This is a genomic window from Streptomyces plumbidurans (assembly GCF_019857225.1).
In the GTDB taxonomy this organism is placed as follows: domain Bacteria; phylum Actinomycetota; class Actinomycetes; order Streptomycetales; family Streptomycetaceae; genus Streptomyces; species Streptomyces plumbidurans.
In genome coordinates, this window is the sequence record NZ_JAFJSY010000019.1 from 1 (window position 1) to 55,427 (window position 55,427).

At 71.8% G+C, this 55,427-nt stretch carries 49 protein-coding genes and 2 pseudogenes; 29 read left to right on the plus strand and 22 right to left on the minus strand.

What is annotated here, in order from left to right:
* Positions 1-144: 144 nt before the first annotated feature.
* From JYK17_RS15550 to lnt, 4 genes are all read right to left on the minus strand, one after another.
* Positions 145-2,115 carry a helix-turn-helix domain-containing protein gene (locus tag JYK17_RS15550; RefSeq protein ID WP_222810568.1) on the minus strand — a complete coding sequence of 657 codons (1,971 nt, stop codon included), beginning with the start codon at positions 2,113-2,115 and terminating at the stop codon, positions 145-147.
* A gap of 76 nt (positions 2,116-2,191) precedes the next feature.
* Positions 2,192-2,992, minus strand: coding sequence for a 3-hydroxybutyrate dehydrogenase (locus tag JYK17_RS15555; protein WP_128803956.1), 801 nt, complete (start codon positions 2,990-2,992; stop codon positions 2,192-2,194).
* Positions 2,993-3,046: 54 nt separating this feature from the next.
* Positions 3,047-3,526, minus strand: a complete 480-nt coding sequence (locus JYK17_RS15560; RefSeq protein ID WP_222810569.1) for an NUDIX hydrolase — start codon at positions 3,524-3,526, stop codon at positions 3,047-3,049.
* A 68-nt stretch (positions 3,527-3,594) separates the two neighbouring features.
* Positions 3,595-5,205, minus strand: a complete 1,611-nt coding sequence (gene lnt / locus JYK17_RS15565; RefSeq protein ID WP_108012644.1) for an apolipoprotein N-acyltransferase — start codon at positions 5,203-5,205, stop codon at positions 3,595-3,597.
* A 243-nt stretch (positions 5,206-5,448) separates the two neighbouring features.
* Between lnt and JYK17_RS15570 the strand changes: the two genes are divergently transcribed.
* Complete coding sequence (locus JYK17_RS15570) at positions 5,449-6,516, plus strand: O-antigen ligase family protein (RefSeq protein ID WP_261995791.1); 1,068 nt, start codon at positions 5,449-5,451, stop codon at positions 6,514-6,516.
* 36 nt (positions 6,517-6,552) lie between these two features.
* Here JYK17_RS15570 and JYK17_RS15575 read toward each other — a convergent pair whose 3' ends face one another.
* The gene (locus tag JYK17_RS15575) at positions 6,553-7,098 is read right to left on the minus strand and encodes a hypothetical protein (protein WP_108012643.1); all 546 of its coding nucleotides are present in this window, start codon (positions 7,096-7,098) and stop codon (positions 6,553-6,555) included.
* A 105-nt stretch (positions 7,099-7,203) separates the two neighbouring features.
* Positions 7,204-7,989, minus strand: a complete 786-nt coding sequence (locus JYK17_RS15580; RefSeq protein WP_108012642.1) for a glutamate racemase — start codon at positions 7,987-7,989, stop codon at positions 7,204-7,206.
* A gap of 57 nt (positions 7,990-8,046) precedes the next feature.
* On the opposite strand from JYK17_RS15580, the gene JYK17_RS15585 reads away from it, so the two are divergent.
* Entirely contained in the window at positions 8,047-9,228 is a 1,182-nt protein-coding gene (locus tag JYK17_RS15585; protein ID WP_222810570.1) for a glycosyltransferase, read from the plus strand.
* 33 nt (positions 9,229-9,261) lie between these two features.
* On the opposite strand, the gene JYK17_RS15590 is transcribed toward JYK17_RS15585, so the two are convergent.
* Positions 9,262-10,614, minus strand: a complete 1,353-nt coding sequence (locus JYK17_RS15590; RefSeq protein WP_222810585.1) for a TerD family protein — start codon at positions 10,612-10,614, stop codon at positions 9,262-9,264.
* Positions 10,615-10,911: 297 nt separating this feature from the next.
* Between JYK17_RS15590 and JYK17_RS15595 the strand changes: the two genes are divergently transcribed.
* The 4 genes from JYK17_RS15595 to JYK17_RS15610 all read left to right on the plus strand — a co-directional run bounded on the left by JYK17_RS15595 (position 10,912) and on the right by JYK17_RS15610 (position 15,600).
* Positions 10,912-11,355, plus strand: a complete 444-nt coding sequence (locus tag JYK17_RS15595) for a DUF6643 family protein (protein WP_108012639.1) — start codon at positions 10,912-10,914, stop codon at positions 11,353-11,355.
* 51 nt (positions 11,356-11,406) lie between these two features.
* On the plus strand, positions 11,407-12,234 hold the full coding sequence (locus tag JYK17_RS15600) for an MOSC domain-containing protein (protein ID WP_108012638.1): 828 nt from the start codon (positions 11,407-11,409) through the stop codon (positions 12,232-12,234).
* Between the two features lie 214 nt (positions 12,235-12,448).
* A complete protein-coding gene (locus tag JYK17_RS15605; RefSeq protein WP_108012637.1) occupies positions 12,449-13,054 on the plus strand; it encodes an Rv1733c family protein in 606 nt (201 codons plus the stop codon).
* A 107-nt stretch (positions 13,055-13,161) separates the two neighbouring features.
* Positions 13,162-15,600, plus strand: coding sequence for a right-handed parallel beta-helix repeat-containing protein (locus JYK17_RS15610; RefSeq protein WP_164932322.1), 2,439 nt, complete (start codon positions 13,162-13,164; stop codon positions 15,598-15,600).
* Here JYK17_RS15610 and JYK17_RS15615 read toward each other — a convergent pair.
* Positions 15,570-17,927, minus strand: a complete 2,358-nt coding sequence (locus tag JYK17_RS15615) for a lipase family protein (RefSeq protein ID WP_222810571.1) — start codon at positions 17,925-17,927, stop codon at positions 15,570-15,572. The two genes, JYK17_RS15610 and JYK17_RS15615, sit on opposite strands and share 31 nt — an antisense overlap.
* Positions 17,928-18,222: 295 nt before the next feature.
* Here JYK17_RS15615 and JYK17_RS15620 point away from each other — a divergent pair, with 295 nt between their 5' ends.
* Together JYK17_RS15620 and JYK17_RS15625 are read left to right on the plus strand one after the other, a co-directional pair.
* Positions 18,223-19,041, plus strand: coding sequence for a DeoR/GlpR family DNA-binding transcription regulator (locus JYK17_RS15620; protein ID WP_108012635.1), 819 nt, complete (start codon positions 18,223-18,225; stop codon positions 19,039-19,041).
* Between the two features lie 92 nt (positions 19,042-19,133).
* Positions 19,134-19,610 carry an SRPBCC family protein gene (locus JYK17_RS15625; protein ID WP_108012634.1) on the plus strand — a complete coding sequence of 159 codons (477 nt, stop codon included), beginning with the start codon at positions 19,134-19,136 and terminating at the stop codon, positions 19,608-19,610.
* Between the two features lie 16 nt (positions 19,611-19,626).
* Here the strand turns inward: JYK17_RS15625 and cds1 are convergent, their stop codons facing one another.
* Entirely contained in the window at positions 19,627-20,751 is a 1,125-nt protein-coding gene (gene cds1 / locus JYK17_RS15630; protein ID WP_128803950.1) for an L-cysteine desulfhydrase Cds1, read from the minus strand.
* Positions 20,752-21,077: 326 nt separating this feature from the next.
* Between cds1 and JYK17_RS15635 the strand changes: the two genes are divergently transcribed.
* The gene (locus tag JYK17_RS15635; RefSeq protein WP_016433533.1) at positions 21,078-21,401 is read left to right on the plus strand and encodes a hypothetical protein; all 324 of its coding nucleotides are present in this window, start codon (positions 21,078-21,080) and stop codon (positions 21,399-21,401) included.
* A gap of 232 nt (positions 21,402-21,633) precedes the next feature.
* A complete protein-coding gene (locus JYK17_RS15640) occupies positions 21,634-22,161 on the plus strand; it encodes an ATP-binding protein (protein ID WP_108012632.1) in 528 nt (175 codons plus the stop codon).
* A 140-nt stretch (positions 22,162-22,301) separates the two neighbouring features.
* On the opposite strand, the gene JYK17_RS15645 is transcribed toward JYK17_RS15640, so the two are convergent.
* The 3 genes from JYK17_RS15645 to JYK17_RS15655 are packed head-to-tail and all read right to left on the minus strand — an operon-like array spanning position 22,302 to position 25,899.
* On the minus strand, positions 22,302-24,863 hold the full coding sequence (locus JYK17_RS15645) for an ABC transporter permease (RefSeq protein ID WP_222810572.1): 2,562 nt from the start codon (positions 24,861-24,863) through the stop codon (positions 22,302-22,304).
* A complete protein-coding gene (locus tag JYK17_RS15650) occupies positions 24,860-25,609 on the minus strand; it encodes an ABC transporter ATP-binding protein (protein ID WP_108012630.1) in 750 nt (249 codons plus the stop codon). Before JYK17_RS15650 ends, JYK17_RS15645 begins: the two co-directional genes overlap by 4 nt.
* On the minus strand, positions 25,606-25,899 hold the full coding sequence (locus tag JYK17_RS15655; protein WP_222810573.1) for an SHOCT domain-containing protein: 294 nt from the start codon (positions 25,897-25,899) through the stop codon (positions 25,606-25,608). The genes JYK17_RS15650 and JYK17_RS15655 overlap by 4 nt, the downstream gene beginning before the upstream one ends.
* 176 nt (positions 25,900-26,075) lie before the next feature.
* On the opposite strand from JYK17_RS15655, the gene JYK17_RS15660 reads away from it, so the two are divergent.
* From JYK17_RS15660 to JYK17_RS15680, 5 genes are all read left to right on the plus strand, one after another.
* On the plus strand, positions 26,076-26,645 hold the full coding sequence (locus tag JYK17_RS15660) for a TetR/AcrR family transcriptional regulator (protein WP_372465129.1): 570 nt from the start codon (positions 26,076-26,078) through the stop codon (positions 26,643-26,645).
* Between the two features lie 12 nt (positions 26,646-26,657).
* Positions 26,658-27,077: a (R)-mandelonitrile lyase gene (locus JYK17_RS15665; RefSeq protein WP_222810575.1), complete on the plus strand. Its 420-nt coding sequence runs from the start codon at positions 26,658-26,660 to the stop codon at positions 27,075-27,077.
* 10 nt (positions 27,078-27,087) lie between these two features.
* Positions 27,088-27,672 (plus strand): DUF4865 family protein, encoded by a 585-nt coding sequence (locus JYK17_RS15670; protein ID WP_222810576.1) that lies wholly within the window; start codon positions 27,088-27,090, stop codon positions 27,670-27,672.
* Positions 27,669-28,580: a phosphotriesterase family protein gene (locus JYK17_RS15675; RefSeq protein WP_181362483.1), complete on the plus strand. Its 912-nt coding sequence runs from the start codon at positions 27,669-27,671 to the stop codon at positions 28,578-28,580. The genes JYK17_RS15670 and JYK17_RS15675 overlap by 4 nt, the downstream gene beginning before the upstream one ends.
* A gap of 87 nt (positions 28,581-28,667) precedes the next feature.
* Positions 28,668-29,063: a tautomerase family protein gene (locus JYK17_RS15680; protein ID WP_128803945.1), complete on the plus strand. Its 396-nt coding sequence runs from the start codon at positions 28,668-28,670 to the stop codon at positions 29,061-29,063.
* A gap of 44 nt (positions 29,064-29,107) precedes the next feature.
* Here the strand turns inward: JYK17_RS15680 and JYK17_RS15685 are convergent, their stop codons facing one another.
* From JYK17_RS15685 to JYK17_RS15705, 5 genes are all read right to left on the minus strand, one after another.
* Complete coding sequence (locus tag JYK17_RS15685) at positions 29,108-30,064, minus strand: pseudouridine-5'-phosphate glycosidase (protein WP_222810577.1); 957 nt, start codon at positions 30,062-30,064, stop codon at positions 29,108-29,110.
* Between the two features lie 73 nt (positions 30,065-30,137).
* Positions 30,138-31,262 carry a carbohydrate kinase gene (locus JYK17_RS15690; protein WP_181362482.1) on the minus strand — a complete coding sequence of 375 codons (1,125 nt, stop codon included), beginning with the start codon at positions 31,260-31,262 and terminating at the stop codon, positions 30,138-30,140.
* 82 nt (positions 31,263-31,344) lie between these two features.
* Positions 31,345-31,800, minus strand: a complete 456-nt coding sequence (locus tag JYK17_RS15695) for an RpiB/LacA/LacB family sugar-phosphate isomerase (protein WP_222810578.1) — start codon at positions 31,798-31,800, stop codon at positions 31,345-31,347.
* Positions 31,801-31,953: 153 nt separating this feature from the next.
* Positions 31,954-33,192 carry an ROK family protein gene (locus JYK17_RS15700; protein ID WP_108012623.1) on the minus strand — a complete coding sequence of 413 codons (1,239 nt, stop codon included), beginning with the start codon at positions 33,190-33,192 and terminating at the stop codon, positions 31,954-31,956.
* Between the two features lie 35 nt (positions 33,193-33,227).
* The gene (locus JYK17_RS15705) at positions 33,228-33,884 is read right to left on the minus strand and encodes an alpha-ketoglutarate-dependent dioxygenase AlkB family protein (RefSeq protein WP_108012622.1); all 657 of its coding nucleotides are present in this window, start codon (positions 33,882-33,884) and stop codon (positions 33,228-33,230) included.
* A gap of 56 nt (positions 33,885-33,940) precedes the next feature.
* Between JYK17_RS15705 and JYK17_RS15710 the strand changes: the two genes are divergently transcribed.
* Positions 33,941-35,083 carry a methyltransferase gene (locus JYK17_RS15710; RefSeq protein ID WP_222810579.1) on the plus strand — a complete coding sequence of 381 codons (1,143 nt, stop codon included), beginning with the start codon at positions 33,941-33,943 and terminating at the stop codon, positions 35,081-35,083.
* Positions 35,084-35,175: 92 nt separating this feature from the next.
* Here the strand turns inward: JYK17_RS15710 and JYK17_RS15715 are convergent, their stop codons facing one another.
* Both JYK17_RS15715 and JYK17_RS15720 read right to left on the minus strand, forming a co-directional pair.
* Complete coding sequence (locus tag JYK17_RS15715; protein WP_108012620.1) at positions 35,176-36,036, minus strand: class II fructose-bisphosphate aldolase; 861 nt, start codon at positions 36,034-36,036, stop codon at positions 35,176-35,178.
* 79 nt (positions 36,037-36,115) lie between these two features.
* On the minus strand, positions 36,116-36,997 hold the full coding sequence (locus tag JYK17_RS15720; protein WP_222810580.1) for an SIS domain-containing protein: 882 nt from the start codon (positions 36,995-36,997) through the stop codon (positions 36,116-36,118).
* 143 nt (positions 36,998-37,140) lie between these two features.
* Between JYK17_RS15720 and JYK17_RS15725 the strand changes: the two genes are divergently transcribed.
* From JYK17_RS15725 to JYK17_RS15735, 3 genes are all read left to right on the plus strand, one after another.
* Entirely contained in the window at positions 37,141-37,920 is a 780-nt protein-coding gene (locus JYK17_RS15725; protein WP_108012618.1) for a DeoR/GlpR family DNA-binding transcription regulator, read from the plus strand.
* Between the two features lie 917 nt (positions 37,921-38,837).
* Complete coding sequence (locus JYK17_RS15730; protein WP_108009203.1) at positions 38,838-40,676, plus strand: glycoside hydrolase family 15 protein; 1,839 nt, start codon at positions 38,838-38,840, stop codon at positions 40,674-40,676.
* A 187-nt stretch (positions 40,677-40,863) separates the two neighbouring features.
* Positions 40,864-41,517 carry a hypothetical protein gene (locus tag JYK17_RS15735; protein WP_108009205.1) on the plus strand — a complete coding sequence of 218 codons (654 nt, stop codon included), beginning with the start codon at positions 40,864-40,866 and terminating at the stop codon, positions 41,515-41,517.
* Positions 41,518-41,552: 35 nt separating this feature from the next.
* Here JYK17_RS15735 and JYK17_RS15740 read toward each other — a convergent pair whose 3' ends face one another.
* Positions 41,553-42,668: a GNAT family N-acetyltransferase gene (locus JYK17_RS15740; protein ID WP_128803942.1), complete on the minus strand. Its 1,116-nt coding sequence runs from the start codon at positions 42,666-42,668 to the stop codon at positions 41,553-41,555.
* Between the two features lie 407 nt (positions 42,669-43,075).
* Entirely contained in the window at positions 43,076-43,828 is a 753-nt protein-coding gene (locus JYK17_RS15745) for an SAM-dependent methyltransferase (RefSeq protein WP_234548429.1), read from the minus strand.
* A 310-nt stretch (positions 43,829-44,138) separates the two neighbouring features.
* Between JYK17_RS15745 and JYK17_RS15750 the strand changes: the two genes are divergently transcribed.
* Positions 44,139-45,380 (plus strand): PP2C family protein-serine/threonine phosphatase, encoded by a 1,242-nt coding sequence (locus JYK17_RS15750; RefSeq protein WP_108009210.1) that lies wholly within the window; start codon positions 44,139-44,141, stop codon positions 45,378-45,380.
* A gap of 39 nt (positions 45,381-45,419) precedes the next feature.
* On the opposite strand, the gene JYK17_RS15755 is transcribed toward JYK17_RS15750, so the two are convergent.
* The gene (locus tag JYK17_RS15755; protein ID WP_108009212.1) at positions 45,420-45,851 is read right to left on the minus strand and encodes an ATP-binding protein; all 432 of its coding nucleotides are present in this window, start codon (positions 45,849-45,851) and stop codon (positions 45,420-45,422) included.
* 200 nt (positions 45,852-46,051) lie between these two features.
* On the opposite strand from JYK17_RS15755, the gene JYK17_RS15760 reads away from it, so the two are divergent.
* The 9 genes and pseudogenes from JYK17_RS15760 (at position 46,052) to JYK17_RS15795 (ending at position 54,388) form a co-directional block, all read left to right on the plus strand.
* Positions 46,052-46,933 (plus strand): Sco1979 family transcriptional regulator, encoded by an 882-nt coding sequence (locus tag JYK17_RS15760; RefSeq protein ID WP_108009214.1) that lies wholly within the window; start codon positions 46,052-46,054, stop codon positions 46,931-46,933.
* On the plus strand, positions 46,930-47,190 hold the full coding sequence (locus tag JYK17_RS15765; protein WP_108009216.1) for a DUF397 domain-containing protein: 261 nt from the start codon (positions 46,930-46,932) through the stop codon (positions 47,188-47,190). The genes JYK17_RS15760 and JYK17_RS15765 overlap by 4 nt, the downstream gene beginning before the upstream one ends.
* A gap of 87 nt (positions 47,191-47,277) precedes the next feature.
* Complete coding sequence (locus tag JYK17_RS15770) at positions 47,278-48,084, plus strand: SAM-dependent methyltransferase (protein ID WP_108009218.1); 807 nt, start codon at positions 47,278-47,280, stop codon at positions 48,082-48,084.
* Between the two features lie 174 nt (positions 48,085-48,258).
* Positions 48,259-48,402: pseudogene (locus JYK17_RS40545) on the plus strand (substrate-binding domain-containing protein); the annotation flags it as partial.
* A 78-nt stretch (positions 48,403-48,480) separates the two neighbouring features.
* Positions 48,481-49,266, plus strand: a complete 786-nt coding sequence (locus tag JYK17_RS15775; RefSeq protein WP_234548430.1) for a YqjF family protein — start codon at positions 48,481-48,483, stop codon at positions 49,264-49,266.
* A gap of 19 nt (positions 49,267-49,285) precedes the next feature.
* A complete protein-coding gene (locus tag JYK17_RS15780; protein WP_234547379.1) occupies positions 49,286-50,566 on the plus strand; it encodes an MFS transporter in 1,281 nt (426 codons plus the stop codon).
* A 19-nt stretch (positions 50,567-50,585) separates the two neighbouring features.
* A complete protein-coding gene (locus JYK17_RS15785) occupies positions 50,586-52,970 on the plus strand; it encodes an ATP-binding cassette domain-containing protein (protein ID WP_222810583.1) in 2,385 nt (794 codons plus the stop codon).
* A gap of 29 nt (positions 52,971-52,999) precedes the next feature.
* A pseudogene (locus JYK17_RS15790) lies at positions 53,000-53,507 on the plus strand (class I SAM-dependent methyltransferase); the annotation flags it as partial.
* Positions 53,508-53,539: 32 nt separating this feature from the next.
* Entirely contained in the window at positions 53,540-54,388 is an 849-nt protein-coding gene (locus JYK17_RS15795) for an AraC family transcriptional regulator (protein WP_222810584.1), read from the plus strand.
* The last annotated feature ends 1,039 nt before the right edge of the window (positions 54,389-55,427 follow it).

A 55,427-nucleotide genomic window follows, 5' to 3' on the forward strand; every position in this document is an offset into this window, starting at 1 on the left:
GCCATCGGCGTGGCCAAGGAGACCCGTCACCGGGACCTGAGCGACGAGGAGCCGTCGGTGAGCGAGCAGCCCGCCACGGCTCCGGCGGACGCCCGCACGGTGTGACCCTCGGCAGCCGGCCCTCGTACGCCTCGCGTACGGGGGTCAGTGCTGTGCCGACAACCGGTGCAGCCGCAGGGCGAGTTGGATCTCCAGGGCGCGGGCGGGGCTCTGCCAGTCGTCGCCCAGCAGCCGGGCGACACGCTCCAGGCGTTGCGCCACGGTGTTGACGTGAACGTGCAGTTCGTCCTTGGTGCGGGCCGGGCTCATGCCGCAGGTGAAGTACGCGTCGAGGGTGCGTATGAGGTCGGTGCCGCGTCGTTCGTCGTACGCGACGACCTCGCCGATGGTGCGGTCCACGAATCCGGCGATGTCCCTGTCCCCCGCGAGCAGCAGGCCGAGGAAGCCGAAGTCCTCTGCCGCGGCCCCGCCGCCGGAGCGGCCGAGCAGGCGCAGGGCTTCGAGGCAGCGCCGCCCCTCCGCGTAGGCGGCGGCCACGGTGTCGGGGTGGACGACGAGATGCTGGACCGGCCCTGATGCGCCGACCGTGACCGTCTCGTGGACCGCCGTGCCCAGTTGACGGGCCGTGCGGCGGGCCAGTTCGGTGGCGGTGTCGCCGGGGCTCAGCGGTAGCAGCAGGACGGTGCCGCCGTCACGGGCGGCGGCCAGGCCGTGCCGGGTCGCGGCCAGATGCGAGGCGGCGGACCACAGTCGGCGGCGCGCGGCGGCTTCCTCGTCGGCGTCGGGTGCGGTGCCGTCGAGCCGGGCGGCGAGCACGACATGGGTGGCGTCGAGGTCGGCGTGCAGCATTGACGCGCGCTCGCGCAGCAGCCGCGGATCGCCGTCGCGGGCGTCGAGGAGGTCGTCCAACAGCTCGCCGCGGACCCGCTGCTCGGCCTCGGCGGCGGAGCGTCTGGCGAGCAGCAGCAGCGAGGTGACCATCGCGGCGCGCTCCAGAGTGAGCTGGTCGACCGGGTCCAGACCGGGGTGCCCGCGCAGGACGAGTGCGCCCAGCAGCTCGCCGCCCGCCGTGACGGCGGCGATCCAGTCGTCCCCCTGACGCACGGCGTGGCCTTCCGCGCGCGATGCCTCCAGGGGCTGTGCGGGAGCGTCGCCCGCCTTGGTGAACTCGACGGTGCTGTCGAGGACTTGGGACACCGCGGCGGCCACGTCGTGCACCCCGCCACCGCGCAGGACAAGCTCCGTGAGCCGGTCGTGGACGTCGGAGGCACGCTCGATGACGGCGCTTCGGTCGCGGATGATCTCGTTGGCCCGCTCCAGTCCGGCGAGGGCCGTGCGGGTCTCGGCGAGCATGTTCGCCGAGTCGATGGCGGCGGCGGCCAGCGCGGCGAACGAGCCCAGCAGCGCGATCTGCTCCCGCTCGAAGACCCGGGCGCGCCGGTCGGCGGCGAAGAGGACGCCGATGACATGGTGGCCCAGCATCAGGGGCACGCCGAGGATGGCGACCAGGCCCTCGTCCCGTACGCCCCTGTCGATGGTGTTCGTGTGCTGGAAGCGGCCGTCCTTGAAGTAGTCGTCGGTGACATACGGGCGGGCGGTCTGGGCCACGAGGCCGCCCAGCCCCTCCCCCATGCCGAGCCGCAGCTGCTGGAAGCGGGCGGCGACCGAGCCCTCGGTCACGCGCATATAGGTGTCGCCGCGGTCCGGGTCGTTCAGGCTGAGGTAGGCGACGTCGGTGCCCAGCAGCGAGCGGGCGCGCTGCACGATCGCCTGCAGCACGGAGTCCAGGTCCCGCAGGCCCGCGAGGTCGTGGGCCGTCTCGAAGAGCGCGGACAGCTCGGCCTCCCGGCGACGCCGTCCCTCCAGCTCGGCCCGCACGCGCAGCGCGAGCAGCTTGGCCTGCTCGAGCGCGGCGATCGCCTCGGCCGGCCGGCCCTCGGCGCGCGCCAGCAGCACCGGCTGCTCGTAGGCATCGGCGGACGCGCCCCTGGCCAGCAGTTCCAGGAACGGTGCTTCCGCGCCGCCGGGCACGGGTGCGGCCGCTTCGGCGGTGAGCGCCGCTCGGGCCGCTGCGGCGCCGTTGCGCCCGGCGGACTGCACGTGATCGCGAGACATGTTCACAGGATTCCTCATGGCCCGGCCGCCCGGTCGGCCCTGTGGAAAACTCGGTCTCGGACGGGCGCGGGCGCGGTCAGTGCGCGGTCCAGCCGCCGTCCAGCACGAGCGAGGTGCCGGTCACGAAGGAGGCGTGCGGGCTGCACAGATAGGCGACGGCCTCGGCGACCTCCTCGGGTTCGATGAGGCGCTTGACCGCGCTGTCCTGCAGCAGCACGTCCGTCAGGACACGCTCCGGGGGGACATCGTGTGCCTGCGCCTGATCGGCGAGCTGCTTCTCGACGAGGGGGGTGCGGACGTAGGCGGGGTTCACGCAGTTCGAGGTGACGCCGTGCGGAGCGCCTTCGAGGGCGGCGGTCTTGGACAGGCCCTCCAGGCCGTGCTTGGCGGCCACGTAGGCCGACTTGTAGGCGGAGGCCCGCAGACCGTGGACCGAGGAGATGTTGACGATGCGGCCCCATTCCTGGCCGTACATGTGGGGCAGCGCTCCGCGGATCAGCCGGAACGGTGCCTCCAGCATCACCGTGAGCACGGTGTGGAAGACGTCGGGCGGGAACTCCTCGATGGGCCGCACCAACTGCAGTCCGGCGTTGTTGACGAGGACGTCGGTGCCCGCCGCTGCCTGCTCCGCCGCGTCGAGGTCGGTGAGGTCGAGGACGTGCTGCTCGACACTGCCCGCGAGGCCCCGGGCCTGATCGGCGAGCGACTCCAGGCCCGGGGCGTCCCGGTCGACCGCTCTCACCTTGGCCCCGGCGGCGGCGAGCCGCAGCGCGCAGGCGCGGCCGATGCCACCGGCGGCGCCGGTGACGAGGGCGGTGCGGCCGTCGAGGTCGAGCGAGGGGGCGTGGGGGGCCGGTAGGGCGCTGGGCGGGGTCATGAGTCGACCCTAGGCAGCGCCCCCGCCCTGCTGCATGTGCTGTCGCCCCATACTTCAGTCAATACTCATAGGCTCAAACCATGTGGGTTCGTCGCTCAGCGCCTGCTTGATCCGGAAGTGGTGGTAGTCGGTCATGGTGGGCAGCGCGTCCAGCGCAAACCAGCCCACGTCCAGCGACTCGTCGTCGTTCACGCAGGCCTCGCCGCCCACGGCGCGGGCCCGGAAGCAGACGTCCATGAACTGGCAGACGTCGCCGTTGGGAAAGGTCACCGCCTTCCCGGACCGCACGGAGACCATCCGCTCGACGACGCATTCGACGCCCGTCTCCTCCTGCACCTCCCGGACCGCGGCCGCGGCGGGCTGTTCACCAGGTTCCGGTATGCCGGAGATCAGTGCCCAGCGATGGTTGTCCGCGCGCTGGCCCAGCAGGACCCGGCCCTCGTCGTCGAAGACGACGGCGCTGACGCCGGGCAGCCAGAGCAGCTGGTGACCGGCGGTGGCCCGGATCTCGCGGATGAAGTCAGGAGTAGGCATGCCATCGACCCTAAACGGCCGGCGCTCTGGTCCCGCCGCACTCCAGGAGGCGTACGCCCGGCGTACGGCTACATGCCCCGGGCGCGCCGCCCGCGCACTCCGGCGCCGATCGCCCAGCCCAGGCCGCCCGCCGCGACGAGCACCAGGGCGATCTCCGGCAGGGTGCCCAGCCGCGTCGCGGGTGTCTCGGACGACCGCAGCGGCACCTTCTGCACCAGGTGGTCGGCGACGAACATGCCGGTCTTCTGGGTGATCTTCCCGTCCGGCATGATGATCGCGCTGACGCCGCTGGTGACCGGCACCGTGACGGTCCGGCTGTGCTCGACGGCACGCACGCGTGACATGGCGAGCTGCTGGTAGGTCATCTCGCTGCGGTCGAAGGTCGCGTTGTTGCTGGGCACCGAGATCAGCTGTGCGCCGTCGGTGACCTCGGAGCGCACGGCCCAGTCGAAGGCCGCCTCGTAGCAGGTGACCAGGCCGACCTTCGCGTGGTCCATGGTGAACACGCCCGGCTCGGTGCCCCGGCTGAAGTCCTGGCGGACCATCGACGTCCAGTTGCTGTTGATCGCCCCGATGAGCGAACGCAGCGGCAGGTACTCGCCGAACGGCTGGATCTGCCGCTTGTCGTAGGTGTCGGTGGGTCCCTTCTTCGGGTCCCACAGGATCTGCTCGTTGTAGAGCTTGCCGTGCCGCTCGACGACACCGCCCACCGAGATGGGCACCCCGACGGCCTTGGCCGCGTTGTCGATGACGGCGTAGGCGTCGGCGTTGGCGAAGGGGTCGACGTCGGAGGAGTTCTCCGGCCACAGGACGAAGTCCGGCTTGGGGGTCTTGCCGGCCTTGACGTCGGCGGCCAGGCGCAGCGTCTCGCGCGCGTGGTAGTCGAGCACGGCTCGCCGCTGCGCGTTGAACTCGAGCCCGGAGCGCGGCACATTGCCCTGGATGACCGCGACGGTGGCGTACCCGTTCTCGGCCTTGTCGCTCACCAGCGGCCGGGCGGCCACCGCGCCCACCACGGGCACGGCCACGCTGAGCAGCGCGGCGGCCGCTGCCGACTTCCGGACGGCGCGCGTGCGCCTGCCCTCGACGGCGAGGCGTACGACCTCGTAGAGGCCGAAGCCGCACAGCACGACCGCGAAGCCGAGCACCGGGGTGCCGCCCACGGCGGCCAGTGGCAGGAAGACGCCGTCGGCCTGACCGAAGGCGATCTTGCCCCAGGGGAAGCCGCTGAACGGCACGCGCGCGCGTGCCGCCTCGCCCGCGATCCATACCGCGGCCGCCCAGAGCGGCCACCCGGGCAGCTTCGACACCGCGGCGACGCCCGCACCGACCAGCGCGACGAAGATCGCCTCGATCGCGACCAGCGCGAGCCAGGGTCCGGAGCCGACCTCCACACCGGTCCACACCAGGAGCGGCAGCAGGAATCCGAGGCCGAAGAGGTAACCGAGACCGAGCCCCGCCTTCCAGCTGCGCCCACGCAACACCCAGCCGAAGCAGGCGAAGGCGGGCAGGGCCAGCCACCACAGGGTGCGCGGCGGGAAGCTGACGTAGAGCAGCACTCCGGAGAGCGCCGCGGTGAGAGCCGGAACGAAGCGTGCGAGGCGTGCCACGGGTGAGGCGGTCGCGTTCTGCGGCTCCAACTGGTCCGACTCGTCCACGGAAGTTGCGGTGACGGTCACTCCGGGAGTGTACGGCGGGTGGCTTCGGCACTGACAGCGCGGTCCGGGTGGCAGCAAGCGGCGCCGGGCGGCCCAGGCGTCGCATCGTTCCTGCATAACTCGGTCCAACTCATCCACAAAACGGCCATCAACCGTTACGGTGTGCCCAGCCACAGTCGCGGGGCGGTCAGGGCCCGGCGACCTGGGTCGTACGAGGTCGGGGGGCCTCGGTCGGGTTCTGGGGGCTGGGTGGGTTCCACGGGGATGACGTCTGACGCCGGGCCTGGGGAGGTCGGCGAGAGACGAAACGTTTCTGACGCGGCGGGCGTGGTGGTGCTGGGTGCATGCGCCACCTGGTCGCTGATCACGGCGACCGTGCACGAGGGGCGCCCGGAAGGCGTGCTGCTCGCGGTGCTCGCCGTGGCGGCGGGCTATGCCGCCGGGCGGATCTGCGGGGCGCTGCTGCCGGTGGCGGCGCCCTGCGCCGGGGCCGTGGCCGGGCTCGGCCTGGCCATTGCCGTTCCGCAGCTGGCCCCGGGACCCCAGATCGTCGCGCCGCTGGGGCACGCCGGGGCCAGTGCCGCGCTGCTGACGCTGTGCGCCGGTGCGGCGTGCTGTGCGGCCTGGTCGACACCGATCCCGGCCGTGCGCCTCGCCCTCGCCGCGCTGGCGGTCGGCATCACCGTGTCCGCGGCCGTCCTCGGCTCGACCAGCGGATTCGTGACCTGCACCGCCGTGCTGCTGTGCTCCCTGGCCGCGGGCCGCATGACCAACCGCGGCCTCGGCATCGCGGGCCTCGCCCTGGCCGCGGTCACGGTGACCGGCCTGACCTGGGCCGTCGCAGGCAGTGCCCTGCCCGCCGGACTGACCTCGGCCCTGGAGGGCCAGCTCACCCCGCACCGGATCGAGCTGTGGCGGGACGCCCTGCATCTGGCGCATCACAACGCCGCCCTCGGCGTGGGCCCGGAGCGGTTCGGCGAACTGAGCACGACGGCGACCCGCACCCTGCTCTCGGACGGCAAACCGCATTCCGCACTGCTGCAGCAGGCGGCCGAACAGGGTGTCGTCGGGGTGGTCCTGCTGGGGGCGTCCTTCTGCTGGGTGCTGCACGCGCTGTGGCGCTCGCCGCGCCCCACACCGGTCGCGCTCACCGCCGGAGCGGCCCTGACGGCGCTCGCGACGATCGCCACGGTCGGCAACGCGCTGAGCTTCACCGCCGTCTCGGTGGGTGCGGGCGTCCTCGCGGGCCTGGCCACGGCCCGTCCGCTCGCGGACGAGTCACCGCAGGAGGAGTTGCACGTACGACCGTGTGACGACCGGCTGACGCCGTAATGGGCGGGTCCTACGCGGCCTGCCGTACGGTCCTGATCAGTGCAGCACGCCGGACGAGCCCGGGCGCAGGCGGTCCCGGATGACCCGGACGGCGGTCTCGGCGTTGTCCACGGTGATCGTGAACGTGTGCCCGTCCCACAGGCGCAGCACGATGCCCTCGCCGCGCCGCACGACGACGGCGGTCCCCTTCTCGGGCCGCCAGCGGTAGCCCCAGCCACCCCACTGGCGCGGGGTGACGTGCTCGGCGAACTCCGCACCCGCCACATGCGAGAGGGGAATGCGGCGGCGCGGCACACCGATGTGGCCGCAGCGCACCTCGACGCACTCCTTGTCGAGCTTCAGATCGACGTGCACGAAGGCGAGCGTGCCGAAGAGGACCAGCAGTCCGGCCGCGATGCAGCCGACGACGGACATGACGAGAGGGGCGATGCCGGACTTCCAGGCGGAGTCGACCGCGAGCTCGACCCCGAGCGCCATGAAGGCCGCACCGCCGAGCGCCAGCAGCCACTGGATCCGGTTGGTCGCGCGTCCGGTCCAGACATCGGGATGCTTGGCGTGCCCGCCCTGGGGGTCGTCCCTCATGGCTACGAGATTACTCAGGTTTCGCTGCGCGGGCACCGAGTCGCGGTGAGTGACTGCGCCGTCCGGCCCATCCCGGACCGGCTGCGTCCGTTTGGCGGCTTTCGTTCAGCTCGCGGGACTGACCGCCCGGAGGAGGCGGCCTTCCTCGTAGGCCAGGGCGGGCGCCACGAGCGCGCCCTCGCGACCGCTCAGCAGAACCGTGAGGGTTCCGGTCGCGGATGCGTCCGGGGCGGGCTGCTCACCGATCCGGCGCAGCGCCTGGGCGGCCACGGCACCGGCGGAACCGTGCAGGACGAGCGGCGGGCGGCCCGGCTGCTGCACGGCGGCACGGATGCGCTCGGCCACGAGCTCGTAATGGGTGCAGCCCAGGACGACGGTCGTTACATCGTCGGGGGTCAGCGCGGCGGCCGCGGCCACGGCGGTGTCGATGGCCGCCTCGTCCGCGTGCTCCACTGCTTCCGCGAGGCCGTGGCAGGGGACCTCCGCGACCGACACTTCGCCGGCGAACTCCGCGATGAGGTTGCGCTGGTAGGGGCTGCCGGTGGTGGCGGGCGTCGCCCAGATCGCCAGCGGGCCGCCGCCGGCCGCGGCCGGCTTGATCGCCGGGACCGTGCCGACGACCGGAACACCCGGTTCGAGGAGGGCCCGCAGGGCGGGCAGGGCGTGCACACTGGCCGTGTTGCAGCCCACGATCAGGGCGTCGGGCCGGTGCGCGGCCGCCGCTTCGGCGACCAGAAGCGCGCGCTCGGTCAGGTCTTCGGGAGTCCTGGGCCCCCAGGGCATGCCGTCGGGGTCCAGGGAGAGCACCAGATCTGCGTCGGGCCGCAGACGCCGTACCGCGGCAGTGGCCGCCAGCAGACCGATTCCGGAGTCCATGAGCGCGATCTTCACCCGGCCACGATAGACGATGGGCCCCTGCGGGACCGCCGGGTGGGGCACACTGCGCGGGTGAGCGCCATCGCGTTGATCGCCGCCGTATCACTCGCCGCCTGGCTGTGGCTGCTGCTCTGTCAGGGCTTCTTCTGGCGTACCGACGTCAGACTTCCGCACCGGCAGGACCCAGCCGTCTGGCCGCCGGTCTGCGTCGTGGTCCCCGCCCGCGACGAGGCCGAGGTCCTGCCCGCGAGTCTGCCGTCCCTGCTCGCCCAGAAGTATCCGGGCCGGGCGGAGATCTTCCTCGTCGACGACGGCAGCTCGGACGGCACCGGCGCCCTGGCCCTTGAACTGGCGGACAGACACGGCGGGCTGCCCCTCACCGTCGGCTCCCCCGGCGAACCGCCGCCCGGCTGGACGGGCAAGCTGTGGGCCGTACGGCACGGCATCGCACTGGCACGCGCGCGTGAGCCCGAATATCTGCTGCTGACGGACGCCGACATCGCACACGAGCCGGACAGTCTGCGCGAGCTGGTCGCCGCCGCACGCACCGGCGGCTTCGACGTCGTCTCGCAGATGGCCCGGCTACGGGTGGAGAGCCCGTGGGAGCGGCTGGTGGTGCCGGCGTTCGTCTACTTCTTCGCGCAGTTGTATCCGTTCCGCCGGATCGGCGCGAAGGGCACGCGTACGGCGGCGGCCGCGGGCGGCTGCGTGCTGTTGCGCACCGAGGCCGCCGAGCGCGCGCGGATCCCGGACGCGATCCGGCATGCCGTCATCGACGACGTGGCGCTCGCGCGCGCGGTCAAGGGCAGCGGCGGCCGCATCTGGCTGGGCCTTGCCGAACGGGTGGACAGCGTGCGGCCGTATCCACGGCTGCACGATCTGTGGCGGATGGTCTCGCGCAGCGCGTACGCGCAGTTGCGGCACAACCCGCTGGTACTGCTCGGCACCGTTCTCGGGCTGGCCCTGGTGTATCTGGTGCCGCCCGTGACGCTGATCGCCGGACTGGCCACCGGGGAGGCGGCCGCCGCGCTCCTCGGCGGCCTCGCCTGGCTGGTGATGACAGGGACGTACATCCCGATGCTCCGCTACTACACCCAGCCGCTGTGGCTCGCTCCCCTGCTGCCGTTCACCGCGTTCCTGTACCTCCTCATGACCGTCGATTCCGCGGTACAGCACTACCGGGGGCGCGGTGCCGCCTGGAAGGGCCGCACCTACGCACGCCCGGACACCGTGGCGGACGAGCACTCGCTCTGAGAGGGCAGCAGGCACATCCCGTCGCGGGGGCCGTCACTTCCTGCCGGGGCTCCAGTTCATGCCCCACCCGTAGGCGTGGTCGATGGTCCGCTGAGGGCTCACTCCGCGCTCGGGCACCAGATAGCGCGCCTCGCGCTGGACGATCAGGTCCCCGCCGTTGTTGGTGATCAGGGCGAGCGCGCACACCGTCGAGGGGACCGTGCACTCGTCGAGCGAGAAGTCGATGGGGGCGCCGTACTGCGGCTGGAGGGTGACGGTGGCGTGCAGGTCCGCGAAGGACCGCGCGCCTTCGTAGATCGTCACGAAGACGAGGATCCGCCTGAAGTCCTGCTTGTGGTCGAGGTTGACGGTGAGGTTCTCGCCGCTCTCGACGGCACCGGTGCGGTCGTCGCCGTCGAGGTGGATGTACGGCGGCTGGTGCAGCGCCCCGAAGGCGTTGCCGAGGGCCTGGATGACGCCCTTGCGGCCGTCGGTGAGTTCGTACAGGGCGCACAGGTCCAGGTCGAGGTCCCGGTGCATGGCGACCGCCCGGCCGCGCTTGCTGCCCCACCCGGAGAACTGCTTGCGCACCTGCCAGTTGAGGTTCACGCGCATGGAGCCCGAGGTGCCGCCCTGCTTGGCCAGCGAGACCGAGGGGGCCGCCTTTGTCAGCGTCACCTTGCTCAGGCTGACCGGCTGGGCGGGCGGTGCGGAAGGCGCAGACGGTGCGGGCGGCCAGGGCTGCTGGGCAGCAGCGGCCGGGGGCGCGACGGGCGGGGGCGGTTGCACGGCGGCGGGTGGTGCGACGGGCGGGGGCATGGTCACCGTGGGTGCGACCGGAGGCGCCGCGGGCGGAGGCGCGGGAGCGGCTGCGGGCGCGGCCTGCTGCGGCTCGTCCACCGTGATGCCGAAGTCGGTGGCCAGACCTTCAAGTCCGCTGCTGTAGCCCTGACCCACGGCGCGGAACTTCCAGGCGCCCTGCCGGCGGTAGAACTCGCCGAGCACGAAAGCGGTTTCGACGCTCGCGCCCGTGCTGTCGAAGCGGGCCACCACACCGCCCTGGGCGGCATCGCGGACCTCGATGTAGAGATCCGGGATCTGCCCGAAATTGCCGCCGTCGGCCGAGGCGGCGAGGACGACGGTCTCGATCGCGGGCTCCACGCGCGCGAGGTCCACAAGAAGACTGTCGACGATCTGTCCGCCGCCGTCCCTTTTGCCCTCGTGGCGCACCGCGCCGGAGGAGTGCGCCGGCTGGTTGTAGAAGACGAAGTCACCGTCGGAGCGCACCTTGCCGCCCACGAGCAGAAGCGCCGACGCGTCCGCGTCCGGCACGCCGGGGCCGGAACGCCAGCCCAATTCCACTCGCAGTGCCGCCGTCGGCACCGGTGTATTCGAACCTTTCGACATTGACATGTCCGCCCCCATCGCGTGTGACCGCGCAGCCCGTGTCCGGCAGCCCTTCGGGTTGTCTCCGCACACAACCTATTCCCAAGGACAGCGAACGCCCACGAGCGGCACAGGAAGACCCGAGACCGACCCGTCGGTAACCCGCTCGGAACTTGGCCTTTACAGGATTCTGACTCCGTTCGACGCCCTATTTTGCCAAGTTCGCTCGCATTGGGGATCCCGAGTCACTGCGGACGCTGAAAACAACCCTCTTATCGGTCTCCCCAACTAGCACATCGAGGGCTTAACTTATGAGCCATGACCTCCCCCCGCTCCACCTTCGGCGGCGGCTACTACTCCGCCTTCCCGGACACCCCGATCTACGACCGGCTCGTCGCCGAGCGGGGCACCCCGCAGATCGCTCCGATCCGGGTCCCCGCCGCGTACGACGCGCCGGGCAGCTATCTGCCGGCCCTGCCGTCGGCCCTGCCCGCCCTTCCGGCGGGCCCCTCCGCACAGTCCACCTACGGCTATCCGCAGGCGCAGCAGCCGGCTCCGCTGCAGCAGGCACCCGCGGCGTACATCCCTCAGCAGGCCACGGCCCCTCGCGGCTACCCCGGCCCGCAGCAGCAGCCGCAGCCGCAACGGCCGATGGCGTCCGGCATGGGCTATGAGGCGATGCGCCCCGCGGCCCCCCGGCCGATCCCGGCCCAGTACCAGGATCCGTACAACGCCCAGCAGCAGTACCGCGGCGGCTACTGAGCCGTCCGGCGTTCTCCACCGGTTGTCGCTGCCGCCTGGCACGATGGCCTCATGGGGAACGCTCTGCTGCAGTCGGTACATGTCCACCCGGTCAAGGCGTTCCGGGGCCTCGCGCCCCGGGAGGCCGTGGTGGAGCCCTGGGGGCTGGCCGGGGACCGGCGCTGGGCACTGATCGACGACGGGGGAAAGGTCGTCACCCAGCGTCAGCAGCCGCGCCTTGCGCTCGCCGCCGCCGAGTTGGTCCCCGGCGGCAGCGTGCGGCTGTCCGCGCCCGGCATGGATCCGCTGACCGTGCCGGAGCCCCGGCCGCTCGGCACGGTGCCGGTGCAGATCTTCGGCGACAAGGTCGAAGGGGTGCTCGCCGAGGACGGCTCGGCCCACACCTGGTGCAGTGACTATCTCGGCGCGGATGTGCGCCTCGTGCACATGGACGATCCGGCCACGCGCCGCCCCGTCGACCCGGAGTACGCACGACCGGGCGAGACGGTCGCCTTCGCCGACGGCTTCCCGCTGCTGCTCACCACCAGCGCCTCCCTCGACGCCCTCAACTCCCTGATCGCCCAAGGAGACCGCCCTGCCGAAGGGCCGTTGCCGATGAACCGGTTCCGGCCGAACGTCGTCGTACAAGGCACCACCGCCTGGGCCGAGGACGACTGGTCGCACATCACGATCGGCGAGGTCGCCTTCCGGGTCGCCAAGACATGCGGACGGTGCGTGGTGACCACCACCGACCAGGGCACCGCCGCACGGGGCAAGGAGCCCCTGGTCACGCTGGGCCGCCACCGCCGCATCGGCGGCCAACTCGTCTTCGGCCAGAACCTGGTGCCCCTGTCCACCGGCACCATCCGGGTCGGCGACCCGGTCACGGTCCTCGCGTAGGCGACTCGTGCGTGGCACGCGCAGAAAGATCCGCGCAGAAAGATCCGCACAAGTCGCGATGCGCGGGAACCGGGGCCGGGGGCCCGCGCGTTGAGCTTCGTGAGAAGTTCATGAGAGACCGCGGAAACGGGTGATGTCGCTCTCTCTTTGACGGGGCCGGCATGGGGACGGGCCGGTCGGGGGTTATGACGGAGCGGGAAGGGGGTGCAGGACGGTGCGCACGATCAGCGGACTCTGGCGCTGGCGGCACAATCCGCTGCGCCGCACCAGCGATCTGGCCGAGGCATGGCTGGCCCTGGCCACGCTGCTGCTGATCCTCGTCGCCGCGCCCGTGATCGGCACCGTCGTCGGAGGCATCGCCCAGGACGCCCTGCAGCAGTCCGCGCGGGACCAGCGCGCCGCCCGGCACCTGGTGACGGCGACGGTCGTCCGCAAGCTGGACCTCTCCCCGCTGGACACCGACCCCGAGACCTCCTCGGCGCGGGATCTGCGCAGCCGCGTCGTCGCCGACTGGATCGGGCCGGACGGCTCAAGACACCACGGCGCGGCGATGGCGGACCTCAAGTCCCCGCACCGCGGCGACCACTTCAAGATATGGACGGATCTGCACGGCCGGATAGTGGCCCGGCCGCTCGATGCCGCGACGGCGACCACCCATGCGGTGCTCGCCGGATTCGGTGCCGCCATGCTCACCGCGGGCGCCGTCGAGGGTGCCCGGCGCCTCGTCGTATGGCGCATGGTCCGTCGCCGGTACGCGCGTTGGGACCAGGCCTGGGACCGGGCGGGCCCGGACTGGGGCAGGACCGGCGCCGGCAGCTGACGGCCTTCCCGCTCTGGTCAACCCACCAGCCGCGCGCACGCTACGGTGGAGCGGCCGATCCCTTCGGCATCAACCCGCGTATCACGAGGTGGGGGCACAGCAACGCCATGGCACAGGGCACGGTCCAGGTGACGCACACCGGCACATCGAGGTGGCGACGCCGCACGGGTGAGTACGCGTCGCTCGCCGCCGCCCTGGAGGCCGCCGGCGACGGAGACGTCCTCACGGTCGCGCCCGGCACGTATCGCGAGAACCTCGTCGTGCGGCGGTCGGTCACCCTGCGCGGGCCCGAGGGCTCGCCCGGTTCGGTGCGGATCGCGCCCGCGGACGGTGTGCCGCTGACCGTGTGTGCCTCGGCAGTTGTCCAGGATCTGCATGTGGAGGGTCAGGACGCGGCGGCGCCCGCTCTGCTGGTCGAGGAGGGCACGCCGGAGCTGCTGGACATCCGGGTCGTCACGCGGTCCGCTGCGGGGATCGAGGTGCGCGGGGGCGCGCGGCCGACCGTGCGGCGCTGCACCGTCGACAACCCCGCGGGCAACGGCATCGCCGTACTCGACGGCGGGGGCGGGGTGTTCGAGGAGTGCGAGGTCGTGGCCGCCGGACAGTCCGGCGTCGCCGTCCGCGGCGGTGCGCACCCTCGCCTGGAGCGCTGCCGGATCCATCACGCCTCGGGGGCGGGGCTGTCGGCGACCGGTGAGAACACCGCCGTGGAAGCGGTGGGTTGTGAGATCTACGAGGTCCGGGGCAGCGGCGTCCAGATCACCGGGCGGGCCACCGCTCACCTCACGGACAGCGATGTGCACCGCACCACCGCGGACGGCGTCACTCTCGATACGGACGCGGTGCTCACCCTGGCCGACTGCCGTATCCACGACATCCCGGAGAACGCGGTGGATCTGCGTTCGCGCTCGGTGCTCACCCTGACCCGGACGACGGTGCGTCAGTTCGGGCGCAACGGCCTGTCGGTGTGGGATCCGGGCACGCGCGTGGACGCCAACCAGTGCGAGATCTTCGACAGCACCGGTGACTACCCCGCGGTGTGGGTCAGTGACGGCGCGACCGCGGTGCTCGACTCATGCCGGGTGCACGACGTGCCGGACGCCCTGTTCGTCCTCGACCGCGGCTCGCGCGCGGACGTCGTCGACAGCGACCTGTCCCAGGTGCGCAACACGGCCGTGTCGGTGAGCGACGGCGCCACCGCTCAGCTCGACGACTGCCGCATCCGGGACGCCGCGACGGGCGCCTGGTTCCGCGACCACGGCAGCGGCGGCACGCTCAACGGCTGCACCATCGACGGCACCCAGACCGGCGTGATCGTCACCAAGGGCGCCGACCCCACCATCGAGCGCTGCACGGTCGACTCCCCCGCGGAAGCGGGCTTCTACGTCTCGGCCGGCGGCCGCGGCAGCTTCCTCGGCTGCCGCGTGACGGGCAGCGGCGGCTACGGCTTCCATGTGATCGACGGCAGCCGTACGACACTGAAGAAGTGCCGTACGGAGCGCTGCGCGCGCGGCGGTTACGAGTTCGCGGAGGGCGGCGACGCGGCCCCAGGAACCGGCCCCGTCGTCGAGGAGTGCACCAGCGACGAGAGCGCGGGCCTCGAGCCGCCGACGGTGCAGGAGACCGCGGTGGTGCAGCAGGCCTCGCAGTCGCCCGGTCTGCTGGGCGCGATCCCCGGCCAGCGCACCACCGAGCAGGAGCCCCTCATCGCGGCCGCGCAGCCCGCGCAGCCCGCGCGGACGTCGAAGGCCGTGCTCGGTGAACTCGACGCCCTGGTCGGCCTGGAGAGCGTGAAGCGCGAGGTGCGGGCGCTCACCGACATGATCGAGGTGGGCAGGCGCCGGCAGCAGGCGGGCCTCAAGGCGGCCTCGGTCAAGCGGCATCTGGTCTTCACGGGCTCCCCCGGCACCGGCAAGACGACCGTGGCCCGGCTCTACGGCGAGATCCTCGCCTCCCTCGGCGTGCTGGAGAAGGGGCATCTCGTCGAGGTGTCCCGCGTCGACCTGGTCGGCGAGCACATCGGCTCGACGGCGATCCGTACGCAGGAGGCGTTCGACCGGGCGCGCGGCGGCGTGCTGTTCGTCGACGAGGCCTACGCGCTGTCGCCGGAGGACTCGGGCCGCGACTTCGGCCGGGAGGCCATCGACACGCTGGTGAAGCTGATGGAGGACCACCGCGACGCGGTCGTGGTGATCGTCGCGGGCTACACGGCCGAGATGGAGCGCTTCCTCTCGGTCAACCCCGGTGTGGCGTCCCGTTTCTCACGCACCATCACCTTCAGCGACTACGACCCCGAGGAACTGTTGCGGATCGTCGAGCAGCAGGCCGAGGAGCACGAGTACCGGCTGGCGCCGGGCACCGCTGAGGCCCTGCTGAAGTACTTCACGGCGCTCCCGAAGGGCCCGGCGTTCGGCAACGGCCGCACCGCACGGCAGACCTTCGAGGCGATGGTGGAGCGACACGCGAGCCGGGTCGCCCAGTTCGAGGAGCCGACGACCGACGATCTGACGCTGCTCTACGTCGAGGACCTCCCCGCGTCCTCCTGAGTTTCCGTCTTCGGGCGCGGAGCCGGTACGCCCGGCCTCAGCCGCGCCAGCAGGCGTTCGCGTTCCTCGGCGAAGGCCGGGTCGGCCTGGTAGTCGCTGTGGCCCAGGATCGGGGCGGGCAGCGGGTGTTGCGGGGTGCGGCCGTAGGCCAGGGGGTCCTTCAGCGGCTTGCGGTCCACCTCGGGCTCGTGGCCGCCGGGCAGCCGGACCGGGCCGCCGATGGGGTCGGTCAGCCGGTAGAGGTTGCGCCAGCAGTCGATGTCGCGGTGCAGCGAGGTGAGCGCGGCGGGGCCGAAGTGGGCCGGGAACCAGCGGCCGTAGAGGCGCTCGATCGGGGAGCCGTAGGTCAGCAGGGCGACGCGTCTGCGCTCCGACGGCTTGAGCTGCCAGGCCGCGGCGGCCGCGAGCACACTGCCCTGGGAGTGTCCGGAGATGACGAGGCGGCCGCCGGTGGCACGCGTCCATGTCGCCATCCGCCAGGTGAGGTCGGGGACCGCGCGCTCGGCGTAGCAGGGCGGGGCGAAGGGGTGGGCGGCGCGCGGCCAGAAGGTGCCGACGTCCCACAGGATGCCGATGGTGCGGCGGGCGGAGGCGTCCTTGTAGGCGCGTCTGCCCCAGGTGACGAAGAGGATGAAGCCCAGGCCGATCAGCCAGGAGCCCAAAGCCTGCGCGGTCTGGGCGGCGCCGTGCACGAAGGCGTACGCGTGCTGCGCGGTCCGGGCGGGGGCCTCGTCGGTCGTCATCGCGCCGGCCAGGGCTCCGGCGCCGAGCAGCAGGGTCGTGCCGGCGACGACGGCGATCAGCAGAGGTGCGCGGTCGGTGAGGGTGGCCAGTGCGCGCGTGGTGGCGATCTTGCTGGTGCGGGCGGCGTCGGTGGGTTCGGAGGGATAGTCCAGTTGCACCTCGCCCAGCTGGGTGCGGCGCAGCAGCCAGGCGCGTCGGCCCAGCCATCCGCAGAACCCGATCAGGACGACGAGCAGGACGGGGATCGCGGACGCCTGCCAGGTCAGCAGGACCGGTGGGCCCACGAGTGAGGTGCCGGTGCCGTCCAGCCAGTCGGACACGCGCTGGGCGACGCCGCCCGACATCACGCCGCCCAGCGCGCAGCCCAGCGTGGCGACTGCGGGGCCGGCCAGGCCGCGCATGGCGGCGCGTGCGTCGGGGTGGGTGCGGTGCAGCAGGTGGGCGACGACCGCGAGGGCGATCACCAGCGCGCCCTGGAGGAGGGCGAGGCCGCCGAAGGTGGTGCCGCCGCCGAGCAGTCGGCCCGTCGAGTCCCAGCCGGGCCGTTCCCATCCGGCGTAGAGGGCGGCGAGCAGCACCAGGAGCAGGGCGGAGAGCGGCAGCCGGCGTACGAGATGCTTGTCGCGCTCGTGGTCGAGGCGGTTCTCGCTGCGGCCGCGGCTGCAGACCACCCACAGCACGACGGCCGCGGTGGCGGCGATCGCGGCGAGCAGCAGCCAACCCAGGGTGTCGAGTGTGCCGGGGCCGCCGGGTCCTCGGTCGTGGCGGGCGGCGGTCGATGCCACCGCAGCGGCGACCGTCAGCAGTCCGGCCGCGGTGTGGGCGGCGCGCAGCCGGGCGACCAGCCGGCGGCCGTACCAGAAGCCGGGGCTGCCGAGGCCGGTGCGCCCGGTGCTGTCGTCGGGTTCGGCCTGGTGGGACATCGGCTGCACCGACTCGTAGGCGCTCCAGGTGCGGCGCGAGAGGTACCACAGCAGGCCGGTGAGCGCGGTGGGCACCACGGCCGCGAGGGCGAGGCGGCGGCCCGGCCTGCTCCACCAGCCGTGGTGCGAGACGTCGGGCGACAGGAAGCCCAGCCAGGAGTGCTGCTCGGCGCACGCGCGCGTGCCCGCGCACTGCCAGGCCGCCAGGTCCAGGGCGACCTCGCAGGCGGCCGCGACCAGCAGCACCGTCAGGGTGAGTCCGGCGAGCCGCACCAGCAGCCCGTACAGCCGGACCGTCCGCCGCCGGTGGCCGCGGGTGTCGGGGCGCATCCAGTGGGCGAGGTTGACGACCATGAAGGGCAGTAACAGCAGCCACAGGGCGCGTGCGCTGTCGCCGGAGGTGAGGTTGCACCAGACGTACGCTTCCTGCACCGGTCGGTCACGGTAGTCCTGGGGTCTGCTCTCCGCGTCGGCGTCCTCGACCCGGCGGTAGACGGCGGCCGTGTCGTCACCGGTGATCCGCACCGTGCTCGGATCGTTCAGCATCTGCTGCGGCGTGGTGCCGCCCACTCCGTGGACCAGGAGCTCCAGGGCCGTTCCGGATCCTTCGGAACCGCCTGCGCCGCTGCCGGTCGAGACACTTTTCTGCGCACGTTCCACTGTTCGCACTTCCCCCGTGACGCGCCGTCGGCTGATGGCCGTTTGTGTCCGTGCGGACACCAGGATCTCCGTTCTGCCGTGGCCTTACACCCGTGACCACGGAATCTCCCCGATCCGAGTGATATGCGGGCAACAGATGTGGCGTTGGTGACATGAGGGCGTCCGACCGGTGGCGTCGGGGGTACCCACCCGTGCGAGGATGGGACGCCCGTGCACCCGGCCGGGAAGAATGTCCTTGTCGGAGCGGGTGCGTGGGGCGTGTCGGACGGCTTGAGGCGAAAGGACCGGAGCGTACGTGAGCGAGAATCAGAACCTCCTCGCGGAGCAGCGGCGATCCCTGATCCTGGACGAGGTCCGGCGCCGGGGCGGGGTCCGTGTCAACGAGCTCACCCGCAAGCTCGGCGTCTCGGACATGACCGTACGCCGCGACCTCGACGCGCTGGCCCGCCAGGGCGTGCTGGAGAAGGTGCACGGCGGCGCCGTGCCGGTCGTCGAGGCGAGTACGCACGAGCCGGGCTTCGAGGCCAAGTCGGGTCTGGAGCTGACGGCCAAGGAGGACATCGCGCGGTCCGCGGCGGAGCTGGTGACGCCGGGTACCGCGATCGCTCTGTCGGGCGGTACGACGACGTATGCGCTGGCGCACCATCTGCTGGACGTGCCGGATCTGACGGTCGTGACCAACTCGGTGCGGGTGGCCGACGTCTTCCACGCGGCGCAGCGCACCTCGGGGCCCCGGCAGGGCGCGGCCACGGTCGTGCTGACCGGCGGGGTGCGCACCCCGTCGGACTCGCTGGTGGGCCCGGTGGCCGACCAGGCGATCGCGGCGCTCCACTTCGATGTGCTGTTCCTCGGTGTGCACGGCATATCGGTCGAGGCGGGTCTGTCGACGCCGAACCTCGCGGAGGCCGAGACGAATCGGCGTCTGGTGCAGTCGGCGCGCCGGGTCGTGGTGGTCGCCGACCACACCAAGTGGGGCGTGGTGGGCCTGAGTTCGTTCTCGGCGCTGGAGCAGGTCGACACGCTGGTGACGGACTCGGGGCTGCCGGGCGAGGCGCGCGAGGAGATCTCCGAGCATCTGCGCCAACTGGTCGTGGCGGGCGAACCGGAGGCCTGATCCGCGCCTGGCGGTGCAGACATCTGACGGGGCGCCAGTTATCGTGACGTCGCCCCGGTCAACTCCCCTGCCCTGCCAGGAGGTTCGCGCCCATGGCCCACCGACTGCGCTCCGTCGGGCTCGACTTCGCCGAGACCGCGCCCGTACGCCTGGTGTTCGCACGGGAGGTGCCGGCCGCACCGCGGGCGGTGTTCCGTGCCCTGGCCGAGGACGTTCCGGGCTGGGCCGACTGGTACTCGGCGGTCTCCCTGGCCCGGCCGCTCGACGGCGGAGCCCGCCGCGAGGTCAGGCTGAAGGGCGGCGTTCGCTTCGAGGAGACGGTGCTCGCGGCGAAGGAACCCGAGCTGTACGCCTACCGCGTCGACGTGACCAACGCGCCGGGCATGCGAGCCCTGGTCGAGGAATGGCGTCTGCTGCCGACCGGCATCGGCACCGGCACGCGCGTGCAGTGGACCTTCGCCGCCGACGGGACGGCGGCGTTCCGGTTGGTCCTCAAGGCGGCGCGCACGGGCCTGGGCCGCGCCTTCCGGGACGCGGTGATCTCACTGGACCGGCGCATCGCGGCCTGAGCGCTTCGCAGGCCGCTCAGTCGGGCCAGACTCCCGACCTCAGCAGGGAGTCGATCGCCGCCGCGTACGGCTCGATGTCCAGGCCCTGCTCGGCGAGCCACGCGTCCGAGTAGTACTTGTCCAGATACCGGTCGCCCGGGTCGCACAGCAGTGTCACCACGCTCCCCTGCCGTCCCCCGGCGACCATCTCGGCGACGATCTTCAGCGAGCTCCACAGTCCGGTGCCCGTCGAGCCGCCCGCCTTGCGCCCGATGGCCCGCTCCAGCGCCCGTACGGCGGCGACGCTCGCCGCGTCCGGCACCTTCATCATCCGGTCGATGGCGCCGGGCACGAAGGACGGCTCCATACGGGGGCGGCCGATGCCCTCGATACGGGAGCCGCAGTCGCAGGTGACGTCCGGGTCGCCGGCGGTCCAGCCCTCGAAGAAGCAGGAGTTCTCGGGGTCGGCCACACAGATGCGGGTGTCGCGCTGGGTGTAGTGGACGTAGCGCGCGAGGGTCGCCGAGGTGCCGCCGGTGCCCGCGGTCGCCACGATCCACGCGGGCTCCGGGAACCGCTCCAGCTCCAGCTGGCGGAAGATGGATTCGGCGATGTTGTTGTTGCCGCGCCAGTCCGTGGCCCGTTCCGCGTAGGTGAACTGGTCCATGTAGTGGCCGCCGGTCTCCACCGCCAGACGGGCCGACTCCTCGTACATTCTGCGGGAGTCGTCCACGAAGTGGCACCGGCCGCCGTGGAACTCGATGAGGCGGATCTTCTCGGCGCTCGTCGTGCGCGGCATGACGGCGATGAAGGGCACCCCGATCAGCCCGGCGAAGTACGCCTCGGAGACGGCCGTCGAGCCGCTGGACGCCTCGATCACCGGGCGGTCCGGTCTGATCCAGCCGTTGCAGAGGCCGTAGAGGAAGAGCGAGCGGGCGAGACGGTGTTTGAGGCTGCCGGTGGGATGCGTCGACTCGTCCTTGAGGTACAGGTCGATGCCCCACTTCTCGGGCAGCGGGAAGCGGAGCAGATGGGTGTCGGCCGAGCGGTTGGCGTCGGCCTGGACCTTGCGCACGGCTTCTTTCAGCCAGTCGCGGTAGAACGCGTCGCTGTGGTCGACGTCGAGGGTCCGGCCGGGCCGGGCCTGCTGAGTGGTGCTCACGACGGGGGCTCCTTACGCAGTGCGCCGACGGCGCGTCGCGCGGCCGACACACCGATCATATGCACCTTGCGCACGCTTCTCACCTGCATAAACGCACCTTTGAGCAGACCAAAGAACGGCCTGGGGGCGGGCGGTGGCCTCGATGGGGGCGCATTCGGACGAGTGCTCCGGGTGCTCGGGCGCAGGCGGTCGTACGCACTGGTGCTCGACGCCGGGTGCGGGCACACTGCACCGGACGGGGACGCACACTGGATCACGACATCAGCTGGACACGGACCGCGCAGGTCACGGTCCACCGCACCGGACGCGCACAAGGGGGCAGCGGCATGGCGGAGCCGGAGTTCAAGGCCACGGGCGTGCGGATCGGCAAACGGCTGCGTTCGCTCACCCGGGCCGGGCAGGTCCGGATCAGTGACGGCAGGCTGGCCCTGCTCACCAGTTACGGCACCGAGATCGACAGCGCGCCGGTGCAGGCGGTGCGTGCCTCGAAGCCCTGGTTCGCCGCGCACGGCCGGGCACTCGCGGATCTCAACGGCAAGCGGTACCTGCTCACCCTGGGCGATCACGACCCGGCGCCCGGCGAACCCGGTCCGCCCGCGGCGGGCCGGTTCATCGAGGCCGTGCGCAGGGCCGCGGGACGCGGCGGCTGACGGATCCCGAAAACCCAGGCGCCGGGCCGCGTCCTGCGATCGGCTGAACCGACCGCGAGTTGCGCCACCGCGCCCCCTGCGTCACGCTGGTCTCACGTCACTCTGGGTTTACCGGCGATAACGCTGCGAACCAGCCGCCGGGCACGACAGCAGGAGACCGTTTCCTTCCGGGCGCCCTGCTGGATCCGTCTTCCGTGTTCTTCCGGACCTCTTCAGTCGGGGAGTCGCAGCCGTGATCAGTCACCCAAGCAGGCACTGCACGGTAGAGCTCCAAGCCCTGCCGTCGCGGATCGGCCAGGTCCGCAGAATCGTCTCTGCGCAGTTGCGCTACTGGCACATGGACTCGCTCATCGACCGGGCCGCGCTCGGTGTGACGGAGCTGCTGACCAACGTTCACCTGCACGCCCAGCCCGACAAGCTCTGCACCGTGGAGATAGAGCTGCTGCTGGACCGGCTCATGGTCTCGGTGCGCGACCACGACCCCCGGCTGCCCGAGGTACGGGACGTGGAGACCTCCGCCACCACCGGGCGCGGGCTCGCCATGGTGGCCGCGGTGAGCGAGAGCTGGGGCGTGCGCCCGGACGGCGACGCCGGCAAGGTCGTCTGGTTCACGCTGCCCACCGCCCCGGCGCCGGTCGCTCCCCCGGCCCGCCCGCGCCGTACCGCCGAGAAGCCCGCCCGCCGGTTCACGGAGGTCGAGCACGCGGTCGACGCCCACAGGTCCGCACACGCTCCCGCCCGGTCCGCCGTTGCCGGTTGACCGGGCGGTGAGAGATTTTGATTGGTCGTTCGGCTCCGGGGGCGCCTCAGCCGGTGTCGGGACGGAACCCTCGTTGAGGTCGACGGGCTCTTGCCGTTGATCGAGCCCGCCGACCTCAACTCGCCGTCCGTGACCGGGAGTCACTCCGTGGCGATGGCGCGCAGCACGTCCAGGCGTGCCGCTCGGCGGGCCGGGCGCAGGCCCGCGAGGGCGCCTGCCGCGAGGCCCACCAGGGCCACGATCACGAGCTGCACGGGCGGGATCGCGAAGGCGAACGCGCTGTCGCTCGCGCCGTCCGAGGCCTTGACCAGCACCCAGCCGAGGAAGGCGCCGAGACCGAGGCCGCCGACCGTGCCGAAGGCCGCGACGAGCACCGACTCCCAGCGGACCATGGCCCGCAGCTGGGCACGGGTCTGGCCGACGGCCCTGAGCAGGCCCAGTTCACGGGTGCGTTCGTGGACGGCCAGCGTCAGGGTGTTGGCGATGCCCAGCAGTGCGATGAGGACCGCGAGGGCGAGCAGGGCGTAGACCAGGGTCAGCATCATGTCGATGCCGCCGGCCGAGGACTGCGCGTAGTCGTCGCGGGTCTGCACCTCGGGGTTGCCGTAGTGGTCGGCCACCTTCTGGACAGCTGCCTTGCCCGCGTCCGTGCTCACGCCGTCCTTGAAGGAGACGGCAATCAGGGAGTCGGCGTCCTGGGTGCGGTGCGGGGCCCAGGCGGCACGGGTGATGACGTAGTCGCCGGCGAGTTCGGAACGGCCGTAGACCGCGCGGACGGTGAAGCTCTCCTGCTTGCCGTCGGTGAAGGTGAGCCGGGCCTTCTCGCCGGTGGCCAGGTGCTGCTTGTCGGCCTCCGAGCGGGTGATGGCGATGCCGTCGGTGCCGAGGTGGCGCAGGGAGCCGTCGACCTTGCCGAGGTCGAAGGTGCGCTCCAGGGCGACGGGATCGGTGACGGTCAACGCCCGTCCCCGGCCGTCGACTTTCGCGACACCGCGGCCCAGGCCGACGGCCGTGTCGACCTCGGGGACCTGCTGGATCGCCCCGGCGAGCCGGGGGCTCAGACCGCTGCCGCCCGCGCCGAAGGACGGGGTGCTGACGGCGACGTCGCCGGCGAAGGACCGGGACACCGTCTGGTCCATGGTCGCCTTCAGCGAGGCGCCGAAGACGGTGAACAGCGACACGACGGCCACGCCGATCATCAGGGCGCTCGCGGTGGCTGCGGTCCGCTTGGGGCTGCGCAGGGCGTTGCGCCGGGCGAGCCCGCCGGTGACGCCGCGGAGCCTGTGGAGGGGGCCGCCGAGAATCCGTACGGCCGTGGTGGAGGCGACCGGGCCGAGGACCACGAAGGCGGCCAGGGCGAGTACGGCGCCGAACGCGGCCAGCCAGATGGACGGTGACACCAGGACTCCGGTGAGCGTGGTGGCCACGGCCAGGGCGGCGAGGCCCATGCCGGTGACGGCACGCGTGCGGGAGGCACCGGAGGCGTCCACGGCCGTCTCGCGCAGTGCGGCCAGCGGGGCGGTGCGGCCGGCGCGCGCGGCGGGCAGCAGCGCGGAGCCGAGGCAGACCACGATGCCGACCGCGAGCGGCAGCACCATGGACAGCACGCTGATCACCAAGTTCCCGTCGGGGAAGGGGAATCCGATCGCCGGGAACAGCGACTGCAGGCCCGCGGCGATGCCGATGCCGCCCGCGAGGCCCGCCGCGGAGGCGGCCACGGCGACGGCGGTGGCCTCGACGAGAGTCGTGGCCGTGACCTGTCGGCGGGAGGCGCCGAGGGCCCGCAACAGGGCGTTCTCCCGGGTGCGTTGGGCGACGACGATCGCGAAGGTGTTGTGGATGGAGAACGTGGCGACCAGCAGCGCGATGCCGGAGAAGACCAGCAGGAGGGTGGTGAAGATGGACAGGAACTGGCTGGAGACCATGTCCGTGTTCTCCTGCGCCGACTCCTGACCGGTGATGGCCTCGACTCCCTTGGGCAGTACGGGAGTCAGCCGGTCGACGAGCTCCTTCTCGCCGACGCCGGGACCGGCGCGCACCTTGATGCTCGCCGCCTCGCCGGGCCTGGCCGTGAGGTACTTCTCGGCGTCGGCGCGGGTCATGCCGGTGAAGGTCACCTGGGCCATGCCGTCCTCGCCGCCGAAGGTCGCGAGGCCGACGACGGTCACCTTGACCGGGTCGGGGGTGCGCAGCGTGGTGGTGTCTCCGATCTTCAGGTCACCCTTCTTCGCGGCGCCGCGGTTGAGGACGACCTCGCCGGACTTCTGCGGGGCGCGGCCCTCGGCGAGCTGGTACGGGTTGAGCTTCGGGTCGGTGATCCAGTTGCCGGCCAGGGTGGGCGGGCCCTGGCCGCCGACGGGCTTGCCGTTCTTCCCGACGAGCTGCCCTGCACCCTCGATGTCGGGCGCGGCGGCCGCGACACCCGGCACGTCCTCGAGGGTGCTCACGAGGTCCGTACGGACGGGCTGGCGCACGCCCTGGCTGTCGCCGGGTGTGGTGATGGCGTCGGCGCTGCGCACCACGGCGTCCGTGCCGCTGGTCGCGCTGCCGAACATGGAGTCGAAGCTGGCGCGCAGCGTGTCACCCATGACGAGGGTGCCCGCGAGGAACGCGACGCCGAGGAACACGGCGAAGAAGGTTCCGGCGAAGCGCCGCTTGTGGGCGCGGAGCGAGGACACGCTCAGGCGTACGGCGGCGTTCATGAGGGCACCTCGAAGGCTTTCATGCGGTCCAGGACCTTGTCCGCGGTCGGGGATTCCATCCGGTCCACCAGCCGTCCGTCGGCGAGGAAGACGACCTCGTCGGCGTGGGCGGCGGCGACCGGGTCGTGGGTGACCATGACAACCGTGCGGGAGGTCTGGCGCGCGGCGCGGCCGAGCAGGCCGAGCACTTCACCGCCGGAGCGCGAGTCGAGGTTGCCGGTCGGCTCGTCGGCGAAGACGACGTCGGGCTGCCCCGCGAACGCCCGTGCCACGGCGACGCGTTGCTGCTGGCCGCCGGAGAGTTCGGTGGGCCGGTGGTGCAGCCGGTCGCGCAGACCCACGACGTCGATCAGCGCGTCGATCCACTCCGGGTCGCCGCGGCCGCCCGCGAGATCCAGCGGCAGCGTGATGTTCTCCGCCACGGTCAGCGTCGGCACCAGGTTGAACGCCTGGAAGACGAAGCCGACGCGGTCGCGGCGCAGGAGGGTGAGGCGGCGGTCGTCGAGGCTGCCCAGATCGGTGTCGCCGATGACGGCGGCGCCCGAGGTGAGCGTGTCGAGACCGGCCGCGCAGTGCATGAGCGTGGACTTGCCGGAGCCCGAGGGCCCCATGATCGCGGTGAAGCGGCCGACCGGGAAGTCGACGCTCACCCCGTCCAGGGCCCTCACCTCGGTGTCGCCGCGGCCGTACACCTTCACGGCGTCGACGACCCGGGCGGCCGTCCGCACAGTGGTCGCGGTCGTCACGCCGCACCGCCCTTCGTACGGCCGAACTGCTCGTCCAGGACGGACAGCCGGCGCCAGTACTCGTCCTCGTCGATCTCGCCGGAGGCGAAGCGGCGGCCGAGCACGGCGATGGGCGAGTCGCCGGTGGGGCGGGCGTCGTCCATGAAGCGCCGCGGGCCTCCGCGGCGGCCACGCCACACGGTGCGGCGCAGCAGCGTCACGACGCCGACCACCACGGCCGCCCAGATCAGCGGGAAGAGGAGGATCCAGGGGCCGGGGCCGCCGCCGTGCCAGTTCGCGAGTGTCTGCATGTCGAGTCATCTCCCAGTTCGCTGTTCGGGTGTGGTCTCGAGACTCCCGCCGACGAGGGGTCCGGGTCGTCGTACGGCCAGCGGCACTGCGCATACCTCCCTGGGAGTACGCACGGCTGTTCCGGCTGCTCCTTGATGCCTCGACTTCTGTAACTACTAGTATGTACAGTGACGTCATGAGCACCTCGGAGAGCACATCGGAGCGGCTGATCGAGTCCACTCGTGAGCTCCTGTGGGAGCGCGGTTACGTGGGCACCAGCCCCAAGGCGATCCTGGAGCGCTCGGGCGCCGGGCAGGGCAGCATGTACCACCACTTCAAGGGCAAGCCCGATCTCGCGCTGACGGCGATCCGGCGGACGGCCGAGCAGTTGCGGGCTACCGCCGAGGGAGTACTGCGCGGCCCGGGGACGCCGTACGAGCGCATCGAGGCCTATCTGCTGCGCGAGCGCGACGTGTTGCGCGGGTGTCCGGTCGGGCGGCTGACGATGGATCCGGACGTCGTCGCCAGCGACGAACTGCGCGCGCCGGTCGACGAGACGCTCGACGCGATCCGCGAGCTGATCGCCGGGATCGTCGAAGAGGGCAAGGAGGAGGGCCAGTTCGCGCCCGGCCTCGACGACGAGGAGATCGCCGCGGCCGTCCTCGCCACAGTCCAGGGCGGCTATGTCCTCGCCCGCGCCTCCGGCTCCCCCTCGGCCTTCGACGCCGCTGTCCGTGGGCTGTTGTCCCTTCTCGCCCCGCGATAGGAGTGCGTGCACGTGCACATCACGAGGAATCACCCCGGTACACAGCAGGGACCGGCCGAGAACTTCACCGGTTCGGTGTGGCTCGACGAGATCGCCGCGCCCCCGGCCCCGTCCCGGCTGCGCATGTTCAGCGTCCACTTCGCGCCCGGCGCGCACACCGCGTGGCACCGCCATCCCCACGGCCAGGTCCTGCACGTCCTCGAGGGCGAGGGACTGGTGCAGCGCAAGGGCGCCGACGTCGAGGCGATCCGCGCGGGCGACACCGTATGGATCGAGCCGGACGAGTGGCACTGGCACGGCGCCGGTCCGCGCACCTTCATGACACACCTCGCGGTCGTCGAGGCCGCGGCGGACGGCACCACCACGCAGTGGGACGCGCACGTCGGCCCGGAGGAATACGCCGCCGGCGCATCGCCGGACACCCCCGCCTGAGGAGGCATCGATGCACGCCCTGCAGTACGAGCTGACCCTTCCCGCCGACTACGACATGGGCATCATCCGCGGACGCGTCGCCCGCGTGGGGCATCTGCTGGACGACTGGGAGGGGCTCGGCATCAAGACGTACCTCGTGCGCGAGCGCGGGGTGAACGGCTCACCGGTCAACCAGTACGCGCCGTTCTACCTGTGGAACTCCATGGAGGGAATGAACACCTTCCTCTGGGGCGGCGCGTTCCAGGGGCTCAGCAATGACTTCGGACGGCCGTCGGTCCGGCAGTGGAGCGGTCTCGCCTACGAGGACGGGGGCGCCCCGGGCTCATCGGCGCGGTTCGCGGTGCGGCGACGCCAAGTCGTGGCGGACGGTGTGGAGTTGGCCGCCGTGATGGGTGAGGCGGTCGACGAGGTCGAGCGCCTGGCCGGCGAGGACGGAGCCGTGCTCGCCGCTGCCGCCGTGGACACCAGCCGCTGGGAACTGGTCCACTTCTCGCTCTGGGAGCACGACACGCCCAAGGCGGACGGCGATGTGTTCGAGGTGCTGCACTTGTCGTCGCCGGGGCGGGACCGGCTGCCGCGCGGACGGCAGTGGTGAGCGGCTTCGTCCGTACGGTCCTGGGGGACCTGCGGCCCGAGGAGCTGGGCGTGTGCGACGCGCACGACCACCTCTTCCTCAGCAGCCCGCAACTGCCCGGCCAGGAACTCAACGACGCCCGCGCGGCACGGGCCGAGCTGGAGGCGTTCCGTGCGGCGGGCGGGACGGGCGTCGTCCAATGGACGCCGTACGGGATGGGCCGTCGGGCCGCCGACCTGCCCGCGCTGTCACAGGCCGCCGGTGTGCACGTGGTGTGCGCGACCGGGCTGCACCAAGCGGCCCACTACGCCCCGCAGTTGCTCAAGGAGGTACGCGACGGGCTCGCCGAGATGTTCGTCCGCGAACTCACGGAGGGCATCGGCACATCGGGCGTGCGGGCCGGGCTGATCAAGGTGGCGGGCGGCTTCCACGCCCTCGACGCACACGCCCGCTGGACCATGACGTCCGCGGCCGAGGCCCACCGTGCGACGGGCGCGCCCATCGCCGTCCATCTGGAGATGGGCACGGGCGCACTCGACGTACTGGACCTGCTGTGCGGCGAGTTGGACGTACCCCCGCACCGAGTGATCCTCGGGCACCTCAACCGCTCCCCCGATCCCGTGGTGCACCGCCAGGCCGCGGAGGCAGGCTGCTGGCTGGCCTTCGACGGCCCGTCCCGCACCCATCACGCCACCGACTGGCGCATGCCGGACTCCGTACGCGCCTTGGCCGAGGCCGGATTCGGGCACCGGTTGCTGCTCGGCGGCGACACCGTCGTCGCCACGGCGCGATCGGTCAGCGGCGGGCCCGGGATGCCGTATCTGCTGCGGCGCGTACGACCGCGTCTGGAGGCGGAGTTGGGCACGGATGCGGTGGATCGCATCCTTGCGGAGAACCCGGGGCGGGCGTTCGCCGTGGAGTGGCGCTGAGGGTCCACACCATGCGTCGGCAGCCATGAACTGCCGTTGCAACCAGCGCTGTTGAGCAGATATACCAAAAAGAAGGAGCGACACCCCATGCCGTTCGTCCGCATCGACGCGTTGCGCGCCGACACCCATTGCCTCGACGCCCTCGGGCGCGCCGTGCACGAGGCCCTGGTGGAGACCCTCGGCATCCCGCCCGACGACCACTTCCAGGTGCTGGTCGGCCACGACGGCATCAACAGCACGCTCCGGTACGGCGGTTACCTCGGCGTGGATCGGGACGACGGCATCGTCTACGTGGCCATCACCATGCGCCACGGACGCACGCCCGCACAGAAGCAGGCGCTGTACCGCCGGATCGCGGAACTGGCCCACGCCTACGCCGGGACCGAGCCTCGGAACGTGTTCGTCACCGTGACCGAGAACGAGTCGGCCGACTGGTCGCTCGGTCACGGGGCGGCGCAGTACCTCGAAGCCCCGTCGGCCTGAGCGGGCTCAGCGGCACGGTGAGCAGCCGGGCGTGCGGGGCCCGGTCAGCGGAGTTTGGCGTACTCCACCGCGATCTGCGCGCCCAGGCGGGCGTTGTTCTTGACCAGGGCGATGTTGGTTCGCAGGCTTTCGCCGCCGGTGAGTTCGACGATACGGCCGAGGAGGTACGGGGTGGTGTCCTTGCCGGTGATGCCGGCCTTGGCCATCTCGGTCAGGGCCTGGGCGATGACTCCGTCCATGCGTTCGGCCGGGACCTCCTCGTCCTCGGGCACGGGGTTGGCGATGCTGACGCCGCCCGGAATGCCGAGGTCCCAGCGGGCGTGCATCACGGCGGCGATCTCGGCGGGCGAGTCCACGCGCATCGGCGAGGTGAAACCGCTGCGGCGCGAGTAGAACGCCGGGAACTCCTCGGTGCCGTAGGTGAGAACCGGGACCCCGAGGGTTTCCAGGGTCTCCAGGGTCAGGCCGATGTCGAGGATGCTCTTCACGCCTGCGCTGATCACCGCGACGCCGGTCGTGGCCAGTTCGGTCAGGTCGGCGCTGATGTCGAACGAGGTCGGCGCGCCGCGGTGCACACCGCCGATACCGCCGGTGACGAAGGTGCGGATACCGGCGAGCGCGGCCAGTCGCATCGTGGCCGCGACGGTCGTCGCGCCATGTGCGCCGCGCGCCATCACGTACGCGAGGTCGCGGACGCTGGCCTTGGTGACGTCCGGCGCGGTGGCGAGGAGCTCCAGATCCGCGGGGGTGAGTCCGATACGGGGACGGCCGTGCAGGACGGCGATCGTCGCGGGTACGGCGCCGCCGTCACGGATGATCTGCTCGACCTCGACCGCCATCTCCACGTTCTGCGGGTGCGGCATACCGTGGCTGATGATCGTCGACTCCAGTGCCACGACGGGACGCCCCTCGCGCAGCGCCTCGCGGACCTCGTCCGTGAGGACGAGACGCGGGTGCGGGACGGCGGTCGCGGCGTTCGGGGCGGGGGCGGGCGTGATCATCTCGGGCTCCGGATCGGGTAGTTCAGGCGATCGAGTTGTTCAGGCAGTCGGGTTGTTCAGGCAGTCGGGTTGTTCAGGCAGTCGACGGGGACGTTCCGTTCAGCGCGTCCTCGACCAGGCGTGGGGTCAGGTCGGGACGTACGGTCGCCGGGCTCGCGACCGTCAGGGCCGCGGCGGCGTGGCCGTAGCGGGCGGCTTCCACCGCGTCGCCGCCGGCCAGCAGGGCGTGGACGAAGGCGGCGAGCATCGCGTCACCGGCGCCGGTGACGTCGGTGACCTCGGCGTACGGCGCGGTCAGGAACCGCGCTTCCCCACCCGCCGAACTCAGCACACTGCCGCGTGCCCCGAGCCGTATCCACACATGGCGCACCCCGCGGTCGTGCAGTGTGCCGGCGGCGGCCGTCACCTCGGCCTCGTCGTCGCCGACAGGGTGGCCGAGGAGGGCTCGCAGTTCGTCGAGGTTGGGGGTCAGCGCGAAGACCGGGCGGTGCGCGGTGAACAGCGGTGCGAGCAGGGCCGCCTTGGGCGCGCTGACCGGGTCGATCACCACCGGTACGTCGGCGGGGTGGGCGACGTCCATCGCGTGGGCCAGTACGGCCGACGGCAGGTTTCCGTCCAGGACCAACATGTCGGCGTGGGCGATGAGTTCGCGGGCCGGGTGCAGATCCTCCGGGGCCAGCGCCTCGGTGGCCGCCATGTCCGCGACCGCCACGACCAGGTCACCGTCGGCGTCGAGCACCGCCGTGTATGTCCCCGTCGGGTGGGCGCTGCGATGCACATGGTCGAGGCGCACCCCCGCCGCCGCGGTCTCCGCGAGCAGCCGCTCGCCCGCCGCGTCCCGGCCCACGGCGGCGATCAGATGCGTCGGGGTGCCGAGGCGCGCCAGGTTCTCCGCGATGTTGCGGCCCACTCCGCCCGCCGTGGTGCCGGCCCGGCCGGGGTTGCTCGTCCGTTGCCGTACGGGCGCCAGGCTGCGCACCTTCACGTCGGTGTTGGCCCCGCCGACGACCACGACCGCGTTCTCCTCGCGGAGGATGTAGCCGCGGCCGAGGATGGCGCCTTTCTTGCCCAGGTTGGACAGGTGCACGTTCACGGCCGCACGGGTGCTGCCGAGTGCGTCGGCGATCGCCTGCGGCCCGGCGAGCGGGTCGCGGCGCAGCAGCGCGATGATCTCGCGCTCCCGCTGGGTCAACATCATGCTGACCAAAGTAAAGGGGCTTTATTGGTGTAAGCAAGGGGGCGGAAGAGTCTGAAGAGGTGCTGCTCCGGCGGGCGGCGGCTCAACCGGTGCCGTGCCCCAGGTCGAGCCGAGTCAGGCGCTCCACGTTCTGCCGGTCCTCGGTGTCCTCGCTCGCCTCCGCGGCGAACCAGGCGTCGAGGATCTCCTTGAGCAGCGGCTCGGACGTCAGGCGCAGGCTGAGCGCCAGCGCGTTGGCGTCGTTCCAGCGGCGGGCGCCGTCCGCGGTGTACGCGTCCGTGCACAGCGCGGCCCGTACGCCGGGCACCTTGTTCGCGGCGATGGAGGCTCCCGTGCCGATCCAGCAGCACACGACCGCCTGGTCCGCCGCGCCCTCGGAGACCTCGCGCGCGGCCGCCTCCGAGCAGGCGGCCCACTGGGGGTCGTCGCCGGGGCTCAGCGCGCCGTGCGGCACGACCTCATGGCCGCGCCTTCGCAACTCCGCGACGAGCAGGTGCGCCACGGGTTCGTCCATGTCGGAGGAGACGGAGATCCGCATGACCGGAGACTAACTCCGTCACGACCGCTCCCCCAGTGCGCGCCGAGCGTTCGAGCCATCGCCCACGAGTGCACTACGTCCCCTCGGGCCAACGCCCCCGCGCGCAACAGCCACCCCCTCAGGCCAATGCCCCCGCGCGCAACAGCCACCCCCTCAGGCCAATGCCCCCAGCGGATCGTCCAGCACCGGCTGCCAGGCCAACTCGGCAGCGCCGACCAGGCTGTTGTGGTCGAGGGTGCAGGGCAGGATGGGGACGCCGCCGCTCTGGCCCCACAGGCTGCGGTCGGCCACGACGGCGCGCAGTCGGTCGGGGTCGGCGTCCAGCAGGGTGCGGTGCAGGCCGCCGAGGATGATGCGGTCGGGGTTGAGGATGTTCACCAGGCCCGCGAGACCGAGCCCGAGGCGGTCGATGAGGACCTCGGTGGCCGTACGGATGGACGGGTCGTCGTAGTGGTTGCGGATCAGGTCGATCGCCTGCTGCAGGAGTGAGACCTCCGGGCCGGGGTCGCGTCCGGCCGCTGTGAGCAGGGCCAGCGGGTCGGCTTCCACGTCGAGGCAGCCGCGGCTTCCGCAGTGGCAGGGGCGGCCCTCGGGGTTGACGGTGAGGTGGCCGACCTCCAGGGCCAGTCCCGAACTGCCCGTGTGCAGACGGCCGTCCAGCACCAGCGCGCCGCCCACGCCGCGGTGGCCGGTGGCCACGCACAGCAGGTCGCGGGCTCCGCGTCCGGCTCCGTGCCGGTGCTCGGCGAGGGCGGCGAGGTTGACGTCGTTGCCCGCGAAGGCGGGTCCGCCGATCCCGGCCTCGCGTACGCGCTCGGCGAAGATCCGGCGGACCGGGGCGCCCACCGGCCACGCCAGGTGCAGCGGGTTGAGCGCCAGGCCGTCGGGCTCGGCGACCGCTGACGGCACGGCGAGCCCGGCGCCGACGCATCGCCGTCCCGTGGTGCGCAGCAGTTCGGCGCCCGCCTCGACGACCGAGCCGAGGACCTTCGCCGGGTCGGCGTCGACGGTCTCGCAGCCCGGCGCGGTCTCGACGATCCGGCCGCCGAGGCCGACCAGTGCCGCCCGGAACCCGTCGGCGTGCACCTGGGCGGCCAGGACGACCGGCCCGTCCTCGGCGACCGAGAGCCGGTGCGAGGGCCTGCCCTGGGAACCGGCCGCCGCGGCGGGCCGGGCGTCCACCCGGATCAGCCCGAGCGCCTCCAGTTCGGCGGCGACCGCACCGGCCGTGGCACGGGTCACGCCGAGTTCGGCGGTGAGCACCGCGCGGGTGGGGGCGCGTCCGGTGTGCACGAGCTCCAACGCGGGCCCGAGCGCACCGCGCCCCCGGTCCAGCCGCGTTCTCGAGGTGGTCCCATTCCCCGTCGGCCGGGGGTCCGCCTTGCCGCTCATGTGGGCGAGTCTCCCATGATCCGCGGATACGCCGGCTACAGGCCGCTGACTCTGAGTGTGATGTTCAGACGTCCCGTCAGCCCCAACTCTGAAGGTGCCGTACCCGGCTGCACCTTCGGCACACCGTGGTAGGCGAGCCGCGACGGGCCGCCGAACACGAACAGGTCGCCGCTGCGCAGTTCCACGTCGGTGTACGGCCGCCCCCGGGATGTGATGTTGCCGAAGCGGAAGACGCAGGTGTCGCCGAGGCTCAGCGACACCACCGGCGCGTCCGACTTCTCGTCGCTGTCGCGGTGCATGCCCATGCGGGCCTCGGCGTCGTAGAAGTTGATCAGTGCGATGTCGTACGCCGGAGTGGGCTCGGCTTGGCCCATGGCGTCCCGCACCGCGCGGCGGCCCAGCTCGCCCAGGCTGTCGGGGAACGGCTTCACCGGGGAGCCGTCGCCGTCGACGACCGTGCGGGCGTAGGCGTACGGGTACCAGTGCCAGCCCAGGCAGACCTGCCGGGCGGTCATGGTGCCGCCGCCGGGTGTGCGGACCGTGCGCAGGCCGGCCGGTGGGCGGGCCCACTCCCGGCAGGCGCGGAGCAGCTCGCGCTGGTGGTCCGCGTCCAGCCAGTCGGGCACGTGCACCGCGCCGGGCGCGATCTGCTTGCGCTCGCGTGGAAACAGCTCGGACAGCTCGGACTCCATGTACGCCATCCTCCCCCACCGGCCGTGAGCTGCGGCTCGGCTAGCCTTGGCACACGATGAACGACCGTATGACGACGCCCTGGGGCGAGCTCGCGCTGACCCGTTTCCCGGAGGAGGCGCGCGAGAGGCTGCGCGCCTGGGACGCCTCCGACGAGTACCTCCTGCGGCACCTGGCGGAGCAGGAGATCCCGCTGTCCGGCACGGTCGTGGTCCTCGGCGACCGCTGGGGCGCGCTGGCCACCGCGCTCGCGGCGCATCGGCCCGTACAGATCACCGACTCCTTCCTCGCGCAGGAGGCGACCCGGGCGAACCTGCACCGCGCCGGGGCCGAGACGGGCGCCGTCCGTCTGCTCACCACCCAGGACCCGCCGCCCGACCGCGTCGACGTCCTCCTGGTGAGGGTGCCCAAGAGTCTCGCGCTGCTGGAGGACCAGCTGCTGCGGCTGGCGCCCGCCGTGCACGAGCAGACGGTGGTCGTCGGCACCGGCATGGTGAAGGAGATCCACACCTCGACGCTCCGCCTCTTCGAGCGGATCCTCGGGCCGACCCGCACCTCGCTCGCGGAGAAGAAGGCCCGGCTGATCTTCTGCACGCCGGATCCGTCGCTGAAGCGGCCCGCCAACCCGTGGCCGTATACCTACGCGCTCCCCGACGGCATCGGCCCGGTTTCGGGCCGCACCGTGGTCAACCACGCGGGTGTGTTCTGCGCCGACCGGCTGGACATCGGCACGCGCTTCTTCCTGGGGCATCTACCGACCGCGCGCGGCGGCCGGGTGGTGGACCTGGGCTGCGGCAACGGTGTGGTCGGTACGGCGGTGGCGGTGGCCGATCCGGCGGCCGAAGTGCTGTTCGTGGACGAGTCGTTCCAGGCCGTGGCGTCGGCGGAGGCGACCTACAAGGCGAACGGCGTGCCGGGGCATGCGGAGTTCCGGGTCGGGGACGGGCTGGCGGGGGTGTCGGCCGAGAGCGTCGACCTCGTGCTGAACAATCCGCCGTTCCACTCGCATCAGGCGACGACCGACGCGACGGCGTGGCGGATGTTCACCGGGGCGCGCCGCGTGCTGCGCCCCGGCGGTGAGCTGTGGGTCATCGGCAACCGGCATCTGGGCTATCACGTGAAGCTGCGCAAGGTGTTCGGCAACAGTCAACTGGTCGCCGGTGACGCGAAGTTCGTGGTGCTGAAGGCCGTGAAGCAGTAGATCGCCGAAGCGGTGAGCCGCTGAGCAGTCGGTCGCCGAAGCGGTGAGCCGCTGAGCAGTGAGCCGCTGAAGAAGTGGGCCGCGTCGCCCGGTCAGGCGGCCGGCCGGCCGAGTGTCGTAATGATGGCGGTGACGGCCCGCGCCATCGCTTCCCTCGCCTCCTTCAGGTACTGGCGGGAGTCGACCGCATCGGGGTGGTCGGCCAGGAATGCGCGGATCGCGCCCGTCATGGCGATGTTGAGGGCGGTGCCCACGTTCACCTTGGCGATGCCGCCCGCGACCGCGGCGGCGAGTTCGTCGTCCGGGACTCCGGATGAGCCGTGCAGGACGAGCGGTACGTCCAGAGTGGTGGAGAGCCGTTCGAGCAGGCCGTGGTCGAGGATGGCGGTACGGGTGGTCATGGCGTGCGTGCTGCCGATGGCGACGGCGAGGGCGTCCACGCCGGAGTCGGCGACGAAGGCGCGGGCCTCCGCCGGGTCGGTGCGGGCGCCGGGCGCGTGGGCGTCCAGCGCGGGCTGGCCCGCCTTGCCGCCGACCTGCCCCAACTCGGCCTCGATCCACAGGCCTTGGCCGTGCGCCCAGTCGGCGGCGGCCCGGGTCGCGGCCAAGTTGCGGTCGTAGGGCAGTCGGGCCGCGTCGTACATCACGGAGCTGAATCCGGCGTCCGCGGCCTGGTGCAGCAGCTCGTCGCTCTGGACGTGGTCGAGGTGCAACGCGACGGGTACGGCGGCGTGTTCGGCGGCGGCGACGGCAGCACGGGCCAGTGGCAGCATCCGTCCCTGGCGGAACTTGACCGCGTTCTCGCTGACTTGGAGGACGACCGAGGTCCCGGCCGACTCGGCGCCGGCGACGACCGCCTCGACGTGCTCCAGCGTGATGATGTTGAAGGCGGCGACGGCCGCGCGCTCGGCGGCGGCCCGGCTGACGAGTTCGCCGGTGGTGACGAGAGGCACGGCTTCTCCTTTTGAGGGGCGCGTCGGGGACGGGGTTGGCGCGTCCTCCGAGAGGCGCGTCGGGGAGTGTGCTGGCGCGTCAGGGCTCGAGGATCACCGAGCGGGTGAGGTGACGGGGCTGGTCCGGGTCGAGACCGCGGGCGGCGGCGACGGCGACCGCGAGGCGGTGGACGCGGACGAGTTCGGCGAGCGGGTCGAGGCCGCCCGGGACCCACAGTCCGCCGGTGGCGCGCACCTGCTCGGCCAGGCCCTCGGGGGCTTCGCCGAGCATCCAGGTCGCCGTACCGCGGGTGGTGATGCTGATCGGGCCGTGCCGGTACTCCATCGCCGGGTAGGACTCCGTCCAGGCGAGTGAGGCCTCGCGCATCTTGAGTCCGGCCTCGTTGGCCAGGCCCACCGTCCAGCCCCGGCCGAGGAAGGTGAACTGCGTGCAGTCGACGAGCCCTTCGGGCAGCGGGGTCGCGAGCGCGCTGCGGCCGTCGTCGACGACGGCGTCGGTGTGCAGGCCGAGATGGGCGCGGAGCAGGGTGAGCGCGGTCGTGGCGAACCGGGTCTGGACGACGGACCGTTCGTCCGCGAAGTCGAGCACGACGATGTCGTCGGCGGCTTGCATGACGGGCGTGTTCGGGTCGGCGGTGATCGCGACCGTGCGGGTGCGGCCCTGCAACTGCCCCAGGAGGTCGAGGACTTCGGTGGTGGTGCCGGAGCGGGTGAGCGCCACGACGCGGTCGTACGAGCGGCCGAGGGGGAACTCGGAGGCGGCGAAGGCGTCCGTCTCGCCCTGTCCCGCGCCCTCGCGCAGCGCGGCGACCGCCTGGGCCATGAAGTACGAGGTGCCGCATCCCACGATCGCGACCCGCTCACCGGGCGCCGGGAGCGCCTCGCGATGCCCGGGTGCGGCCGTCGCGGCCCGGGTCCAGCACTCGGGCTGGCTGGTCAGTTCGTCCTCGACATGGGTCATGCCGGGTCCTCCCCTGGTGGATTCCCGATCGGATTACTTTGCTTGTTTCTGCAAGATACAGCGTACTTTCGAGCATAATCAAGCAATCGACGCCATGCGGTGTGCGCTAGGGTCGCCGGGAGATCGAGGAACGGAGGGCGGGGATGTCGCGGGACGCCCGCTGGAAGGCGCTGCTGGAACTGCTCGTCGAGCGCGGCCGGCTGGATGTGGAGGAGGCGGCCGCCGACCTGGAGGTCTCGGCGGCGACGATCCGGCGCGACTTCGACCAGCTCGCCGAGCAGCAGATGCTCGTGCGCACCCGGGGCGGCGCGGTCGTGCACGGGGTGTCGTACGAGCTGCCGCTGCGCTACAAGACCGCCCGCCACGCCTCCGAGAAGCAGCGGATCGCGAAGGCGGTGGCCGACCTCGTCGCGCCCGGCGAGGCGGTGGGGCTGACCGGCGGCACGACCACCACCGAGGTGGCGCGTGCCCTGGCCGTGCGCAGCGATCTCACCTCCGGCACTCCGGCGCTCACCGTCGTGACGAACGCCCTCAACATCGCCAACGAGCTCGCCGTGCGCCCCCAGTTCAAGATCGTGGTGACCGGCGGGGTGGCGCGCCCGCAGTCGTACGAACTCATCGGGCCGCTCGCGGACGGCGTGCTCGGCCAGATCACCCTCGACGTGGCCGTCCTCGGCGTCGTCGCCTTCGACGCGGCCCACGGCGCGGCCGCGCACGACGAGGCCGAGGCGGCCATCAACCGGCTGCTGTGCGAGCGCGCCGAGCGCGTGATCGTCGCCGCGGACTCCAGCAAGCTGGGGCAGCGCGCGTTCGCCCGCATCTGCGACGCCACCGCGGTCGACACACTCGTGACGGACACGGCGGTCGACGCGGACGAGGTCCGCAGGTTCGAGGAGGCGGGGCTGAGGGTGCTGGCGGTCTGACGCGGAGGCCCGGGCCCGGCTGCTCGCCGGAGATCCGCCGACTCACGGGCTGCCCGGCTGCCCCGGACCCCACGACGCATCGGCTCCCCGCGGGCTCCCACCGCACCGGACGCTCACCTACCCACCGGGATCCTCACCCGCCCCCCGGCTCCCCGCCGCATCGGCCGCCCGCCAGCCCCCGCCACACCGGACCCTCGCCGACCACCAGAACACCCCACCCGCCAGCTCCCCGACTCCCGCCGCATCCGCTGCCCGCCGACACCCCACCACACCGGACGCTCACCAACCCACCGGAATCCTCACCCGCCCCCCGGCTCCCCGCCGCATCGGCCGCCCGCCAGCCCCCGCCACACCGGCCACTCGCCGCCCACCAGAACACCCCACCCGCCAGCTCCCCGACTCCCGCCGCATCCGCTGCCGGCCGACCCCCCACCACACCGGACGCTCACCTACCCGCCGGGAGCCTCACCCGCCCCCCGGCTCCCCGCCGCATCGGCCGCCCGCCAGCCCCCGCCACACCGGACACTCGCCGACCACCAGAACACCCCACCCGCCAGCTCCCCGACTCCCGCCGCATCCGCTGCCCGCCGACACCCCACCACACCGGACGCTCACCAACCCACCGGAATCCTCACCCGCCCCCCGGCTCCCCGCCGCATCGGCCGCCCGCCAGCCCCCGCCACACCGGACACTCGCCGACCACCAGAACACCCCACCCGCCAGCTCCCCGACTCCCGCCGCATCCGCTGCCGGCCGACACCCCACCACACCGGACGCTCACCAACCCACCAGGAAGCCCCACCCCCCGCACACCCACCCCACTCCCCCGATCCCCGCGCCCCCGCCCCCCGATCCGCCTAGGCTGAGGAACGCGCGACGTGGGACGCGGGACGCTGGCCCGGGGCAGGGAGGCTGTGATGAGCGTACGAGCGGTCGACGAGGGGATTTCCGAGGGAGGGCCCGGTTATCTGCCGATCGCCGAGCACGGGCTGATCGGTGATCTGCGCAGCGTGGCGCTCGTGGGCACCGACGGCACCATCGACTGGTACTGCTGCCCGGCCTTCGACGCGCCGAGCATCTTCGCGTCGATCCTGGACGCCGAGCGCGGCGGGTCCTTCCGGCTGGCGGCGTCCGTGCAGGCGAAGACCAAGCAGTTCTACTTCCCCGACACCAACGTCCTGATCACCCGCTTCTTCACCGAGGACGGCGTCGGCGAGGTGCAGGACTTCATGCCGCTCAACAACGGCGACGTGGAGGCGGAGCGGCACCGGCTGATCCGGCGCGTGGTGTGCGTACGCGGCTCCATCCCGTTCCGCGCACGCATCGCCCCGCGCTTCGACTACGGCACGCGCGAGCACACCGTGCGGATGGTCGGCGAGGCGGCGGTCTTCGAGGCCGACGGGATGTCGCTCGCACTGACCGCGACCGTGCCGCTGGAGGCCGAAGGACCGGACGCCCGGGCTGACTTCAAGCTCTCCCAGGGCGACACGGCGGTGTTCGCGCTGGACCAGCTCGGCGGCGACGTGCAGCCGCGCCGGTGCGCCAAGGCCGAGGCCGAGGAGCAGTTCGGCACCACGGTGGCGTACTGGCGGCGCTGGCTGTCCGCCTCCAAGTACCGTGGCCGCTGGCGGGAGATGGTGCATCGCTCCGCCCTCACCCTGAAGCTGCTCACCTACGCGCCCACCGGCGCGATCGTCGCCGCGCCGACCACCAGCCTGCCCGAGGAGCTGGGCGGCGAACGCAACTGGGACTACCGCTACGTGTGGGTGCGCGACGCCGCGTTCTGCGTGTACGCGCTGTTGCGGCTCGGCTTCACCGAAGAGGCCGAGGCGTTCATGAACTTCCTTGTCCGCTACGTCAGTACATGCGACGACGGGCAGTCCGCGCCCCTGCAGATCATGTACGGCATCGACGGCCGCACCGACCTCACCGAGCGCGAACTCGGCCATCTGGAGGGGCATCAGGGCTCCGCGCCGGTCCGGATCGGCAACGCCGCCGCCGACCAGCTGCAGCTCGACATATACGGCGCCCTCATCGACTCGATCTACCTCTACGACAAGTGGGCCAAGCCGATCTCCAGCGCCCAGTGGGACAATGTGTGCCGCCTGGTGGAGTGGGTGTGCGAGCACTGGGACCAGCCCGACGAGGGGATCTGGGAGACCCGCGGCGGACGCAAGAACTTCCTGTACTCGCGGCTGATGTGCTGGGTGGCGATCGAGCGGGCCATCCGCATGGCCAACCGGCGCGGCCTGCCCGCCGATCTGCCCCGCTGGCGCGAGACCCGCGACACGATCTACCGGCGGATCATGAAGCGCGGCTGGTCCGAGACCCGGCAGGCGTTCGTCCAGCACGAGGACGGCGACGTCCTGGACGCCGCGGTCCTGATGATGCCGCTGACGAAGTTCATCGCGCCCACCGACCCCAAGTGGCTGTCCACGCTCGACGCCCTCACCAACGACCTGGTGTCGGACTCCCTGGTCTACCGCTACGACCCCCTCTCGAGCCCCGACGGTCTGCGCGGCGACGAAGGCACCTTCTCCATCTGCTCGTTCTGGTACGTCGAGGCCATGGTGCACGCCGGACGCATCGACGAGGCACGGCTCGCCTTCGAGAAGATGCTCACCTACGCCAACCATCTCGGCCTGTACGCCGAGGAGATCAGCCACACCGGCGAGCAACAGGGCAACTTCCCGCAGGCGTTCACCCATCTCGCCCTCATCAGCGCCGCCTTCAACCTGGACAAGGCCCTGGGCTGAGGCGGTCGTTCGAGGGTGTTGCCTTGGGGGGTGTTGCCTTCGGGGGTGTTGCCTTCGGGGGTGTTGCTGAGGACACCCGGGATCCGGTGCCCAGGCCCAGGGACTGCGTCCCCCACGGCTGGGAGGATTCATGACGTCGGCGAACGGGCCGACACGGAATCCACCTCACGGACTCGGGGGAACACCGATGAACGAGACCATCGCCAGGCGTCTGACGGGTGCCGCGGGCATCACCACCGCGGCCGCGCTGATTGTCGAAGTGCCGCTGTACTTCGTCTACTCGGGCCCGCCGCCGGACGCCAACGTCCTGGCCCGGCTGCTGCTCGGCATCCTCGGCCTCGCCTTCCTGGTCGTCTTCGTGACGGCCCTGCGTGAACTGATCAAGCTCACACGCCCGGAGTACGAGTGGGCGGGCTCGATCGCCTTCGCCACCGGACTCGTCTACGCCACGATCACCCTCGTCTCCTCCGGCCTGGAGGCGGGCGCGGTCATCGCCACCGACCACAGGATCGACCCGACGATCACGGTCGACGGCACCTACATCCTCTACGGATCGATCTCCCGTCTGATGCTGGCCCTCTTCCTCACCGCGGTCGGCTTCGTCGTCACCCGCACGCGGCTCCTGCCGCGCTGGGTGGGCCGCTCGGCCTACGGTCTCGCGGTGCTCAACCTGGTGTTCGTGCCGTCCCTGTTCTTCGGCAACACACCCGCGCACTTCTACGCGGCGAACGGCTGGGGCACCACGGCCATGATGGGCGCGATCCTCAGCTACTGGCTGCTGGCCGTGGGCATCTCCACCTACCGCAGCGCCGCCCGCGGACGCATGGCGGTCGCGGCGTAGCCCCTGGAGCAGATCACCGAGCGGGCAGGACGGACTCAGGGGGTGCGGGGCCCCGCGGAGCCGGGGCCCGCCCGCCGGGACGTGCGCAGTGTGCCGAGTGTCTTCAGCAGACGGTCGGCGGGTGCGCGCAGCTCGGGATGGGCGTTCACCGTGTTCCGCAGGCCCCGCACGGGTCTGCGCCACAGCAGGTGGGCGGCCGAGACCGGGTGGGGCCTGCTGGCGAATCCTTCCGCCACGCGCAGCTCGCGGGTCTTGAGCCAGTCCTTGTACTCTTTGTCGCCGCGCCCCAGGTCGAGCAGCGTCACGCCGTTGCGGGCCGCTGCCTCGGCCGTGCGCAGATGCATCATCAGCCCCGGCGAGTAGTAGTGCAGCTCGGGGTCGTACGCGGTGAACCAGGCCGCCAGCACGGTGCGTGAGCGCGGCCCGAAGTGCGCCGCCACCGGCCGGTCACCGGCGTAGAGCACGGACAGCACACCGGTGAAGTGGTCCTCGCGGACCTGGTGGAGATGGTTGACCAGGTCGACGATCCACGGCCGCGCGAACCGGTCCATCCGTCCGGTCCTGCGGTACTGGGCGGACTTCCACTGCATCAGCCGGCGCAGCATCCGCGGATCGCGCTCGTCGAACTCGAAGCGCACCTCGCCCAGGTCGCGCCCGAGGCGGCGCTCCTTCTTCAGCGTGGTCTTGGCCAGGCCCGGGTACGCGCCGCGCAGCCACGGGGCGTAACCGCTCTCGTCGGGCTTGAGATCGACCACCGGGGAGGCGAACAGGCCCGTGACATGCCGGCTGAACGGTTTCTGCTCCTCGACGAGATGGTCGAACTCGAACACCGACAGCCCGCAGGCCTTCAGCAACTCCTGGGCGTCCCAGGTGACCCCCGGCCGGTGCACGAGCGCCTGGCAGTCGGACAGCCCGAGACCGATGGCACGGCCGACGCCGAGGACATTGCGTTCGTACGGCAGGAATCCGACCGGTTCTCCACCCTCGTGCAGGACCGCGATCCGCGTCCCGGCGCGGTATCTGCCGATCCCGAGGGCGAACTCCGGGGCCAGGAAAGGATTGGCGTATTCGGGCGACTGGTCCATCGCTCTGTGCCAGGCCGCTTGCAGCGAGGCGCTCAGTTCGTCGGTTCTGTGGATCGTGACGTCCACGTCAGATCATCCGCCCTTCCGCAGGCTCCGCGAAGAACGTCCCGACCGCAGCACTGGCCGGCTGAGCGTGTGGACCCCTGTTCATCGATCGCATCGGCGACCGCTCCCCCCGTGACGTCCCCCCGCGGCGCATCGTCCGCGTCCTACCACTTCTACGAGTATCAGCCGGTTCCGCGCCGTATGCACGGTCGTTGCGCGGTCGACCCTCAGGTTCCGAACTGTCCACCGAGGACCAAACCTCGCGAAACAGTACGCATGTTGTCAAGGGTGCCTGCCGCAACAAAGACCGCAGTGTGACGAGGTGCCAGGATCCGGCCAGATCGATCATTCGGGGGGGGAGGTGACGGCATGTCGCCGTTGCCCTCACTGCCTCCGGGTGCCGCTGGGGTCCGTCGGGCGCCGCCGGGCTATGCGCCCTTGCGGCCGACTCCCGCGTACACCCAGTACTCCGACGGGTTGTCCGGGATCCGGTCGTCGGGGTCCGGGCGCCACAGGGGGACGTAGACCAGGCCCGGGTCGACCAGGTCGAAGCCGTCGAAGAGTCCGAGGATCTCGTCGTGGGAGCGGGCCGTGACGGGAGAGGTGGCGCGGGAGCGGTAGAGCTTGCCGACGGCGTCCGCGGTGTCCGGGCGGTCCTGGTTGGTGGCGTGGGTCAGCGCCAGCCAGCCGCCCTCGGGCAGGGCGTCGCGGAAGGCGGTCACGATGCCGGCCGGGTTCTCCTCGGGCGAGATGAAGTGCAGGATCGTGATCATCAGTACGGCGACGGGCTGATCGAAGTCGATCAGCTTGCGCACCTGCTCGGAGCCGAGGATGTCGGCGGGCCGGCGGATGTCCGCGTCGACGATGTCCGCGTCCGGGTTGTCGGCGAGCAGCGAGGCGCTGTGGGCGACCGCGACGGGGTCGTTGTCGACGTAGACCACCCGGGCGCCGGGGCTGGCCGCCTGCGCCACCTCGTGGACGTTGCCCTGGGTGGGGATGCCCGAGCCGAGGTCGATGAACTGCCGTACCCCGGAGTCGACCACGAAGCGCACGGCCCGGCCGAGGAAGGCGCGGTTGGCGCGGGCCAGGGTGCGCACCTGGGGGTCGATGGCGGTGAAGGCGGCCAGGGCCTCGCGGTCGATGGCGAAGTTGTGCTGCCCGCCCATCATGGCGTCGTACATACGGGCCACGCTCGCCTTGTCGGGATCGGTCCCCGGCGGAATCCCTGCATTGTCCGACACTGCAACTCCCTCTGTGACCAGGGGCCTTGACGCGCCATCATATAGTTGCGGGACGGCGCTCGGCGAGCCACCCTCTTCGCCGGCGCACCCGGAGCCCCCACCCGGAAAGGCACGACCACTGCGGAACGAACCACGCAGCCGCGCCGACGAAGCCTCAGCCTCCCAGCCACCGCCCCGGCGTTCGGTCTTCTCCCCCGCTGCCGACGTCATCGGCTCCGAGCTCGACCTGCGGCTGACCGGCAGCCATGTCGTGCACGCGCTCACCCCCGGCTTCTGCGACGCGGCCTCGGTCTATCTGCTGGAGCGCTGGGTGCGCGAGGAGAACGCCTACCCGGCCACGGACCCGCCCCAGATAGAGGCGCGCCGCCTCGCGCTGCGCGTGGGGACGGACGCGGCGGAGTCCTGGGAGGGGCTGCTGCCGGTCGGCGAGGTGATCGTCTTCCCGCGCGGAACGCCGTACGCACGCGCCCTCGCCGACGGGCACACGCAGTTGCTGGACGGGGTGGACACCCACACCTCCGAGCGGCTTGTCGCGTCCGGGCACGGCGACGCGCGGATCGACGACCTGGTGGGCTCGTCGTCCTTTCTCGTCGTCCCGCTCCATCTGCGGGGCACCACGGTCGGTTTCGTCGCCTGCACCCGCGGTCCGCAGCGCGCCGCCTTCCGGACCGGGGAGGTCGTTGCCGTGGAGTGGCTGGCGGGCCGGGCCGCCATCGCCCTGGACAACGCGCGCCGCTACGAGCGCGAGCGCCGCACCGCCCTGGCCATCCGGAACAGCCTGCTGCCCGGCTCCGCCCTGGAGGTCGACGGCTGCCGCATCGCCCACGCCTGTCTGCCCGCCGGACAGGGCAACATCATCGGCGGTGACTGGTTCGACGTGCTGAAGCGGCCGGGCGACCGGGCCGGTCTCGTCGTCGGGGACGCCATGGGGCACGGCCCGGAGTCCGCCGTCGCGATGATCCAACTGCGCACCGCCGTCCGTACGTTGGCGGGACTCGACATCCCGGCCGCGGATCTCGTACGGCGTCTGGACGCCCTCGCCTCGGACACGCCCGGGGCCTCCTTCGCGACCTGCATCTACGCCGAGTGGGACGCACGCGCGCACACCTGCACACTCGTGGGTGCGGGCCACCCTCCCCCGCTGCTGCGCGGCCCGGACGGCCGGACCGGCCCGGTGGCGCTCGCGAGTCCGGGCCTGCCCCTCGGGCTCGGCACGGGCAGCTACGAGGCCACCGTGCTGACCCTGGACGAGCCGGCCCTGCTCGTGCTCTACAGCGACGGCCTGGTCGAGTCCCGCGGCATGGACATCGACCAGGAGATCGCCCGCCTCGCACGCGCCCTGGACTCGGCTGCCCTCGAACCCGTGCCGGCGTCCGACGAGCAGAACCGGCTGCAGTCGATGTGCCAACAGCTGCTGCGCTCCCCCTCCACAGCGGCCGGCGCCGACGACCGCACGCTGCTCCTCGCCGAACTCACCCCCGGGAAGGAATGACTCCTTCCCGGCAAGGAGTGAGCCCCCCGTCCGGCGGGCTCAGGCCGTTCTCAGGTTCGCCCACACGGCGTTGCCGCCGGTGAGCCTGGACCGGTCGATGCCCCAGCTGTCCGCGATCGCCTCCACGAGGAACAGCCCACGGCCCCCCTCGTCGTCGGGACCGGGTTCACAGCGGGGCAGTTCGCGGCCCGAGCGGTCGTGATCGTGCACCTCCAGGCGGAGGCAGTCGTCGGTGACGAGTCCGATACCACACAGGATGCGTGCGCTGAGGGTGTGGCGCAGGGCGTTGGTGGCCAGTTCGGACACGAGCAGGACGGCGTCCGCGCACAGGTCGGCCGGCAGCCGCCACGCACTCAGCCGGGCGCTCACGGAGCGGCGGGCGACTTTGATACTGGAGCGCTGCGGGGGCAGTTCGAGCCAGTGTGTCCGTTCCTGACTCGCTGCGTCTAACAGCTGCGGGGAGGAAGTCATGTGGGGGGTCACGGCAGTTGCCTTCCGGGGAGAGCGGGCGCACCGTGATCGTCGAAACGATTCACGCAAGTAACTATGCTCACAGGGCAGTTCAACCTGCAACCGGCTACCTGATAATTTCATTGGGTCGGTATCGAACTGGCGGCTTCACCAAGTCGCCATCACTGCCGTACTTGTGACAGTTCCTCAGGAGGTAGGGCGTGAACGAAGGCCGGTCGGGCACGGGCAACAACAGCCCCAGTGCTCCCACCGTTCTCCGCATGATCCTCGGCCGACGGCTGCAGGAGCGGCGCCAGGACGCGGGCGTGTCCCTCGACGACGCGTCCAAGGCGTTGCGGGTGACGTCCCTGACCATCCGCCGGCTGGAGAAGGCGGAGGTCGCACTCAAACCCCTCTATGTGGAGAAGCTGCTCGAAACCTATGGAGCCGACCGGCAGGAGATCGACGAGTTCGTCGCCTTCGCGGAGCGGGCCAACGAGCCCGGCTGGTGGCATGTCTACCGCGACGCGCTGCCGGACTGGTTCCGCGCCTATGTGAGCCTGGAGACCGGGGCCACGACCCTGCGCACCTACGAGCCCCACTATGTGACGGGACTCCTGCAGACCCCGCGGTACGCCCGCGAGGTGCTGCGCGGCGGCCTGCCGAACGGCAGCGAGGAGGACCTGGACCGGCGGGTCGATCTGCGGCTGCGCCGCCAGAGCCTGCTGGACAGATCCGACGCGCCCACGCTGTGGGTGGTGATGGAAGAAGCGGTTCTGCACCGGGTGGTGGGCGGTCCCGAGGTGATGCGCGAGCAGATCGACCGGCTCCTGGAGGTCTCGGAGCTGACCCACGTCAGCATCGACGTCGTGCCGTTCACGGCCGGCGCCCATGTCGGCGCGTGCGCGCCCTTCACCTACTTCCGGTTCGAGGAGCCGGAGCTGCCCGACGTCGTCTACAGCGAGGTCCTCTCCGGCGCCATGTACCTGGACCAGCGTTCGGACGTGGCGGCCCACCTGGAGGCGCACAACCGCATGTCCCTGCTGACCTCGGACGCGGACAGCAAGGCGCTCCTGAACCGCATGCGAAAGGAGTACTCATGACCGTCACCGACGGCCGTGGCTGCGATGTCTACAACGGGATGCCGGCGTCGGACCTCGGCGAGGTGGGCTGGGAGTCTCCATGGAGCGGACCCAACGGGGGCCAGTGTGTGCAGACCAAGCAACTCGCCGACGGCCGCGTGGCACTCAGGCAGTCGACCGATCCCGCCGGACCCGCCCTGATCTACACCCCGGAAGAGATCACCGCGTTCGTCGCAGGAGTCAAACGAGGCCTCGCCGATCATCTGACGGCCGGCTGACGCCCCCAGGAACAGCGGGAGGCACCGGGCACACCCCCGGCCGCCACCTGCCCGACACCCCCACCGCACACCACCGAAAGGTTCAGGATGACCAGCTCGCACGCCGCGCGGGACATTGACACCAGCAGGCCCCACTCCGCCCGGATGTACGACTACTACCTCGGCGGCAAGGACCACTTCGAGGTCGACAAGCAGGCCGCGGAGGCCGTCGCCGAGGCCTACCCGGCGATCTTCGTGTGCGCCCGCGAGAACCGGGCGTTCATGCACCGCGCCACCCGTGTCCTCGCCCGGGAGCACGGCATCCGCCAGTGGCTGGACATCGGCACCGGCATCCCCACCGAGCCGAATCTGCACCAGGTGGCCCAGTCCGTGGTCCCCGAGGCGCGAGTGGTCTACGCCGACAACGACCCGCTCGTGCTCAAGTACGCCGAGCGCCTGATGCGCAGCACCACCCAGGGCCGCACCACGTACATCGAGGCCGACGTCAACGACCCGTCCTCGCTGCTCGACTCCGCCGAGCTGGCGGAGGTGCTGGACCTGGACCGGCCCGTGGCCCTGTCGCTCAACGCCCTGATGCACTTCGTGCCGGACGCGCAGGACCCGTACGGCATCGTGGAGCGTCTGCTGGCGGTCCTGCCCTCGGGCAGCGCGCTGGCCCTGAGCCACTGCACGCCCGACTTCGACCCGGACACCTGGCAGAAGGTCACCGACATCTACACCAATGCCGGTACGCCGGTGCAGTTCCGCTCGAAGCAGGACGTGGCCCGCTTCTTCGACGGCCTCGACCTGCTCGACCCGGGCATCTCGGTCGGCCACCGCTGGCGTCCGGACGGCGAGTCCAACGCCACGGACGCCGAGGTCAGCCTGTGGACCGGCGTGGGCATCAAGCCGTAGGGGTGCGGCAGCCGGGGGTGTCGCGGCCCCGGTCCCCCGCGGGGCCGGGGCCGCACGTCGCCGAAGTCGTACGGCACAGGGGTCGTACGGCGATCACTTCGCCGGGCAGCGCCGCGCCCAGGCCTGGCGTGCCGTTGTGGAGGATGCGGTGACTGGTCGGCCGTGTACGGCTACGTGGCCGGTCTCGAACGGGCCGTACAGCCGGACTGCACGGCCGTGTTCGCCGCCAACGACCAGCTGAAACCGGGGCTGTTGCGCGCCTTCCACGAGCGCGGCCTGACCGTTCCCGCGGACATCGGCGTCGTCGGCTTCGACGACATGTCACCGTCGGCGGCCGCGCTGGGGCGCAAACCCGTTCCCCCGACCGACCGCCGCCCACGTGCTAGAAGGCAGGGCATGGAGATCGAGCCGGTCACCCCGACCACCCCGCGTCCCGTGCGCCGGCCGGCACTGGTGCAGGGCTGGCACGAACTGACCTTTCTGCACTGGCCGGTGGAGCCGGATCGGGTGGCCGGGCTGCTGCCCGCCGGGACCCGCCCGGACACCCTGGACGGGGTCACCTACGTCGGTCTCGTGCCGTTCCTCATGCGGGGCGTGGGCCTCGGCCCCGGGCCCGGGCTGCCGTATCTCGGCACGTTCTGCGAGACGAACGTACGGCTGTACTCGGTGGACGAACGTGGCCGCCGCGGTGTCGTGTTCCTGTCCCTGGACGCGAGTCGTCTGCTGCCCGTGCTGGTGGGGCGGCTCGGCGTACGGTTGCCCTATGTGTGGTCTGCGATGCGGCTGCGCCGCACGAACGGTGTGCTCACTTACACCTGCCGTCGCGGCGCGACCGGCCGCGGCCCCACGAGCCGTGCGGTGGTGCGGCCCGGCGCTCCGATAGCGCGGCCCTCGCCGCTGGAACTGTTCCTCACCGCCCGCTGGGGCATGCACGTCCCCTGGCACGGCCGTACCGCGCACATCCCCAACGAGCACGCGCCGTGGCCTCTGCACCGGGCCGAACTGCTCGGCCTGGACGACGACTTGGTCACCGCGGCGGGCCTGCCGCGGATGACGGATCCGCCGGTCAGCGTGCTGTACACGCCGGGGGTCTCGGTCCGCTTCGGGAGGCCGGACTCCGTAGGGACCGCCGGACTTCGGGTCGGGGAACGATCAGGAATTGAGAAGCGCCGGGCACCGTGAGGCCTCTAGCGTGGCCAGGGTGATCAGACGTCTCGTCCCGCCCGCCTACCGGCCGGTGCTCGCCAACGAGGTGTTCCGGCGGCTGTTCCTCGGCTTCGGGGTGTCGTACCTCGGGGACGGCATGAGCTTCGTCGCCGTGGCCTGGCTCGCCATCGAACTCGCGCCGGAAGCGACACAGGGGCTGTGGGTGGGCGGTGCGGTCGCCGCGAACACCCTGCCGGGCGTGGTCGGGGCCCTGCTGTTCGGGCGCCGGCTGCGCCGGGTCTCGGCCAGGCGGCTCCTCATGGCCGACAACGTCGTACGCGGTGTGTTCATCGGCGTCGTGCCGCTGGCCTGGTTCGCCGGGGTGCTGACACCGCCGCTGTACGTCGCGCTGCTCGCCGTGTCCTCACTGCTGCACGCATGGGGCAGCGCGGGCAAGTACACGCTGATCGCCGAGCTGCTGCCCGAGGAGCGGCGGCTGGCCGCGAACACGCTCGTCAGCTCGCTCAACTTCGCCGCCACGATCGCCGGTCCCGCCCTCGCCGGTGTCCTGGTGACGTACGCGAGCTCCGCTCTGGTGCTGGGTCTGGACGCGCTGACGTACGCCTTCCTCGCCGTGCTCGTCGCGCGCCTCCGGCTGCCGGAGTCGGGGCGGGTCTCCCCCGTCGACCAGGCGGCCGCCCGCGGCGGGCTCGCGCAGCTGCGGGCGCGCCCCGAACTGCTCGGTCTGCTCACCCTCACCTGGTTCTTCAACTTCCTCTACGGCCCGGTCGAGGTCGCCCTGCCCCTGCATGTGACCGACGACCTGCACGCCCCGGGCACGCTGCTGGGCCTGTACTGGATGCTGTTCGGCGTCGGCGCCGTCCTGGGTTCGCTGGCGGTCGGCGCGCTGCGGCAGCTGCCGCTGTGGCCCGTGACGGTGACCATCGTGATCGCCTGGGGACTCACCCTGCTGCCCTTCGGCCTCGATACGCCGACTCCCCTCACCGTCGCCTGCTTCACCCTGGGCGGCGTGATCTACGGGCCCTTCGTCGCGCTCTCGATGACGCTCCTGCAGGCGAAGTCGCCACCGCAGCACCTCTCCGTGATGCTCGCCGCCAACAGCGCGGTCCTGCTCACCGCCTCCCCCCTCGGCACAGCTCTCGGCGGCCCCCTCACCGCGACGCTGGGCGCCTCCACCACCATCGGCGCCTCGGGCCTCGCCACGGTCGCCCTGGGCACCTGCGCCTGCGTCCTGCTGGCGGCCCGGCGCGCAAGTGGTCAGGAATCGAGAAGCGCCGGGTCAGGGGGCGCGGATAACGTGGGCGCAGACCGCTGAGCACCCGGATGGAGAGACGATGACCACGGCCAACAGGACGCAGGCGCAGTCGCCGGCACCGCACGCCGCCGACAGTCACGACCTGATCCGCGTGCACGGCGCCCGCGAGAACAACCTCAAGGACGTCAGCATCGAGATCCCGAAGCGCCGGCTGACGGTGTTCACCGGAGTCTCCGGCTCGGGCAAGAGCTCCCTGGTGTTCGACACGATCGCCGCCGAGTCGCAGCGGCTGATCAACGAGACGTACAGCGCCTTCGTGCAGGGCTTCATGCCGAACCTGTCGCGGCCCGAGGTCGACGTCCTGGACGGCCTGACCACCGCGATCAGCGTGGACCAGCAGCGCATGGGCGCCGACCCGCGCTCCACGGTCGGCACCGCCACCGACGCCAACGCCATGCTCCGCATCCTCTTCAGCCGCCTCGGCAAGCCCTACGTCGGCCCGCCCGGAGCCTTCGCCTTCAACGTCCCCTCCGTCTCGGCGGCCGGTGCCATCAAGGTCGGCAACGCGCAGAAGGCCGAGAAGGTCACCTTCAACCGGGTCGGCGGCATGTGCCCGCGCTGCGAGGGCCGCGGCACGATCTCCGACCTCGACCTCACCCAGCTCTACGACGCCGACAAGTCCATCAACGAGGGCGCCTTCACCATCCCCGGCTACACAGGCGGCGGCTGGAACTCACGCCTGTACGCGGAGTCCGGCTTCTTCGACCCGGACAAGCCGATCAGCAAGTTCACCAAGAAGGAACTGCACGACCTCCTGCACCGCGAGCCCACCCGGATGAAGATCGCGGGCATCAACATGACCTACGAGGGTCTGATCCCGCGCATCCAGAAGTCGATGCTGTCCAAGGACAAGGAGGCGATGCAGCCGCACGTGCGGGCGTTCGTGGAGCGCGCGGTCACCTTCGCCGTCTGCCCCGACTGCGACGGCACCCGGCTCGCCGAGCACGCCCGCTCCGCGAAGATCAAGAAGATCTCCATCGCGGACGCCTGCCGCATGGAGATCAGGGATCTGGCCGACTGGGTGCGCGAGCTCGCGGACCCCTCGGTGGCGCCGCTGCTCAGCGCGCTCCAGCAGACCCTCGACTCGTTCGTCGAGATCGGCCTCGGCTATCTCTCGCTCGACCGCCCCGCGGGCACGCTCTCCGGCGGCGAGGCGCAGCGCGTCAAGATGATCCGCCACCTCGGCTCCTCCCTCACCGATGTCACGTACGTCTTCGACGAGCCCACCGCGGGCCTACACCCGCACGACATCCAGCGGATGAACAAACTGCTCCTGCGGCTGCGCGACAAGGGCAACACCGTGCTCGTCGTGGAGCACAAGCCGGAGGTCATCGAGATCGCCGACCATGTCGTGGACCTGGGTCCCGGCGCCGGGACGGCGGGCGGCACCGTCTGCTACGAGGGCACCATCGACGGGCTGCGCGGCAGCGACACCGTCACCGGACGCCACCTCGACGACCGGGCCGCGCTCAAGGACGAGGTGCGCGAGTCCACCGGCACCCTGGAGATCCGGGGTGCCTCGGCGAACAACCTCGAGGACGTCGACGTGGACGTCCCGCTCGGCGTGCTCGCCGTGATCACCGGCGTGGCGGGGTCCGGCAAGAGTTCGCTCGTGCACGGTTCGATCCCCGAGGACCTCGGGGTGATCTCCGTGGACCAGAGCCCGATCCGCGGTTCTCGGCGCAGCAACCCGGCGACGTACACGGGTCTGCTGGAGCCGATCCGCAAGGCGTTCGCCAAGGCCAACGGGGTCAAGCCCGCGCTGTTCAGCGCCAACTCCGAGGGCGCCTGTCCGACCTGCAACGGCGCCGGTGTCATCTACACCGACCTGGCGATGATGGCCGGGGTCGCCAGCACCTGCGAGGACTGCGAGGGCAAGCGGTTCGACGCGTCGGTCCTGGAGTACCGGCTCGGCGGCCGGGACATTTCCGAGGTCCTCGCGATGCCGGTGTCGGAGGCCCTGGAGTTCTTCGCGGACGGCGAGGCCCGCACCCCGGCCGCGCACAAGATCCTCGAACGCCTCGCGGACGTCGGGCTCGGCTATCTCACCCTCGGCCAGCCGCTGACCACGCTCTCCGGCGGTGAGCGCCAGCGTCTGAAGCTGGCCACGCACATGGCGGACAAGGGCGGCGTCTACGTCCTCGACGAGCCCACCACGGGTCTGCACCTCGCCGACGTCGAGCAACTCCTCGGTCTGCTGGACCGGTTGGTGGAGTCCGGCAAGTCCGTGATCGTCATCGAGCACCACCAGGCGGTCATGGCGCACGCCGACTGGATCATCGACCTCGGCCCCGGTGCCGGGCACGACGGCGGCCGCGTCGTCTTCGAGGGCACCCCGGCCGACCTGGTCGCCGCCCGCTCCACGCTCACCGGTCAGCACCTCGCGCAGTACGTGGGCGCCTGACCTCCACGGCACGGCCCGCGGTCGGCCTTCGCCTACTCACCGCGGTCGACGATCTGCCCGTCACCGGGCATGTGCTGGAACTGGCCTGCGGAACGGGCCAGTGGACCCGGCTGCTCGCGGCACGGGCGCACTCGGTGACGGCGGTCGACGCGGCGCCCGAAGCACTGGCCCTGGCACGCAGACGTGCGGCAGGCTCGACAGTCCGGTTCGTCGAGGCCGCCCTGTTCGCCTGGCGGCCGCCGCGCCGCTACGACACCGTACGACACGGTGTTCTTCGCCTTCTGGCTCTCGCACGTCCCGCCCGGGCGGCTGCCCGCCTTCTGGGACTTCGTGGCCGGCGTGCTCGCTCCGGGCGGCAGGGCGGTCTTCGTCGACGACGGCAGCCGGCGCCGCGTCGTGAAAGTGTTCCACGAGCCTCGAACCCTCATGTCCGACCTGACCGCGCTCGGCTGGTCGACCCGTGTCCGGACGACGGCGGGACAACTCATCGGCGAGGCGGAACCAACGGAGGTTGCTGCCCGGGCCGCTCAGCCGTAGTGCCGTGAGTCCCCGCGCGTGACAATGGCCGTATGGGCGCCGAGATCGTGGACGAGGCGGTGCAGGCAGCGCCCGCGCCGCCGCTGCGGGGGCTGGTCGGCCGGTACACCGGCTACCGCCAGCGTGGCGTGCCGCCCGCCCGGCACCGGGGGCTGCCGTCGCCGTGGCTGACCCTGATCATCACCCTCGACGAACCGCTGAGCATCGCCGCCCATCCCGATCCGGGCACCGCCCCCGGCGACTACGGCACGCTGCTCGGCGGCCTGCACCTCACACCCGCGCTGATCGAGATGCCGGGACGGCAGTCCGGGATCCAGGTCGCGCTCAGCCCGCTCGGCGCGCGGGTCCTGCTGGGGCTGCCGGCGGGCGAGCTGGCCGGGGCCGACGTCCACGCCGACGACGTGCTGGGCGCGGATGTGCGCGAGGTGCACGAGCGGGTGCGCGAGGCACCCGACTGGGCCGCCCGCTTCGCCGCCGTCGACGACTGGCTGCTGCGCCGCATGTCGCGACACGAGGCCGCACACCCCGCCGCCTTGGTGACGGATGCCTGGCACCTGTTGCTGTCGGCGGGCGGCCTGCTGCGCATCGACCGGCTGGCCGCGGAGATCTCCGTGAGCGAGCGGCATCTGCGCAACCGCTTCCGCACCGAAATCGGCCTCACCCCCAAGGCAGCGGCCCGCGTCATCCGCTTCGACCGCACCCGCCGCCGCCTCGCGGCCAGCCCCGGCGCCTTCGACCTCGCACAACTCGCCGCCGACTGCGGCTACGCGGACCAGTCCCACCTCGACCGGGAATTCTCAACCCTGGCCGCGTGCACCCCGAGCGCCTGGCTGGCCCAGGAGTCCCGAAACATCCAGTCCGGCCACCATCCGCCCACATGAAGCCGGTCGGGGGCAACCGGCCGAGCCGGGCACACGCCCGCGACACGGAGGCGCATCACCACGACCGACCCGCCCGACACCGCCAACCAGCCGCCGGGGCCTTGACCGGGCTCAACGGCTGGTCCGCCCCGTAGTCCCGAAACACCCAATCCGGCCGCCCCGCCTACATGAACCTGCCCAAGCCGGCCACCCGGCACATCACCACGCCCGACACCGCCGAGCAGCCACCCGCCCCACAGGACCGGCCCACCTTCCGCACCCACGCCACCCACACGTCGCCCGCGCTCAACGCCGCCCAACGGCCCACCCCGACGCCATCAACCTCGCACAACTCGCCGCCCACAGCGGCCACGCAGACCAGACGAGCCAGCTGCTCGGCGTACAGGCAGTCAGCCTCGAGAATCTGCGCCCGACACCGCCAAACAGCCACCTCTCCCACAGGCCCAGCCCCCCCTCCGCACCCACGCCACCCTCGCGCCGCCCGCGCCCGACACCGCCAAACAGCCACCTCTCCCACAGGCCCAGCCCCCCCTCCGCACCCACGCCACCCTCGCGCCGCCCGCGCCCGACACCGCCAAACAGCCACCTCTCCCACAGGCCCAGCCCCCCCTCCGCACCCACGCCACCCTCGCGCCGCCCGCGCCCGACACCGCCAAACAGCCACCTCTCCCACAGGCCCAGCCCCCCCTCCGCACCCACGCCACCCTCGCGCCGCCCGCGCCCGACACCGCCAAACAGCCACCTCTCCCACAGGCCCAGCCCCCCCTCCGCACCCACGCCACCCTCGCGCCGCCCGCGCCCGACACCGCCAAACAGCCACCTCTCCCACAGGCCCGGCCCACCTTCCGCACCCAGGCCACCCACACGTCGCCCGCACCGAACGCCGCCCAACGGCCCACCCCAACGCCATCAACCTCGCACACCTCACCGCCCACAGCGGCCACGCAGACCAGTCGCGCCTCACCCGCAAATCATCGGCCCTGACCGCCTGCACACCGAGCAGCCGGCAGCCGGCAGCCGCTGGAGTTCCGAAACATCC

Coding starts and splice junctions, on each gene's coding strand:
- JYK17_RS15550 (WP_222810568.1), bottom strand. CDS start 2,115: ATGTCTCGCGATCACGTGCAGTCCGCCGGGCGCAACGGCGCCGCAGCG.
- JYK17_RS15555 (WP_128803956.1), bottom strand. CDS start 2,992: ATGACCCCGCCCAGCGCCCTACCGGCCCCCCACGCCCCCTCGCTCGAC.
- JYK17_RS15560 (WP_222810569.1), bottom strand. CDS start 3,526: ATGCCTACTCCTGACTTCATCCGCGAGATCCGGGCCACCGCCGGTCAC.
- JYK17_RS15570 (WP_261995791.1), top strand. CDS start 5,449: ATGACGTCTGACGCCGGGCCTGGGGAGGTCGGCGAGAGACGAAACGTT.
- JYK17_RS15575 (WP_108012643.1), bottom strand. CDS start 7,098: ATGAGGGACGACCCCCAGGGCGGGCACGCCAAGCATCCCGATGTCTGG.
- JYK17_RS15590 (WP_222810585.1), bottom strand. CDS start 10,614: ATGTCGAAAGGTTCGAATACACCGGTGCCGACGGCGGCACTGCGAGTG.
- JYK17_RS15595 (WP_108012639.1), top strand. CDS start 10,912: ATGACCTCCCCCCGCTCCACCTTCGGCGGCGGCTACTACTCCGCCTTC.
- JYK17_RS15600 (WP_108012638.1), top strand. CDS start 11,407: ATGGGGAACGCTCTGCTGCAGTCGGTACATGTCCACCCGGTCAAGGCG.
- JYK17_RS15610 (WP_164932322.1), top strand. CDS start 13,162: ATGGCACAGGGCACGGTCCAGGTGACGCACACCGGCACATCGAGGTGG.
- JYK17_RS15625 (WP_108012634.1), top strand. CDS start 19,134: ATGGCCCACCGACTGCGCTCCGTCGGGCTCGACTTCGCCGAGACCGCG.
- JYK17_RS15635 (WP_016433533.1), top strand. CDS start 21,078: ATGGCGGAGCCGGAGTTCAAGGCCACGGGCGTGCGGATCGGCAAACGG.
- JYK17_RS15645 (WP_222810572.1), bottom strand. CDS start 24,863: ATGAACGCCGCCGTACGCCTGAGCGTGTCCTCGCTCCGCGCCCACAAG.
- JYK17_RS15655 (WP_222810573.1), bottom strand. CDS start 25,899: ATGCAGACACTCGCGAACTGGCACGGCGGCGGCCCCGGCCCCTGGATC.
- JYK17_RS15660 (WP_372465129.1), top strand. CDS start 26,076: ATGAGCACCTCGGAGAGCACATCGGAGCGGCTGATCGAGTCCACTCGT.
- JYK17_RS15670 (WP_222810576.1), top strand. CDS start 27,088: ATGCACGCCCTGCAGTACGAGCTGACCCTTCCCGCCGACTACGACATG.
- JYK17_RS15680 (WP_128803945.1), top strand. CDS start 28,668: ATGCCGTTCGTCCGCATCGACGCGTTGCGCGCCGACACCCATTGCCTC.
- JYK17_RS15685 (WP_222810577.1), bottom strand. CDS start 30,064: ATGATCACGCCCGCCCCCGCCCCGAACGCCGCGACCGCCGTCCCGCAC.
- JYK17_RS15690 (WP_181362482.1), bottom strand. CDS start 31,262: ATGATGTTGACCCAGCGGGAGCGCGAGATCATCGCGCTGCTGCGCCGC.
- JYK17_RS15695 (WP_222810578.1), bottom strand. CDS start 31,800: ATGCGGATCTCCGTCTCCTCCGACATGGACGAACCCGTGGCGCACCTG.
- JYK17_RS15700 (WP_108012623.1), bottom strand. CDS start 33,192: ATGAGCGGCAAGGCGGACCCCCGGCCGACGGGGAATGGGACCACCTCG.
- JYK17_RS15705 (WP_108012622.1), bottom strand. CDS start 33,884: ATGGAGTCCGAGCTGTCCGAGCTGTTTCCACGCGAGCGCAAGCAGATC.
- JYK17_RS15710 (WP_222810579.1), top strand. CDS start 33,941: ATGAACGACCGTATGACGACGCCCTGGGGCGAGCTCGCGCTGACCCGT.
- JYK17_RS15720 (WP_222810580.1), bottom strand. CDS start 36,997: ATGACCCATGTCGAGGACGAACTGACCAGCCAGCCCGAGTGCTGGACC.
- JYK17_RS15725 (WP_108012618.1), top strand. CDS start 37,141: ATGTCGCGGGACGCCCGCTGGAAGGCGCTGCTGGAACTGCTCGTCGAG.
- JYK17_RS15730 (WP_108009203.1), top strand. CDS start 38,838: ATGAGCGTACGAGCGGTCGACGAGGGGATTTCCGAGGGAGGGCCCGGT.
- JYK17_RS15735 (WP_108009205.1), top strand. CDS start 40,864: ATGAACGAGACCATCGCCAGGCGTCTGACGGGTGCCGCGGGCATCACC.
- JYK17_RS15745 (WP_234548429.1), bottom strand. CDS start 43,828: ATGTACGACGCCATGATGGGCGGGCAGCACAACTTCGCCATCGACCGC.
- JYK17_RS15755 (WP_108009212.1), bottom strand. CDS start 45,851: ATGACTTCCTCCCCGCAGCTGTTAGACGCAGCGAGTCAGGAACGGACA.
- JYK17_RS15765 (WP_108009216.1), top strand. CDS start 46,930: ATGACCGTCACCGACGGCCGTGGCTGCGATGTCTACAACGGGATGCCG.
- JYK17_RS15770 (WP_108009218.1), top strand. CDS start 47,278: ATGACCAGCTCGCACGCCGCGCGGGACATTGACACCAGCAGGCCCCAC.
- JYK17_RS15775 (WP_234548430.1), top strand. CDS start 48,481: ATGGAGATCGAGCCGGTCACCCCGACCACCCCGCGTCCCGTGCGCCGG.
- JYK17_RS15785 (WP_222810583.1), top strand. CDS start 50,586: ATGACCACGGCCAACAGGACGCAGGCGCAGTCGCCGGCACCGCACGCC.
- JYK17_RS15795 (WP_222810584.1), top strand. CDS start 53,540: ATGGGCGCCGAGATCGTGGACGAGGCGGTGCAGGCAGCGCCCGCGCCG.